Consider the following 57,118-nt stretch of genomic DNA (forward strand, 5'->3'; position numbering starts at 1 on the left):
TTTCGCGCGAGAGATTGAGCGGTATGACATTGGTGCCATAGGCGGGCGGATCGTCGTGGTCGAGGCGGCCTTCCTTGGCGAGGCGCGTATAAAGCGGCGTCTTCGGAATCGCCGCCAGCATGCCGATCATGGCGTTGACGATGCGCGCATCCCTGATGAAGACCCGCTGCGCATCGAAAATGGTCGCATCGTCACTATCGAAGCCCAGGATCATGCCGCACCAGACTTCCATACCGGTCTGCTGGATCGTGTGGATCTTGTCCAGCATCGTCCCGCCCTTGCGCAGGTTCTGCAGCTTCTTGGTTTCGCGCAGCGCCTCCTCGTTCGGAGTTTCGATGCCGATGAAGACGACGCGGATATTGGCATCGACCATCAGCTGCATCAATTCAGCATCGTCAGCCAGATCGATCGATGCCTCCGTCAGGAACGTCATCGGGTAATGATGGCGCTCCTGCCAGGCAACGACATCCCGCAGGACCTCCTTGATTGCCTTCTTGTTGCCGATCAGATTGTCGTCAACGATGAAAGCCGTATCCATCCCGGAGGCGAGCAGGGCCTCCATCTCGGCAATAATCTGTGTACTGGTCTTGATGCGCGGCTTGCGGCCGAAAACGACGATGATATCGCAAAAATCGCAGGTGAAGGGACAGCCGCGCGAAAACTGGATGCTGCCCGCAGCATATTCGTCCATCTTCAGGAGATCAAAACGCGGCACGGGCAGCTTGCTCATATCCGTCTTGTCAGCCTGTTCATAGCGCCGCGCATGATGACCCTCCTGCCATTCAGCCAGGAATTTGGGCCATGTCTCTTCCGCCTCGCCAATGAAGGAGACATCGACGAGATTGCCGAAATAATCCTCCTTGACCGTAACCCAAGGTCCGCCGACGACGGTGAAACAGTTGCGCCGTTTGAGCTCGGTCAGGATTTCCGTCATGCGGAAGCGCTGGACGATCATGCCCGTCAGCGCAACGATATCGGCCTTCTCGCAAAGGCCGTAGTCTATCGGCTCGATATTCTCGTCCACCAGAGTGACGGTATGTTCGGCCGGCGTCAGCGCCGCCAGCAAAGGCAGGCAGGCCACCGGAAGGTTGGCCTTCACGTCGAACAGCGGCAGAGCGTGCTCCATGCCCCAATAAGAGGTTTCGAAACGCGGATTGATGATGACGATATGAGCCATTGAATGGTCCGCTCCATGATATGAATCTGGTTCGGTATTGCTTTGAGCCTGTATGTCATTTGCAGCTGCATGCGCTGGCCTTACAGCCGCGAAGCAGGGTCTTCCAGCATCGAGGCGGCTGTCTTAGCAGCCCTATATGAGCTCAAGATTAAATTCCGGATGCTGGCGGCTGGACGTCCAGGCCATCACCCCGCAGGAGGACGTTTTTCTAACCGGGCGCACTGGGTGCGAAACAACACCTCCCTTCGAGGCCCCTCAAGGGGAGGGTAAGCTTCTACCACTTCGGTTGCCGAGAACGCCTCTCATCCAGGCCGATTCGACGTGTTCCCGCACCGCCGATAAAAATTTTTCCGGCGGCAATGTCGAAATCGTCCCGACGCAATCGTCTTTATTCCAGACATGACGCGAAAGGATATTATCTGATCTTTCGCGCGTGAGCTGAACGGGATGAAGGGAGCTGCAAAAATGAGTTCGTCCTATCGTTGGGTGATTGTCGGTGCCGGCGCGCTGATGACCTGTGTTGCGCTCGGCGCGATGTTTTCCTTGGCGATCTTTCAGGTACCAATTGCCGCCGATACAGGCTGGTCGCATGCCGGCATCGCCGCCGCCATGACGCTGAATTTCCTGACGATGGGCCTCGGCGCCTTTGCCTGGGGTGCCGCAAGCGATCGTTTCGGCATCCGCATCGTGGTGGTGATCGGAGCGTTGCTGCTTGGGCTGGCGCTTGTCCTGGCAAGCCGGGCGGGCTCGCTTCTGCAGTTCCAGCTGACCTACGGTATTCTCGTCGGCCTTGCCGCCAGCGCCTTCTTCGCACCGATGATCGCGGCAACGACCGCCTGGTTCGACGAGGGCAGAGGTCTTGCGGTGTCACTGGTCTCGGCCGGCATGGGCGTTGCACCTATGACGGTATCGCCCTTCGCCCGTTACCTGATTTCCGCTTACGATTGGCGTTTCGCCATGCTCATCATCGGCATCATGGCCTGGGCTCTACTGATACCGGCGGCACTGCTGGTGCGGCGGGCACCTGTTCTTGCCGAAGCCACCGCTTCGGGCGGGCAGAGGGAAGAGCAGAGCCTCCCCCTCGGCCGGATCTTCCGCTCGCCGCAATTCCTCGTACTCGGCGCGACCTTCTTTGCCTGCTGTGCAGCCCACTCCGGGCCGATCTTCCACATGGTCAGTTACGCCACCATCTGTGGTGTGGGACCAATGGCAGCCGTCAGCATCTACAGCGTCGAGGGCCTTGCGGGTCTTGGCGGCCGTCTTCTTTACGGGACGCTGGCGGACAAGCTCGGCGTGAAACCGGTGCTGGTTGCGGGCCTTCTCGTGCAGGCGGCGGCACTTGCTACCTATCTGATGGTCAGTGAACTCGGCGAGTTCTATGCTTTGGCGGTCATCTTCGGCAGCGCCTATGGCGGTGTCATGCCGCTTTATGCCGTGCTCGCGCGCGAATATTTCGGACCGCGCGTCATCGGCACCGTCTTTGGCGCGGCATCGATGCTCTCGAGCATCGGCATGGCCGCCGGGCCTTTGATCGGCGGCTGGATCTTCGATACCTTCGCCAATTATTCCTGGCTCTTCATCGGCTCGTCCCTGGTGGGGCTGGGGGCTGCCGCCATCGCGCTTGCCTTTCCGCCAATGCGCCGCCTGCAACTCCAGGCGGCATAAGACAGGCCGGAAGCGGCCTGGACCCGCTTCCGCGAATCCTGCCGAGTGCATCATATTTTACCGCGCCCGGCAGCGTTTTCCCCGGCGACAAGCTCTTGCCGCCACGCTGGGGAAGGACATATTCGTATTTCTTGATGCTTACACACAGATTTCCATAAGCGTCAGCGGTTGCAGCCATTGCAATTTTCAATTTTTGGCCAACACTCACATTTGCATCAGGTGCGTGATCTTCTGGGGGAGGAAATCAGGAGAGCACCCACTGGCGCGACTTTCCGCGCCCATCGGCAGGAAAGTCCTGCGTAATGTCATTATGGGGGACATGACACGGGTCTTTTGACCATGTCCCTGGTGCAATTGGGAGGATTGATTCATGGCATCCACGTCCGTGGCCGAGACGACGAGTCGAGGCATGACCAGGGAGGAGAAGAAGGTCATCTTCGCCTCCTCCCTTGGAACCGTGTTCGAATGGTACGATTTCTATCTTTACGGTTCTCTGGCCGCCTTCATCGGCACGGCCTTCTTCAGCGACTATCCGGAAGCAACCCGCAATATCTTCGCCCTGCTCGCCTTTGCCGCAGGCTTCCTCGTCAGGCCGTTTGGCGCCCTCGTCTTCGGGCGCATCGGCGATCTTGTCGGGCGTAAATACACCTTCCTCGTCACGATCCTGATCATGGGTCTTTCGACCTTCCTGGTCGGCGTCCTTCCCGGATCGGCGAGCTGGGGCATCGCCGCGCCCGTCGTCCTGATCATCCTTCGCCTGCTGCAAGGTCTGGCGCTCGGCGGAGAATATGGCGGTGCTGCGACTTATGTCGCCGAACACGCACCCGACAACAAACGCGGCTATTATACCTCCTGGATCCAGACGACCGCGACGCTCGGCCTGTTCCTGTCGCTGATCGTTATCCTGATCGTCCAGAACGCCCTCGGGAAAGATGCCTTTGCCGCCTGGGGCTGGCGCATTCCCTTCCTGCTCTCCTGCCTTCTGCTCGCCATCTCCGTCTGGATCCGGCTGTCGCTCAGCGAATCGCCGGCATTTAAGAAGATGAAAGAAGAGGGCAAAGGCTCCAAAGCTCCGCTTTCCGAGGCCTTCGGCCAGTGGAAGAATGCCAAGATCGCCTTGATCGCCCTGCTCGGCCTCACCGCCGGCCAAGCAGTCGTCTGGTATGCCGGCCAATTCTATTCCCTGTTCTTCCTGCAGAACGTGCTGAAGGTCGACGGCCAATCAGTCAACATCATGATTGCGATCGCGCTTCTGATCGGCAGCGGTTTCTTCGTGTTCTTCGGCTGGCTTTCCGACAAGATCGGCCGCAAGCCGATCATCATGGCGGGCCTTGCACTGGCGATCCTCACCTATTCCCCGCTGTTCAAGGCTTTGACCAATGCCGCAAATCCGGCGCTTGCCCAAGCGGAGCAAACCATTCGGGCGACGGTGACGGCTGCTCCTGGCGATTGCACCTTCCAGTTCAATCCCGTAGGCACCGCCAAGTTCAACAATTCGTGCGATATCGCCACGTCCTTCCTGGCGAAGTCGTCCGTGCCCTATACGATTGTCGAAGGCGCAGCCGGGCAGCCGGCGACGGTCAAGGTCGGCGACGCGACCATCACCTCTTACGATGCGACGGCAGCTGGCGCCGGTGCAGCGGCCAAGAGCGCGGCATTCACGCATGACATGAACCTTGCCTTGCAGAAGGCCGGTTTCCCGCTGGCGCGCGATCCCGCCAAGGTACCGGACGCCAAGCTGGATGCCTTCATCGCCGCAAATCCCGAACTGGGGCTCAACGCGGCAACCGTGCGGGCGGGCGACAAGACGGTCACTCCGGTCGCGGATCTCGTCAAGGCGAAGCTTCTGACGGCGGATCAAGCTGGCGGCGCAACCGAGATGCCGGTCTATACCATCGCCAATGGCGGCGCCTTCAAGATGATTGCTAATCCCTCGGCCATCAACTGGCCGCTGACCATCCTCATCCTGACCATCCTCGTCATCTATGTGACGATGGTCTACGGCCCGATCGCCGCAATCCTGGTTGAGATGTTCCCGACCCGCATCCGCTATACAGGTATGTCGCTGCCCTATCATATCGGCAACGGCTGGTTCGGCGGCCTGCTGCCCGCAACGGTCTTCGCCATGAGCGCCGCCAAGGGCGATATCTACTACGGCCTCTGGTACCCGATCGCGATTGCTGCGATGACTCTGATCATCGGCCTTATCTTCGTTCGGGAAACCAAGGGCGTCGATCTGAACAGCATCAAGTAACCGCATAAGGCCCGGCGTTCAGATGCGGCACGCCGGGCCTTTCTTTGCTTCGTCTCGCCAACCCTTAATCGAAGCGCAGATCTCAGCTTCCGCAAAGAGCGTGGAGCAGCACCAGAAGCGAAAAGAGGACCATCAGGCCCGCCAGAAAATGCTGCAGGATCGACCAGACGCGTTTGGTTGCCGCAAGGCTTGGCCGCGTTGCAAGAGAAGCGAGATAGAGCACTGTATCCATGAAAACCCCTGGCGCATGTTTCCGCAGGCGCGACGTGGTCACCTCGTTATCGCGGCCATTGCTGATATTTAACGATTTTATATTGTCTATAAAATTAGTAGATTAAAGGAAGGGTTTTCCGGTTCCCTCGGAATTTCAGACAAATTAAACTCCCTGGCGACAGGCGTCGGCAAGACTTGCTCGGTCTCGCCGCACGTCCACGAGCTCCAGATGGAGGCGAGCCGGAGTTCGGAAAAAATTTATTCTATAGATTAAATAAACAAAGCAAGGCTCGTCCTTTTAATTGATCGCCAGTGGCTTACGAGTACCGCTGACAATCATCGAACCCATGCCCATGACCTTGCTGGACGCCCAAAATCTTTCGCTTGCTTTCGGCTCGACACAGGCTTTGTCGGCAGCGTCTCTAACCGTTGATCGCGGCGAGGTCGTCGCACTGATGGGAGCGAATGGCGCCGGCAAGTCGACGCTGGTCAAAATCCTGTCGGGCATTCACCGCGCCGATTCAGGCACGATCCTATGGAACGGCGCGGATTATCGCCCCGAAAGTCCGGCCGAGGCAACAGCGCGGGGCATCGTTACCGTGCATCAATCGACCGATGTCGTCGGGGTCGCCGGCCTTTCGGTCGCGGATGCGCTGCTGCTCAACCAATATGTTGACGGACGCCAGCCCTTCTTTCTGTCGAAGCGTTCAGTGCGGCGGAAGGCAGAAGCGATCCTGTCTGAAGCCGGCTTCGACTTGCCGCTCGATCGGGATTTCGGCGATCTCGGCACTGCCGACCGGCAGATGGTCGCCATTGCGCGCGCCCTTTCCAATCAGGCGCAATTGCTGATCCTGGATGAGCCGACCGCAAGCCTGTCTGCGCGCGAGGCGAGCCGGCTTTATGATATCGTCCGTCGACTGAAGGCCCGCGGCTTGGGCATTCTCTATATCTCGCATCGTACGGCCGATCTCGATGCGCTCGCCGATCGCGTGGTCGTCCTGCGCGGCGGCCGCAACGTCGGTGCCTTCTCGCGCCCGATTGACTTCGACGCCGCCATCGAAACCATGATCGGCCGTTCCATGAAGGCGGCTCGCCCGCATCGCCGTGAACAATTCGACCGAACCATACTGGAGCTTCAGGGCATACAGTTGTTTGCCGATAGCCCCCCGATCGATCTCAGGCTTCATGCCGGCGAGGTCGTCGCCATTACCGGCGTTCTCGGCGCCGGCAAGAGCCGGCTGCTGGCAAGCCTTTTCGGCATCGGACGCTTTGCCTCCGGCACGGCGCTTCTGGACGGCATTGCATTTCAGCCCGGCTCGCCTGCGGATGCAATCGCGCGTGGCGTCGTCATGGCTGCCGCTGACCGGCATCGCTCTTCTTTGATGCCGTCAGACTGGCCCGGAGAGAGTATTGCGGCAACGATCAGCCTACCGCACCTAAAACGCTGGTATCCGTCGGGTTTCCTGTTTTCCGGGCACGAGAGCCGTGAGGGAGAAAAGGCCATCCGGCGCCTCGGCATAAAGGCCCCCGGCCCCGAGGCGTCCGTCTGGTCTCTTTCCGGCGGCAATCAGCAAAAGGTCGTGCTCGCGCGCTGGGAAGCCGAGCCAAGCCGCCTGCTGCTTCTCGACGAGCCCTTTCAGGGGGTCGATGTCGGCGCCCGCCAGGACATTATCGCGGCCATACGCGCCCATACCGACCGCGCTACGCTGATCGCCACATCCGATCCGGAAGAGGCACTCGAAGTCGCCGACCGGGTGCTGGTGATGGAACATCATGGTCTCAAAGAAGCCGTTGATGCGGCCTCAGGCGGCCGGCAGAACAAGGAATATGCCTGATGAGTGAAGGCACCGTGGAAATCCCCGAACAGATCAGGCGGACGAACCATGCGATATCGCCGCAGGAATTCGTGCGGCGGGGCGCTGTATTTCTCCTCCTCCTTGCCCTTATTATCATTTTCAGCTTCGCCCAGCCGGCCTTCATCAACATCAACAATCTGATGAGCATCTTGCAGGCGGTTTCGGTGGTCGCCATCATCGGTGCCGGCGTGACGGTGACGCTTGCCATCGGCGGTTTCGATCTATCCGTTGGCGCGGTAGCCGCCTCCAGTGTCATGGCCGCCAGCTACGCCATGATCGTATGGAACCTCGATGTCTATGAGACCGTGCCGCTGGTGCTTGCCTTCGGCGCGATCGTCGGGCTCGTCAATTCTCTGCTGATCGTTCGGCTGAAGGTGCCGGATCTCCTCGCGACCCTCTCTACCATGTTCCTGCTCACGGGATTACAGCTGATCCCGACAGCCGGACGCTCGATCTCGGTGGGATTGATCCTTCCCGATGGGACGAAGGCGATCGGCAAAGTCGATCCCACCTTTTTGACGATAGGACGTTCAAGCCTGTTCGGCACCATTCCCTTTCCCGTCATTCTGATGCTCGTCGTGGCGCTCGTGCTTTTCGTGCTGACCGAGCGTACGCGCCTCGGTCGCCTTCTTTACGCAACCGGCGGCAATGAAGCCGCGACGCGGCTCGCCGGCGCCAATATCGCCCGGCTGAAAACCTTTGCCTATGTGCTGTCAGGCGTTCTCGCTTCGCTCGGCGGCATTATCGTTGCCGCCCGCGTCGGTCGTGGCGACGTCTCTTCCGGCGCATCGCTGCTGATGGACTCCGTCGCGGCCTCGCTTATCGGCTTTGCCGTCCTTGGCCTGCGCCGCCCCAACGTTCTTGGCACGACGATCGGAGCGGTCTTCGTCGGTGTGCTTCTGAACGGCCTGACGATGCTGAATGCACCCTATTATACCCAGGATTTCATCAAGGGTGCCGTTCTCGTCGGCGCGCTTGCGCTGACCTACGGGATCGGCCGCAGCAAGGCGTGATCCCGCCATCCATACCAACTCAACACTCAATGGATTTTCAATGATCAAATTATTCAAAATCATAGCTTCGGCCGTCATCGCCGGCTCGCTTTTCATGACCACGGCATCGGCGGCAGGCCTCAGCGGCGCGCCCGATCCCTTCGATAAAAGAACAGTCAATATCGCCGTCATCAGCTTCCTTGGCAGCGGCGACTGGCTGCAAGCCTTCGAGGCCGGCGTCAAGCGGCAGGCGGATGCGCTTGGCGTCAACCTCACTGTTTCGCAGGCCCGCAATGACAACGACACGCAGCGCAATCTTGTGGAGCAGGCGATCAATCTCGGCGTCGACGGCATCATCATCAACAATGGCCGTCCAGAGGTCCTGAAGGATGTCGCGCAGAAGGCACTCGACAAGGGCATCAAGGTGGTCGCCTATGACGTCAACCTCGACAATCCGCAAATTCCGCAGATCGAACAGAGCGACAAGGATATGGCCAAGCTCGTGCTTGACCAGGCCGTGAAGGATAAGGGTGACGGGTTCACCGGCGGTGCGGTCTACGTTGCCGGTTTCGCGCCGCTCGACCGCCGATATGCGGTGTGGAAGGATTTCATTGCCAAGCACAATCTGAAGGAAAAGGCCGTCTGGGGCGTGGTCAATGACACCGTTCCCGCCTCCGTCGCCGATCAGACCAAGGCCGTCCTGCGCGCCAATCCGGATATTTCGGTGATCTTCACGCCATGGGATGAGTTCGCCAAGGGTGCAAAGCTCGCTATCGACGAGCTCGGCCTTTCCGCCAAGGTGAAGATCTACGGCGTAGACACGTCGACCGCCGATATCCAACTGATGGTCGAACCGGACAGCGCCTGGGTAGCGACGGCTGCCACCAACGCTGCCGTCGTCGGTGAAGTTTCCGTCCGCACCGTTTCGCTTGCCATTGCCGGTCAGCCTCCGGGCCACTCCGTTCTTCTGCAGCCGACACTCATCACGCGCGACGATCTCGTCAACAACAAGATCGGCACCATCGAAGAGCTGCAGCAGAAATTCCCGGCCTTCCTGAAGAGCGATGCCGCGACGGCAGCCTGGATTCCGGCGGCTAAGAACTGAGACTTATCAGCTGCTTTCGCAGGCGCCGCCGTCAATGGCGGCCCTTTTCATTCCCCTGTGCGTGAGGCATCCCATGGCATCGACCGACCTGCCGAAACCTGACTTTGCCCGCAACATGACATTGATCGGCCATAACGACATCGGCGGCCGTGGCGATGGGTTGCAATTGATGGTTCATCGAGGCTACGCCTATATCGCCCATCCGTGGTCGCAGGGCTTCTCGATCGTTGACGTGCGCGACCCGAAGAACTCGCAGACGGTCAATTACGTGCCGGCGCCGGCCAATACCTGGAACATTCATCTGCAGACGCATGACGACCTGCTGCTGGTCATCAACGCGCTCGACCTTTTTGCCGACGTGGAAACCTTCACGGACGAGAAGGCCTACTACACGCAGTCCGTCGGCGAGACGGTCGCCTCCAGAAAGCGTGAGCGCGCCTGGACCGCGGGCATGAGCGTGTTTGATATTTCCGTTCCCGACAAGCCGCGCAAGATCGGCCAACTGGATGTCGAAGGCGTCGGCTTTCACAGGCTTTGGTATGTCGGCGGCCGCTATGCCTATGCCTCGGCGCTGCTCGACGGCTTTACCGACTATATCTTCGTGACCATCGACATGGCCGATCCAACCAAGCCCGAACTTGTCGGCCAATGGTGGCTTCCCGGCATGAACCGCGCGGCGGGCGAAACCCCAAATTGGGGCGACGGCAAGCGCTATGCCCTGCACCACGCGCTGGTCCATGGCGACACCGCCTACGCTTGCTGGCGCGATGGCGGATTGACGCTCCTCGATATCAAGGATCATTCCGCCCCCCGGCTCATCAAACACCATAACTGGTGCCCGCCCTATGGCGGCGGCACACATTCGCCGCTGCCACTTCCCGGCCGCGATCTTCTTGTCGTGGCGGATGAGGCTGTGCTGGACAATGAGGAAGACGGCCGGAAACATACCTGGGTCTTCGACATCCGCGTGCCCGAAAATCCGATCAGCATCTCGACTTTCCCGATCCCCGCCGAAATCGACTACGCGAAGAAGGGCGGTCATTTCGGACCGCACAATCTGCACGAAAACCGGCCCGGCTCTTTCGTCTCCGAGACGCTGATCTTTGCGACGTGGCAGAATGCCGGCATCCGCGCCTTCGACATTTCCGACCCCTATCATCCTGTCGAAACCGGCGCTCTCGTGCCGGCGGGGCCGACTGTCATGACCGACCGCCGTCCAGGCCGCCCAAAAATCATCCAGTCCGCCGACGTCTTTGTTGACGCCAATGGTCTGATCTATGCCACGGATTACAATGCCGGGCTCGAAATCATCGAATATGGCGGCTGATGCGCGAGCTTGGCTCCAAATCCATATTTATCGACGAAAGAAGAGAAGTTTTTACCAGCGCGGCATGAGTCGGCATGTGAGTGACGAGGCTGACCTTGTCGTCAGGCGCCCGTGCCAAAACGCGCCCGATAAAAGCCGGGTGTTATGGCAAGATTCTTGAGAAAGGCCCTATGCAGCGTGTCGAGGCTTGAAAAGCCCGAACGCTCGGCGATGCGGGCCAGCGGCCAGTCAGAGCTTTCGAGAAGCGCCTTTGCCCGCTCCAACCGTGCGGCTTCCACGAATTGCGCCGGCGTTGTTCCAGTTTCCTTGCGGAAACTGCGCGAAAAGGTGCGCTCCGTCATGCCGACCCGGCTGGCAAGAGCAGGTCCCGATAGATCCCCTGTGGGATCGTCGATGATCTCGCTCAAGAGCTGCCGCAGGCGCGGTGTCGCATTCGCCTGAAGGGCGAGGCCCGCGCTGAACTGCGACTGACCGCCCGGCCGGCGCATGAACAATACCATCTGTCGCGCAACGGCAAGAGCGGTCTTCGGACCACAATCGGCCTCGACCAGCGCCAGACATAGATCGATACCAGCCGTAATGCCGGCTGAGGTGAAGACGGGCGGCTCCGCCACAAAGATGGCGTCGGGCTCGACCTCGATCTGAGGCCGCAATTCCTTCAAAAGGGAACAGGAATTCCAATGTGTGGTCGCGCGTCTGCCATCGAGGAAACCGCCGGCCGCGAGGATGAAGGCTCCGGTGCAGACGCTGGCCATGCGCCGGGTAGGCCTCGCCCGCGAATGCAGCCAGGCAAGCAGGTCCGTCTGAAATATGACCTGCCGAAGCCCATCCTCGCTGCCGCCGGAGAGGATGATCGTATCGAGATCGGCGGGCAGTTGTTCGAGGCTCATGGTCTCGCCGAAGACAAGGCCGCCGGCGGAGCTGCTTTTCACCGATCCACCGGCCGGGGACGCGAGCATGACTTCGTAAGGCGGCGCAGCCTCGGGCAAATGAAGGTTCGCCATCGCGAAGACCTCCATGGGTCCGACGATATCCAGCGCCTGAACACCATCATAGCCGATAACGACGACGCGCCGAGGGGAATGTCCAGAATTCTGCATTGGCGGAAAATGCGATATCTTTGTCATTTTCGCCAGCCTGCGAACCAAATATTTCCGAGGGTATGACATCAAAAATCTTGACAAGCGCCATGGATCGCCATTCCCCCAAAATCTTGCTTCTTGCCCTGCTCGTATTTTGCATTGCGGTTTTCCCTTTCGTGAGACCTGCGATAGCTGCGGAAAATGCCGTCCGGCTCCCGACGTTCAAAGCCGGCCGGACACGGCCCCTCATCGCGATCGCCGCCGACAACCGCGGCACGGAGACAACCGATCTCGTCATCCCCTACGGCGTCCTGCGCAGTGCCGGTGTCGCCGACGTCGTGATCGTCTCGACCCAGGCTGGCATCGTGAACCTCATGCCGGCGCTGAAAATCAAGCCGGACGCAACAATGCGGGACTTTGACCGTGAGCATCCGGAAGGCGCCGATATCGTCATCGTCCCCGCCATGCATGACAACAGCAGCCGCAACGTCATTGCCTGGATTCGCGAGCAATCATCGAAGGGCGCGATGGTCGTTTCGATCTGTGAGGGCGCCTGGCTTGCGGCAAGGGCCGGCGTATTCGACGGCAAGCACGCCACCACCCATTGGTACGCCTTCGACGCAATCCGCCGTACCTTTCCGCGGACAGAGTGGGTTCATAACCGGCGTTACATCGTCGACGGTAATGTCATGAGCACCACGGGCGTCACGGCATCGATCCCCGCTTCCCTGACTCTGGTGGAGGCCATTGCTGGCGCGCAGAAGGCGCGCTCGGCGGCCACCCGGCTGGGTGTCATCGATTGGAGCAGCGCGCATGATTCCGCACCGTTTCACATGACAACGAGCCGCCTCTGGCGCTTTGCCGGCAACACCCTTGCCTTCTGGAACCACGAGATCATCCGCCTGCCCGCGGAGGAAGGTTTCGATGAAATCGCTTTGGCGCTGACGGCGGATGCATGGTCGAGAACCTATCGTTCGAAGGCTGTCATCGCGGAGCCAGCCCAATCCATCCGTTCGCGCAGCGGCCTCCTGCTTGTGCCGGACCTTTCAGCCCATACCGATGCCTCGGTCGTGACGGTTCCCGCGCGCCCACCCGCGCAGGCGCTGGATCAGACGCTGTTCGAGATTGCCGCGCGGTATGGTGCGCGAACATCTGATATCGTCGCGCTGCAGCTCGAATATCCCATACAGCATTGATCCATCATTATCCGCCACCGATCTCGCAAAGTTCGGCGGTGGTCGACGGCTGCACTCTCGTGATGAACACGGCAACTAAGGCATGACTTACGCCACCTTGACCGTTGCCTTTTCGGCAATCGATAGTGCGCATAATTGTTCTTTATTAGAACGCTGAATTCCCCCATCATCCCTGGCATTGGTGGATAACGAGACGAAAAGTCCGATCGCCCAATCAACAGGGGAACTATCAGCATGTCTCAATTCATGATGAATCGTCGCCGTTTCCTATCCAATGCTGCCTTGGTCGGGGGTCTTGCTGCGACCCAGACCTTCGTCGGCATCCGTGCCGGCAAGGCCGCCGATGTTGCCGAAGTGCGCATGCAGCTCGGCTGGCTTGCCTCCAACGGACTCATCGGCGAAGTCGCGGCACAGAAGAAGGGCTTTTTCACCGAGCAGGGCATCAATCTCACCATCGTCCCCGGCGGCCCGAATGTCGATGGCGTTGCCGGCGTTGCGGCAGGCCAATCCACCATCGGGCAGATTTCCTCCAGCCCGTCCGTCATGCTCGCGCGCTCGGCCGGCATGCCGGTCAAGGCGTTTCTGGCAGGATACCGTAAGCATCCATTTACATATTTCTCGCTGAAAAAGGCGCCGATCCGCGAGCCGAAGGACATGATCGGCAAGACGATCGCCACCCAGCCGACCGCCTTCATCCTGCTGCGCGCGCTCCTCGCCAAAAACGGCATTCCGGAAGACAAGGTGAAGATGGTCAACATGGGTTCCGACATGAACCAGCTGATGACCGGCCAGGCCGATGCCGTCACCGGCTGGGTCACGAACACCAATGCGCTGAAGGTGCTCGGCAACGATCGTGTCGACATGATGCTCTGGGATGCCGGCCTGCAGCTCTACGCCAACGTATATTATACGACCGACGAACAGCTCGACAAACATTCCGACGTGCTGGTGCGCTTCACCAAGGCTGCCGCCAAAGGTTGGGGTTACGTCCGCGACCATCCGGAAGAAGCGGTCGACATGCTGGTCGACGCCTATCCCAATCTCGACAAGGCCAGCGAGCTTGAAGCCGTCCACCCGGTCATCGATTTCTCCTTCGGCGATAGCACCAAGCAGACCGGCTGGGGCGCGATGAACAAGGACAATTGGGCGGCACAGATCAAGGCTTACGCCGATCTCAAGCAGTTTACGGGAGCAATGCCGACCGTCGATGACGTCGCCACCATGGCGATCCTCGACGCGACGGCCGATATCCGCAAGCAGATCGGGTGAATGCCATGATGAGCGCCGCCACCATCAAGCAGCAGCCGCTACCGGTCGTGGAAACGTCAAGGCTTGCCGTTTCCATTCGCGATCTCGATATTCGCTTCGGCGACAAGGGCAACGAGTTCACCGCTCTGTCCAAGGTCTCCGTCGATATTGCGGAAGGATCGTTCGTCACCATGCTCGGGCCGTCCGGATGCGGCAAGTCGACCTTGCTGCGCTGCATCGCCGATCTCGTAGACATCAGCGACGGTTCGGTTTCGGTTTTCGGCCGACCGCCACGAGAGGCGCGCCAGGGTCGCGATTTTGCCTTCGTCTTCCAGGAGGCAACGCTTTTGCCGTGGCGGAGCGTCATCGACAATGTCCGCCTGCCGCTGGAAGTCGGCAGGCACGACAAAAGCTCCTACGACGATCCCATAGAGCTGCTCGCTCTCGTCGGCCTCAAGGGTCGCGAAAATGCCCTGCCGCACGAATTGTCCGGCGGCATGCGCCAGCGCGTCGCCATCGCCCGCGCCCTGATAACAAAGCCACGTATCCTGCTGATGGACGAGCCCTTCGGCGCTCTGGATGAAATCACCCGCGACAAGCTCAATGAGGAACTGCTCCGCATCTGGCGCGAAACGGGCACGACCATCGTTTTCGTCACCCATTCCATTCCGGAGGCGGTCTTCCTCGGTCAGCACGTGCTGATGTTGCAGGCCCATCCCGGCCGGGTGAAAGAATTCATGAAGGTCGATCTTCCCTATCCCCGCGCCCTTGCGATGCGTGACACGGTCGACTTCATCAAAGTGACCGCGCATCTGCGCGCGCTCCTGGAGGAATGCATATGAGCAACGCCGTGCACTCTGACATCGGCCACATCGCCAAGGCGCCGCGCAAGGTCGCCATCCTCGACGCAACCGTCGGCGTTCTCTCCTCGCACATGCCGGCGATTCTTGCGGCACTCGGCTGCATCGTGCTCTGGCAGGCGGTCATCTGGATCTTCAAGATCCCGACTTTCATGGCGCCAAGCCCGCTCGATGTGCTCTCTGCCTTTCGCGACAATGCCGCGACACTGACGCGAAACTTCCTGCCGACCGTGCTCGAGGCCGTTCTCGGTTTCGTCTTCGGCAATCTCGTCGCCATACTGCTGGCGATCTGGTTCGTCCACAGTGCGACGGCCGAGAAGGCCTTTTATCCGATCGCCGTCTTCGTCAAGGCGATCCCGATCATCGCGCTTGCGCCGATCCTGGTCCTGATCTTCGGCAACGGCGTCGCCCCGAAGATCATCATTGCCGGCCTCATCTGCTTCTTCCCGACGCTGGTCAACATGGTGCAGGGACTTCGCTCCGCCAGCCCCGCAATGCTCGACCTGATGCGGGTGCTTTCGGCCAGCAATTCGGAGATTCTCTGGAAGGTCCGTCTGCCAAGCTCGCTGCCATTTCTGTTCGCCGCGCTGAAGATCGCCGCAACGAGCAGTGTCATGGGCGCGATCGTCGCGGAATGGATCGGCTCCAGCTTCGGGCTCGGCGCGCTCATCATCGAGGCGACCTACAATTTCCGCTCGCCGCTGCTCTATGCAACGGTCGTCATTGCAGCGCTGCTGGCCGTGATCCTCTTCTTCATCGTCTCGGTCGCCGAGGCGAAGATGATCCGCTGGAAGCCGGCCGGCCAGCACTAACGCTTAGAAAACATCGAGGGAACACCAATGGAACAGGTTATTCACCAGCCTGCACGAGATATCCGTGTCGTCGATCGCTCTGATGTGGTTGTGGTCGGCGGTGGCCCGGCAGGGATTGCCGCTGCCGTCTCGGCCGCACGCAACGGCGCCAGCGTCACGCTTCTCGAACGTTATCCCTATGTCGGCGGACTTGCCGCCGGCGGCATGGTGCTCGTGCTCGACGACATGATCAACGAGCTCGAAATCACCGTGCGCGGCATTTGCATGGAGATGATCGAGCGTATGAAGCGCTGGGGACTCTGCGTGACCCCGACCGATCGCGATCGCCTGATCGAATTCCGCGATACGCCGGAGGCCTGGCAGCGCTGGGCGCGCTGGGGCCTTTTCGACTTCCACACCCAGTCGATGCCGCATCCGATCTGTTTTTCGGCCGCCTTCGATCCCGACGCCTTCAAGCGCGCGGCCTATGACATGATCGCCGAAGCGAAGATCAAGCTCAGGACCCATAGCTGGTTCTCCTCGGCGATCGTCGAAGGTGGCGCAATCAAGGGCGTCATCTGCCAGACCAAGGAAGGTATGCAGGCGATCCTCGGCGATGTCGTCATCGACACGACGGGCGATCTCGATGTCGCTGCAAGCGCGGGGGCTTCCCATGTCGAATCCAACTTCATCCTGACGACGGTCTCGCGTTGGGGTGGCGTCGATACGGAAGCGGCGGAGCGTTTCGAACGGCAGGAGCCGGAAGCCTTCAAGGCGCGCGATCACGAAGCCAAGCGGCTGATCGGCGGTTGCTGGTCCTTCTGGTGGCTGAAGACGCCGCTGCCAGGCGTCGTCTGGCTGAACTGCCCGCATATGCCGACGCTGAGTGGTCTGAAGGTCGACGACCTGACCAAGGCGGAGATGGAAGGCCGCTCGCGGATCGCAAAGCTGCTCGATTTCGCGCGGGAAAAAATGCCTGGCTTCGAGAACGCCTATGTCGTCGATTTTGCGCCGCAGACCGGCGTGCGCCAGACGCGGCTGTTGCAGGGAGATTATGTCGTGACGAAGGACGACGTCATGACCCGCCGCCATTTTGCGGACACGGTCTGCCGCGGCCGCGATTACTACACGCCGTACCGCGCCATGCTGCCCAGGGAGGTCGATCAGCTGATCGTTGCCGGCCGGCATTATTCGGCAACGCCGCAGGCACAGAAATCCAGCCGCGAGATCCCGCCCTGCATGGCGATGGGCGAAGCGGCGGGTGTCGCAGCAACGGTTGCCCTCAATGCCGGCACGACCGTTCGCAAGGCCGATATCCGGGCAATTCAGAAGCAGATGCGGGCTCAGGGAGCCGATCCAGGCGACATTCCCTCGGAGAACGCGACATATTTGGAGGCTGCAGAATGACGACTTTGCCACTCGACGGAATCCGCGTGATCGATTTCACGCAGGTCATGCTCGGCCCTTCCTGCACGCAGGTTTTGGCCGACTATGGCGCCGAAGTTATCAAGATCGAGAAGGTCAAGATCGGCGATCTCTCGCGTTGGTCGTTGGGCTCCGATCCGGACGGGCTCAACAATCCGGTCTTTTGCTCCTTGAACCGCAACAAGAAGAGCCTGGCGCTCGATCTGAAGGATGCCGGCGCCCGCAAAACCGTCCAGGCGCTGCTTGAGACTGCCGACGTGGTCGTCAACAACTTCCGGCCCGGCGTCATGGAACGCATGGGTTTTGGCTATGAGGATCTCAAGAAGATCAATCCGCGCCTGATCTATGCCGTCGGCACGGGTTTCGGGCTGACCGGCCCCTATCAGCATAAAGGCGGCCAGGATGTGCTGGCGCAGGCCGTCTCCGGCGTCATGCGCCGCAAGTCGGACAATAGCCACCCGACCTCGATCTATGCCACGCCGCTTGCCGATTACTCGGCCGGCATGCATCTCGTCCAGGGCATCCTGCTTGCCCTGCTGCAACGCGACAAGACCGGCGAAGGCCAACAGGTCGCCGTCAGCCTCTACAACTCCATGATCGCCATGCAGATGCAGGAGGGCACTACACATCTGATGCGCCAGAAGGATCTGAACTGGGGCGCCTTTCCGCTGACGGGTGTTTTCGAGACAACGGACAGCGCGATCGTCATGGTCGGTGCCTTCAAGCCGAACCCCTTGCGCGATATCTGCGAGGCGTTGGAGATCGAAGACCTCTCGCAATATCCGCACTACAAGGATTTCGATGCCCAGATGGCGCGGCGGCCAGAACTGCAGGCGATCTTCCGCGACAACTTCGCCAAGAACAGCACCGCGCACTGGATTGAGCGGCTGGAAGGCGTCGACATCCTTTGCGCCCCGGTGCGTTCACTCCCCGAGGCGCTGAAGGACGAGCAGACGATCATCAACAAGATGATCCTCGAGGCAGGCGAGACCGCAGCCGGTCCGATCCGTCTGATCGGCTCGCCGATCGACATGTCAGCCGCGCAGGTGACCGTGCGAATTTCTCCGCCGCAGCTCGGTCAGCACAATGACGAAATTCTGGCTTTGCTTTCCGAGGTGAGGGGAGACGCAGCATGAGCGTCTCCTTCACCGTAGGAGATCGCATCGCCCGCGTCACGCTGGACCGGCCCGACCGGATGAACGCCGTCGATGCCGAGACGGAAGCCGAACTTGAGTCGATCTGGGTGGAGATCGAGAAGCGCGACGATATCAGCTGCGTCGTCCTGACAGGCTCAGGCGAAAAGGCTTTTTGCGCAGGCGCCGACCTCAAGGGCGGCAGCGGCAGCTCCGGCGTCGATTATTGGACCGTCGGCCGGGAAAACGGCTTTGGCGGCCTCGCGTTCCGCCGCTCGCTCGACGTGCCCGTCATCGCCCGCGTCAACGGCTACGCACTAGGCGGCGGCTTCGAGATGGTGCTCGGTTGCGATATCGTCATTGCGGTGGAAACGGCACGCTTCGGCCTGCCGGAAGCGCGCGTCGGTCGCATGCCGCTCGATGGCGGCATGGTGCTGCTCCAGCGCAAAATCCCGTTCAACCGCGCCATGGCCGTGATGCTGACGGGACGTCAGTTCGGCGCCCAGGAAATGGCAAGCTATGGTGTCGTCAACGAAGTCGTATCGGCTGGCGAACTCGATGCGGCTGTCGATCGCTGGGTCGCCGACATCGTCGCCTGCGCGCCGCTGTCGCTGCGGGCGATCAAGCAGACGGTCAATCGCACCGCCCATTTGAGCCCGGCCGAGGCACAGGCTCTGCGGACGCCGGCGCTCATCAAGGCGCTGAAAAGCGAGGATGCCATGGAGGGTGTGGCGGCTTTCCGCGAGAAGCGGGCGCCCGTTTGGCGCGGCAGATAGGCATGCTATAGCTGCGAGATCGCCGAGGACGTTTCATGCATGCCAGCATCCTGAAATATTTCACCGAGGTCGCACGCTCTGGATCCATCCGCAAGGCGTCCGAAGAGCTGCATGTGGCAACCTCCGCCGTCAGCCGCCAGATCAAGAAGCTCGAAGACGAGCTTGGAACACCGCTCTTCGAACGCTTTTCCGACGGGCTGCGGCTGACGTCCGCCGGCGAAATTGTGCTGCGCCACGCCAAGGAGACGCTGCAGGACTTCGAGGTAATGAAGTCCAATCTCGGTGACCTTCAGGGAAAGAATACGGGCCGAGTCCATATCGCCGCCCTCGACAGTCTGCTCGTCACGTTTCTTCCTGATTTCATTAAGAGGTTTCATAAGCTGCATCCTGCGGTCGACTTTCGCGTCCGAGCGGGAGCCTACAACAATATTTTCCATTTCATGGCGGCGGGCGACATTGATATCGGCATCAGCTTTGACCTTGCGACCCCACATGACCTGAAGCTTGTGGGGTCGATCCGCACAGCCTTCATGGCCATGGTCGCTTCATCGCATCCATTGGCTAGGGCGAAATCGGTGACGCTGCCGGAATGCGCGCAATATAAGCTGCTTCTGGCGCTCGACAGCGAAGTCGTCAGCTCGGCGATAGCGGTCGAGCTTGCGGGGCTTAATCGTGTGGGGCGAACGTTGGTCGCATCCAACAATCCAATCCTCCTCAAACCATTAATCATGTCGGGAGACGGCATTGGTTTCTTTACCCCGGTTGGACTCTGGCCGGAAATCCAGACGGGCGAAATCGTTGCCATTCCGATTCGGGACTTCAAGCTCAGCACCGTCGATATCGCTGTTTTCGTCCCCCGCGATCGGCATCTAACTCATGCTAGCCAAGCAGTCATCGAGCTGCTTAATACCGAGTTGCGCAGGTTCGGCGAGGATTTGAGAGCCATCGTCAGCAGATGAGAAAAGTATGAAAACGATCCGCCTGCTAAAATGTCCTGGCTACGACCCGGCCACGCGCTTCGACAGATTGACAGACCTGCCATTGCAGTTCAACGCTGCGACTGCACTGCCCGGCGACCTCATCCTCCCCTCGCCCGTCAACGCCCACGATCATGGCTATGGCATCCGCACACTTGATTTTGGCGCGGCCGACGACGCACTTGAGGTGTGGATACCGGGCTTGAGGCTGCGGCCGCGCACCGATCCCTATCTCGAGGCGCTTGTCGCCTTCGGCCGGCTGGCCAAAACCGGCATCGGCGCGACGATGCACTGCCACAACTCGCTCAATGTCGATCGTCTGGTCGATGAGGCAAGCGCCGTCATATGGGCCGCCGGCGATATCGGCATTCGACTTGCGCTTTCCTGCCCGCTGCTCGACTATGATGCGTGGGCCTATGATGGCGGGCCGCAACGCCTGAAGCCGTTTCTGTCCACAGGTGATTGGCAGGCGTTGGAGCCGACCATTCCGGCCTACGCTCCGATCTCCACCCAACTTGCAGCCGTTGAGGCGGTTGCTGCCGCCAACACCAGCCCGCTGGTCGATGTGCAGTATGGGCCGATCGGGCCGCAATGGTGCTCGAACGCGCTTCTGGAGGCGATTGCCGAGGCTTCTGCGCATCATAATCGACGCATACACATGCACCTGCTCGAAAGTCCCCGCCAGCGCCTATGGCTGGACCGCCGCTTTCCCGAGGGCGTCGTCAACTATCTCGACAAAATAGGCTTCCTGTCGCCGCGGCTCGCCATCGCCCATGGCGTCCAATTGCGCCCCGATGAACTTGAACTGCTTGCCGGGCGCGGCGTGCAGCTTGTCAGCAATCCCTCAGCCAATCTGCGCCTTCGCTCGGGCATCGCTCCGATCGCATCCATGACCGAACTCGGCGGTCCCGCCTTCGCCATTGGCCTCGACGGCACAGGGCTGGATGACGATCAGGATCTATGGCGGGAAATGCGTCTCCTTTATCTGCTGCATGGCGAACGTAACCTGACACGACATTTGACGGCCGAGAATGTCTTCGACGCAGCAATCCGGGTTGGGAGGCAGGTCATCAATGCCAAGAGTGCGGAAGACTTTACGATCATCGATTATAAAGCCCTAATCGCCGATGCGCTGTTCGATGATGTCGACGAGGCGGAGGTCCTGTTGACGCGCATGAGCGCGCAATATGCCAGCGGACTTGTCGTGGCTGGCCGCGAGGTGATGCGCGGAGGCGAACTGACAGGCGTCGACTTCGATGCTGCCCTTGCCGAGCTCCTGGCGCAGGCAAGAGCCGATCTGCCGAGACTTGAGAGGCAACGGCCTCTCGTCAACGCATTGTCGGAAGCGACGCGCGCCTATTATGCGAGCTGGCCCGGCATTTGCTGATATCGCGAGAGGCAACAACCACTGCCCAAAGGGCAGCGGAGACACCTAATCAGGACATCTTTGCATCACAAGCGATTTTCGGGCGCACCATCGTAAGCCGCCACGAAGGGATGATCGAGACTGGTCGTGCGGCTCTTGTCCCAGCCGCCGGGGGCACCCCAGCCGGTCACGCCGTCGGCAAAGAAATCGCGGTTGACGTCGCGCAGGAACAGCCGCTCCGCCGGCATTTCCTCATCCCACAGGATGGCATCGACGGGACAGACCGAGAGACAGAGGCCGCAATTAATGCACTCGTCCGGATGGATGTAAAACATACGTCCGCCCTCATAGATGCAATCGACCGGACAGGCGACAGTGCAGGCGCCATCCTTCGTATCGATGCAGGGCTCGGTGATTACGTAAGCCATAACGCTCGCCTCGCAGCGCTCTCAAGGGCGCTTTCGACGAACTATGACAAATGGGAGCGTTCTGAAGAAGCGCCGATTTTCGGCCTTCTGATTGCCGAAATGGCAACGCTCGCGGGGGAGAAAATCTGTTGGAAGACACCCACCGGAAGTGAGATAGGCTTGAGGCATTTGAGCCGCACGCATTTACACAATGCGGCTCAAGCCGAACTGTCGTTAGAGCAGCTTTTCCAGCGTGATCGGCAGGTCGCGAACACGCTTGCCGGTGGCATGGAACACGGCGTTGGCGATGGCAGGCGCGACTCCAACGATGCCGACTTCCCCGACGCCCTTACCTCCGAGCGCCGAAGCATTATGGTCCGGAACGCCGACGGAGATCACCTGGATATCCGGAATGTCGGAATTCGTCGGCACGAGGTAATCGCCGACATTGTTGTTGACGGTGCGTCCGTTACGCTGATCGACCAGCCCCTCTTCCAGAAGCGCCTGGCCGATGCCCATGATGATGCCGCCCCGCCACTGGCTTTCCACCAGCCTCGGATTATAGAGCCGGCCGCAATCAAAGGCGGAAACCATGCGCGAGACGCGCACCGTGCCGAAGTCCTCGTCGACCCGCACTTCGGCGAAATGGGCGCACCAGCTATGCATGGAATAATCGCCCATGGTCGGTCCCTGAACCCTAGCCATGGTGGTCCACGCCTGAAGCTGCTCCTGTGCGTTCGCACCGTCAGGCAGAGTGTTGCGCCGGACTTCGATCTCCTCGCGCTTCAGCGCGGACATCAGTTCGGCGAGCGTCAGCGATGGCGTCTCGCCACGCGGGGCTGCGATGCGCCCCTCGGCAAAATTCAGCGTATTTGCACCCGTATCGCGGAAGGGCGAATTGGCATCACTAAGCGCAAGGCCGATGAGTTCGTCACGGGCAGCGACCGCCGCCTTATGGACGGCCCCCATGATCGAGCCTGCCAGCATCGAGCCGCCGGCGATCGCCGAACCCGGTAGGCGTGAATCGCCGAGATAGACCTCGACCTGATCGACCGGAATGCCGAAGACCTCCGCAGCGCTTTGGGCAAGGATCGTGTAGGTGCCCTGCCCCATATCGATGGCGCCGCTGACGACCTCGACCCGACCGTTTGCGAGAATGCGGATCATCGCTTCACTCGGTGCGCGGATGACCGGGAAGGTGCCGCAGCCGATGCCCCAGCCGATCAGCGTCTTGCCGTCGCGCATCGAGCGCGGCGCGTGGCTGCGCCGCGACCAGCCGAAAGCCTCCGCGCCTTCCGTCAGCGCCTCGCGCAGCCGGCGCGTCGACCACGGCTTGCCGGACTGGTAATCGTGATCGGCATAGTTCTTCAGCCTTATCTCGAGCGGGTCCATGCCGAGCTTGTAGGCCAGCTCCTCGATCGCACATTCGATGCCGTAGGCACTCGGATTCTTGCCCGGACCACGCAAGGCGCCCGGCGTGACGCTATTGACCGGCACGACACGATGCTGCGAGGAGAAATTCTCGACCTTGTAGAGGATCGACGTTGCCGCCCCCGTCTGCTCCGGCCAGTCGGCATCGACCGAGGTTTCGCTGGCACCGCGATGGACGATCGCCTGCAGGATACCGTCTTCCGTCGCGCCAAGCGCGATCTTCTGCCTGGTCGCGGCGCGCCCGCCATAGCTCGTGAAATTCTGCGGGCGGGTGACCGCTAGTTTCACCGGCCGGCCTAGCTTTCTGGCAGCCGCAACGGCGACCGCGCCATAGGCAAGCGGCACCCCCTTCGATCCGAAACCGCCGCCGATGAAGGGCGAAATGATCCGGACATTCTCATAGGGCATGTCGAACCATTCGGAATACATGCGCGCCATGCCATGGGACCATTGGCTTGGCTCCCAGATCGTCAGCTGGTCGCCATCCCATTTCGCCGTCAGACCATGCGGCTCCATCGCCACGTGATATTCGCGCGGTGTCGAATATTCCGCTTCGATCCTAACCGGGGAAGCAGCAAGTGCTGCCTCGGCATCACCCCAGGCAATCGAGAGGGGCTCCATGAGCTTGCCCTCGCCGGCATTCGGATCGTTGAGATCGGCGACGTGCTGGCTCTCTTCGTAAGTGACGCGCACCAGCCTGGCGGCCTCCGTCGCCAGTTCGCGGCTCTCCGCAACGACAGCGGCAATCGACTGTCCGTTGAAACCCACATCACGCGGCAGCGGATAGTAGGGTCCGTCGGCGGGCTTATTGCCGCCCCAATCAGCCGAAAGCTTGAGACCGAGATCATCTTCCGGCGTCAGCACCAGCAGCACGCCCGGGATCGCAAGTGCTGCCGAAGCATCCACCTCGACAACGCGGCCAGCCGGAATCGTACTCTGGATGAGCACGGCATAAGCGAGGTTTTCGACCGGATATTCCAGCGCATAGGTCGCCGCACCCGTCACCTTCATACTGCCTTCGAAGCGCGACTGACGACCGCCGACGGTGCCGTCGGAGGCATCGCCATGTTTGCGGGGTTCCATCATGGTCATGCGAGACCTCCCATCTTCTGAATGGCGCGGACGATGACGCGCGGCGCAAGTTCGATCTTATAATGGTTGCCGCCATGATCGACGGCACCCTCCATGGCGAGCCGGCTGGCCTTCTCCAAAGTCTCCGGAGTGAGAGCCTTGCCGATGAGTGCCTGCTCGACTGCCCTTGCCCGCCAGGGCTTGGTGGCAACCCCGCCGATTGCCACGCGGACATCACGCACCGTTCTCCCGTCGGCTTCAAGCTCCAGGCCGACCGCGGCACTCGCGGCAGCAAATTCATAGGACTGCCGATCACGGACCTTGAGATAGGTGGAGTTCCGGGCAGCGGGGGAGGCAGGAATGGTGATAGCGGTGATGATCTCGCCGCGCTGCAGGACGGTTTCCTTGTTCGGCGTGTCGCCGGGAACGAGGAAGAAATCGTCGATGCCAACCTTACGGCTATCCGTCTCGACCACGGCGTCAAATGCGACCAGAGCAACCGCCAGATCACCGGGATAGGAGGCGATGCAGGCCTCGCTGGTTCCGAGCACGGCGTGATTGCGCGTGACGCCGCCGATCGCCGAACAGCCGGAACCGGGATTGCGCTTGTTGCAGGCGGGAAAGGCGCCGGGATCGCGGAAATAGGAACAGCGCGTCCGCTGCAGGAGGTTGCCGCCGACTGTCGCCATGTTACGAAGCTGGGCGGAGGCGGCCAGAGACAAGGATTCGGAAACAGCCGGGAAAGCCGCGAGGATATCCTTGTGGTCGGCGACTTCGCTCATCCTGGCAAGCGCGCCGATCGTTGCACCATCGGCGGTTACGGTGATGCCGCTCATACCGGAAAGATGGGTAATGTCTATGACGGTATCGGGCTCGCCGACACCGCATTTGGCAAGATCGAGCAGCGTCGTTCCGCCGGCAAGCAGCATGGCGCCGGCCTGCTGCGCCGCCTGGGCGGCTTCTGCTGTCGATGTGGCCCGCAGATAGGAGAAGTTTCGCATCATGCCACCTCCGCGGCCTGGCGCACCGCCGCAACGATGCTGTTATAGGCCCCGCACCGACAGAGATTGCCGGACATATATTCGCGGATTTCGGCATCCGAGCCGGCATGTCCCTCGCGGATGCAGGCAACCGCCGACATGATCTGGCCCGGCGTGCAATAGCCGCACTGGAAAGCGTCCTGCTCGATAAATGCGGCCTGCACCGGATGCAGATCGCCGCTCTCGCCGCTCAGTCCCTCGATCGTCGTGATCTCACGGCCTTCGGCCTGCGCAGCCAGCGTCAGACAGGATAGCACGCGCTTACCGTCGACATGGCAGGTACAGGCGCCGCACTGTCCCTGATCGCAGCCCTTCTTGGTGCCGGTAAGGGAAAGATGCTCGCGCAGCGCATCGAGAAGCGTCACACGCGGCTCGATATCGAGCTCGTGGCGCTGCCCGTTAATGTCGAGCGCGATATGGATGGTTCGTGTCATGATAAGCTCCTGCCATCGTCACGAAGATAAGACCTGCGGAATCTAGTGGAATCTATCCGTCGGTCTACCGGTTGCTATGGTTTCTGTTGGAAAGATGGGCCGATGGAATTCTGACGTCATGATCGGCTCTCATCTGAATTGGGAAGCGGAGGACGCAACAAATAAACGGAGGCGCCTCCGTTTAAATTAATGCCTGGCTTGTTTTCGTCAAGCCCCGACATTCGGGCGAATCTAGCTTTGAAACGATCGAGATAGAGGATGGGCAGGAGGCGGATCGAAAGAGCCTCTGCTATTTGTCCTCGGTCCCTTCTTGCGAGCCGGCGGGGTGAAGGGATCGATCAACGCCCGCTCCCCATCCATCAAATCACTTGAAAAATGAAGTGTACCTAAGTTATGCTCAAATCGAGCAATAGTAGCCGAGGCCATCGGACCCTCATTTTGATTCAGCACCAAAATGATCACAACCTCCTGTCATCGCTCAACTATTTTTAAATCTGGCCGTCAGTGACAGGCTCGACCTCTTGTGAATTCACTTAAGGAGGATTTTCATGATCCATGAAATGCGCATCTATACCTGCCTACCCGGCAGGCTGCCAGCGCTCCAGGAGCGTTTTGAAACGGCGACACTGGCGATCTGGGATCGGATCGGAATCCGCCCCATCGGTTTCTGGACGACGATGATCGGGCCCTCCAGCGTCGACCTCATCTATTTACTTGAATGGCAATCACTAGAGGAACGCCAGCGGAAATGGGCGGAGTTCGTAACCGATCCGGTCTGGAAGGAAGCTTTGGCAAAGAGCGAGGCTTCAGGCCCGATCATCGCCAATATCGCCAGTTCGGTCCTGCAGCCGACTGCATTCTTTCGCCCCTTTATCTACCGCGAGGCCGATGGCTGAAGACGGACAGGGGATTGATGCGCCAGGCATAAAAGCCGGGACATGCCCGGCTTTCAAAATCTTTTCGGCAGGCGTGCTTGCCGCTTCCTGTCAGCCGTTCTGGTCGCCGCCATTGTCGGCAGCCGGCTCCTGTTCTTTCTCCTTCAGCACGTCCGTCAGCTTGTTGACGCCTTCGAAACCGGCGACGGCGGCGGCCGCCTTCGTCAGGAAACCGGCATTCGGGTCGACAGCCTCGACGGCCTCGTCGGCAGCCACGGCACCTGCAACTTCTTCAATCAGCTTTCCGATACCCATTTCAAGCTCCTGATCGTTTTTTGTCTGCCGCAAAGTTGCGGCGATCAAGCGTTGCGAACGCCTCGCAGCCGATGTTTGGAAGGTCACGGCAAGCGACCTTTTCCTTCCTGGGGCGAGGCATGGTTTTCCCCGGCTCCTGCCATTTAGGCAACCAAACTGAAAGCAGCCTTAGCCCAAGATGAAGCGAAGCTGATGTTGCGCAATCTCTACGGCACGCGCTTGCCCACATTTGTCACGTGCCGCCGTCAAGCCGTCACATCAGCCTAATAGGCCGGTGCTAAGCTTCCAGAATTTCGGACAATGCCAAACCGTTTGAACCTAGGAAATTTCCCGCCATGACATTCTCGTGTCGCGTCACGGCTCTTGCCGCATCCTTCCTTCCCCTGCTTTTCGCGCCGGCCTTCGCCGACTCCGACGTGCTCTGGAAGATCGTTCATGACAAGTGCGTCGTACAAACTGCACCCTGCCTTTCGGTGAATACGGCCGAACACTACGCGATGCTGAAGGATCTGCGGGGCGTTGCGCAAGTTCTGCTGATTCCGACCGACAAGATTACCGGCATGGAGAGCGCGGCGCTCCTCGATCCTGCTACGCATAACTTCTTTGCCGATGCCTGGGCCGAGCGGGCCGATGTCGATGTCCGATTGCCGCATGCGCTCCCGCGTGACGGCCTCAGCCTGGCTATTAACGCACAGCAAGCGCGCTCACAGAACCAGCTGCATATCCACATCGATTGCCTGAGCGCTGATGCACGGACAGTCCTCAAGGCCGATGCCGACAAAATTGGTGCCGACTGGGCACCTCTTCCCGATACCATCGCCGGCCACAGGTTCACGGCGGTCCGCGTCAAGGGCGAGACATTGGGCGACTTCAATCCATTCCTGGCGCTTGCCAAGACATTGAAGGACCCGGCAAAGGAAATGGGCGATCACAATCTCGTGGTGGTCGGCGCCAACTTTGCCGACGGCCCCGGCTTCATCGTCCTGACGGATGTCGCCGCACCGGGCATGGGCGGCGAGGACGTGCAGGACCATAGCTGCGCGATTACGCATTAGAATCAGCATATTATCGCTTGGCGCGAAAGCTGCATCGATCACTTCTTCGATGCAGTCGCCCCTTTGCGCAAACGAAAAAGGCCTGGAAACCAGATTTATGAATCTGGTTTCTAACGTCTATCACGTTTCACATACTAATCTTTTTGATGCGGCCGGTTCAGTGTTATAGTCCGGGTTGTGAGCCTGAGCTATACGTCATCCGTTCGTTGAGCATCCAGATCATCGAACAGCACCGGCATTGAAGGTTCGCGATCGAAAGCCTCAGGAGGCGCCTCATGAATCTTCAAATCAATAGCCAATCCTACCAAGTCGATTCGGAGGGAGATACACCGCTCCTCTGGATCATCCGCGATGAGTTGGGCATGACCGGCACCAAATATGGTTGCGGGCTGGCACAATGCGGCGCCTGTTCGGTCCTTGTCGACGGCGAAGTGGTGCGCTCGTGCGTAACGCCGCTCGACAGCGTCGCCGGTCGACAGATCACGACGATCGAGGCGATCGAGGCCGACCCGGTTGGAAAGCGTGTTGTCGCTGCCTGGGTCAAGCATCAGGTTCCGCAATGCGGTTACTGTCAATCGGGGCAGGTCGTCGCCGCGACCGCGCTCCTCAAACAAACGCCAAACCCCTCCGATGACGAGATCGCCGCGGCGATGATCAATCTCTGTCGATGCGGGACTTACAATGCGATCAAGGCGGCGGTTAAAGACCTCTCCTCCAAGGAAGGAGAGACGCTATGACCGAAACCAGCCGCAATCTCGTTCCGGAGGATGAATTCCCTACCGGATCTCCGGTCAACATCTCACGCCGGCACTTTCTCCTCACTTCCGCCGGTGCGGCCGCCGGGGCATTCGTGCTTGGCTTCGGCATTCCGGTCGGCCGGGCACGGGCACAGCAGGCGGCGAATCCGATGCCTCCCGGCACCCGCGTTCCCGCCTTTCTCGAAATCCGCCCGGACAGCACCATCCGCTTCATGAGCCCTTTCGTCGAAGGCGGGCAAGGCGTCTTCACTGCAATGGCGCAGATCGTCGGCGAGGAACTCGATGCCGACCCGAAAACCTTTGTCGTGGAAAACGCACCCACGGGCAGCGACTATCTGGTCGTGCATGGCAAAATGCGCATCACCGGCGGCAGCATGTCGGTGCGCACTAGCTATGAGACTATGCGCCGGCTCGGCGCGCTCGCCCGCAACATGATCCTGCAAGCAGCCGCCAAGCGCCTGGATGCGCCGATTACAGAGCTGACCACAGAGCCGGGCCGCGTGATCCATGCCGCATCGGGCCGCAGCCTCGCTTATGGCGACGTTGCGAGCGAAGCACTGGATCTGCCGGTTCCTGCCCCTGAGAGCGTCGCGCTTCGGGACCCAAGCAAATTCCGCTGGATCGGCAAACCGGTCGAACGGCTCGATATGCATGACAAGTCAACGGGCAAGGCAATCTACGCGATCGATTGCAAGGTTGACGGCATGTTGCATGCCGCCGTCCAGCACGCTCCCCGCCTCGGCCTGACGGTCGGCAAGATCCGCAACGAAGCCCAGCTGAAGGCGATGCCGGGTGTTCATTCCGTCCATAGTCTGCCCGGCGCTGTTGCTGTCGTCGCTGAACGCTGGTGGAATGCCAAGCGGGCAGCCGAGGCCGCTCAAGTCGATTGGCGCGAACCCGGCTCGGACGCCGATCCTGCGCTCCGCTATATGCCCGCCGATTTTTCGACAACAGCTTTCAACGACAAGCTCGCCAACGAACCGGGCAATGGCAAGGAGGCGGAGAATGTCGGCGATATCGCCAAAGCGTTCGACGGCGCCAAGACCGTCATTTCCGCCACCTACAGGAGCCAGTATCTGCATCATGCGCAGCTGGAGCCGCCATCGACCCTAGCCCGCTTCAACCCAGACGGCAGTCTTGAAATCTGGATGCCCAACCAGGCGCCCGAGCAATTCCAGGCGGATATCGCCAAGCTGACCGGCCTCGACCCATCGAAAGTGACGCTCCACAGCCCCATTCTGGGCGGCTTCTTCGGACGGCACTTCCTGTATCCGTCCGCCAATCCCTATCCGCAGGCCATCCAGCTTGCAAAAGAGGTAGGGCGGCCAGTCAAACTGATCTGGAGCCGCGAGGAGGAATTTCTGCGCGATCCGATGCGCCCGATGGCGGCAGTGCGCTTCCGCGGCGCACTCGATGCCAACGGTATGCCAGTGGCGCTCGAGGCCATCAGCGCTTGCGAGGGACCGACCGAGGGCGTTTACGGTCACAAGGAGGATTCGCTGGATCCGACGGCCCTGGAGGGCCTGGCCGGCAAATCCTATGCAATCCCGAACTATCGCATCGCACAGATCTACGTCAAAAACCCGACGACACTCGCCTATTGGCGCTCTGTCGGCAATTCCATGAACGACTTCTTCTACGAGACCTTCCTGGACGAGCTGGCCGACAAGGGCGGGCAGGACCCCTACGAGCTGCGTCTCAAGCTGCTGCAAAAGAACGAGCGGCTGAGCAATCTCCTGAAAGCGGCCGGCGATCTCTCAGGCGGCTGGAAGCGAGGCCCCTTCACGGCGGAGGATGGCTCGAAGCGGGCGCGTGGCGTTGCCATGGCCTCTCCCTTCGGCAGCCATACGGCGGCAATCGCTGAGGTCTCCATTCACAACGGCCAAGTCGTCGTCCATGATGTCTGGGAAGCGATCGATCCCGGCAGCATCGTCAATCCGGCGATCATCGAAGCACAGATCAATTCGGCGACTGCGCTCGGAATGTCACAGGTTCTGATGGAGGAGGCCGTTTACAAGAACGGCGAGCCGGTGGCGCGCAACTACGACCTCTATCCGATCCTGCCGCCGGATCGCATGGCGCGCGTTCACGTCCGCATCGTCGAAAGCGGGGCAGAGATGGGCGGCATCGGCGAGCCGGGCCTGCCAGCCGTCCCTCCGGCGGTCGCCAATGCAGTTTCTACGCTGACGGGCAAGCGGATACGCAGCATGCCCCTCTCCAACTACACCTTTGAAAGCTGAGACGCAGCACTCGCTGCGCCAGGCAAAGTTCCGGCTCTCGGTCCATTTTCGGTCCGAGAGCCGGCTTGGTTGGCTCCCCCTTAGAGCCGGACGATCTTGTCCGGTTCTAGAATCAAAGAAATGGAGCATGATGTCGTCCGAAAACCGATCCCATTTTTCGGCATCATGCTCTGGCCGCATACGAAATCCCGAAGCAAAGACATGAGGGCACACTCTTGAAGAAACTTCTTCTGGTTCTTCTCCTGATTATCGTGCTTGTGGCCGGCGGTATTGCGTGGTTCGTCACGCGCAGGCCGGCTTCGCCCTTCGATAGTGTCGCCGCGACACAGGCGCCCTCGGAGGACCTGCTGCAGCACGGCGAATATGTTGCGCGCCTCGGCGACTGCGTCGCCTGCCACAGCACGCCGAAGAGCGCTCCCTTCGCCGGCGGGCTGGAAATGGGGACGCCGCTCGGCTCCATCTTCACGACCAACATCACCCCGGATAAGGAAACCGGTATTGGCAACTATACGCTCGCCGATTTCGACCGCGCCGTCCGCCAGGGTGTTGCGCGGGACGGGCATCGCCTCTATCCGGCCATGCCCTACCCTTCCTATGTGAAGATGAGCGACGACGACATTCGTGCGCTCTATGCCTATTTCATGAATAGGGTCGCGCCGGTCCAGCAGGCGGACAGACCCTCCGACATCAAATGGCCGATGAACATGCGCTGGCCTCTGGCACTCTGGAACGCCGTTTTCACCGAAGGCGGCACCTATCAGCCGAAAACGGCCGGCGACGACCAATGGAACCGTGGCGCCTATCTCGTGCAGGGGCCGGGACACTGCGGCAGCTGCCATACACCGCGCGCCATCACCATGGCGGAAAAGGCGCTGGATGAGAGCAGTCCGCTCTATCTTTCCGGTGCTCTTCTCGACGGCTGGTATGCGCCAAGCCTGCGCGGCGATCCCAATACCGGCCTTGGCCGCTGGAGCGAGGAGGATATCTATGCCTTCCTCAAGAGCGGCAGGAACGGTCACGCCGTCGTCTTCGGCTCCATGGCGGATGCCTTCAACAATTCGACACAGTTCATGACGGACGACGACCTGAAGGCGATAAGCCACTACCTGAAATCCCTGCCCGGCGATCCCGCCCGCGACGGCACGCCCTGGCGATACGACGAAGGCACCGCCCAGAACGTGTCGCTTTCCAACCGTGAGCAGATCCCGGGCGCCCAGACTTTCGTTGCAAAATGCAGCTTCTGTCACGGCATCGACGGGCGCGGAAAGCAGCAATGGATTCCGCCGCTCGCCGGCTCTGCCGCTTCGCTTGCGAAGGAAAACGCATCGCAGATCAATGTGACGCTGAACGGTTCCAGCCGCGTCGTGGCGAACGGAATTCCGGATGCCTATCGCATGCCACCGTTCCGCCAGCAGCTTTCGGACCAGCAGATTGCCGATGTCCTGACATTCGTGCGCTCTTCCTGGGGAAATCACGGCGGAGCGGTTGCAGCTAACGATGTGAAGGCCCTACGCGAGCATACGGATCCGGCAAGCAGCAGCCCGATCATATTGCAGATGCGGTAGCTCCTGGTTGCCCGTTGACCGTTGCCATGCCGCTACTCGTGACTTCCGGCATTGTGTCCCCATAAGCCTCAGGGCTATCGCATATGGGGCGGATGAGCACTGGAAATTCCTTCTCCCCAGCGGGGAGAAGGGACGCCGCAACGACTTCAGTCCATGCGATTGCCCTGCCATAAGCCGGGATCAAGCTTCTAATGTTCCTGCCCGGCAAGCTTGAGAGCTTGCGCCCGCTTTCTTCTCCGGCTCACCCGCGACGAGGGCGTCTTGACCTGCCCTTCCTGTGGCAAGGAAATGATCGCCATCAGACCGGGATTGTTGGGCTGAAGCAGGATATCGCCGCCATGCTGCCGGGCCACTGCCCTTGCAATCGACAGGCCGAGTCCGACGCCGCCCGTGCCCCTGTTTCTCGAAGCTTCCAGACGGAAGAAGGGCGCGAATACCTTTTCCTTCATATCCTCAGGTATGCCCGGGCCATTGTCTTCGACGACGATATCGATGGTGCCGGCCGAATGGTGAATATGGACCCTGGCATGGCCGCCGTAGCGCGCCGCATTTTCCGCAAGATTGCGGACGGCGCGGCGCAAGCCATCGGGCCGGCAGCGATAGGTCGTCTTCGGGCCTTCAATGTACTCCACTGGCAGGCCGAGATCGGCAAGGTCGTCACAAATGCTGCCGACCAGCGCCTCCAGTTCGATGGCCCGCGTTTCCTCGGCCGTGGATTCGCCGCGTGCGAAGGAAATGGCGGCTTCCGTCATGCTCTGAAGCTCGTCGATGGTCGATAGCATCTTCTGCTGGATATCGGCGTCCTTGACGAATTCCGCCCGCAACCGAAGCGAAGTCAGCGGCGTCCTGAGATCATGGCCGATTGCGGCCAGCATCCGGGTGCGATCGTCGACAAAGCGATGCAGGCGTTCCTGCATCCTGTTGAATGCCTCGGCCGTGCGCCTGATGTCATCAGGTCCTTCTTCGGGCAGCGGCGGCAGATTTTCGCCGCGCCCCAAGGCTTCCGCCGAAACGGCAAGCCGTCTCAGCGGGCGTGCGATGCGGCTGGCGATGAATACTCCGATGAGCGACAGGATGAGCGCGGTGGTCGCAAGTGAGGTGAGCGATTTCATATCCCACCAGCGGTCGCCGACATTCTTATAGAACGCCGTATTCAGCCACATGCCATCATTGAGCTTGACGGCAAGGCCATATCCATTGCGATCCCCGAAATAAACGAACTTTGCCGGCTGCGGCAGGCTCCAGAGAACGGGCGGTGGGGTAGCCCAGCCCTCGCCGGCGTTCGCCGTCATTACCCCCTTCGACATCAGATGATCGACATCCGGGCTCGAGCGCATGCCCCACTTCGCTCCAAGGTCGATAAAATTCTCGATCGGCCGTGCAAGTTCATTTGCCGCACGCGAGCGCCATGCGCCGGCATCCGTCGGCTCTATCTGCGAAAGCCAGAAACGGGAATAGCTGGTCTCGCTTGCGAGCAGCGCCTGTTCACGCAACGGCTTAGGCATGGATTCCATCAAGCGCGTGACGGAGGCGCACCGGCTGAAGAATTCGCTTTTCATGGCGGCATGCAGCGCCTTGGTGCGCTCGTCCCAGGAAATCGAAAACGTCAGGCACTGCGAGACGACAAGGGCAAGCAGGGTAAAGCCGATGAACTGGGCAGCAAGGCTCCTCCTCCACCAGTAGATCATTCGAACCCCACATCCGCCGAGAGGCTGTAGCCGCCGCCCCAATGCGTCTTGATGACCGAAGGGTTCTTCGGGTCCGGCTCGATCTTCTTGCGCAGGCGGCTCACCTGGTTGTCGATGCTTCTGTCGAAGATGTCGGCCGTCCTGCCAACCGTCAGATCGAGAAGCTGCTCGCGGCTGAGCACCATGCCCGGACGTTCGAGGAAGACCTTCAGAAGCCGGAATTCGGCGGTGCTGAGCGGGATGCCGACACCGTCGTCGCCCGAAAGCTCCTGCCGCCCCATATTGACGCGCCATTGACCGACGCGGATAACCCTGGCCTTTTTCAGCGTTTCCCGCTGCTGCTGCGGCACACCATTGGCCCGACGCAGGACAGCCCGGATGCGTGCCAGCAATTCGCGCGGATTGAATGGCTTCACCAGATAATCGTCAGCCCCCAGTTCAAGGCCGATGATGCGGTCGGTATCCTCACTCATGGCGGTCAGAAAGATGATGGGGGTATCCGTCGTCGCCCTGAGATGACGGCAGACGGAGAGACCATCTTCGCCCGGCATCATGACGTCCAGAACGATCAGATCCACCGCACCGCGCTCGAGGATCCGTCTCAGGGCGAGCCCGCTATCGGCGACGCTGACCTTATAGCCCTGCTGCTCGAGATATTGGCCGACAAGGTCCCTTATATCCGAATGATCATCGACGACGGCGATGTGCGCAGCTTTTTGCATGACGGTTTCCACGATCTCAAGTCATTCTACAGAAGGCCGCTCCGAGCCGCATCGAAAAAAGTGTATCAAAGTTTCACATAGACCGGAGGGTTGCGCCGCAAGCGGCACGCCCCACTTGAAAACCTTGCGACAGCCGGTGCAAGCCGTATCGAGAGGATACGGATTTCATCGAACCTGTCCTCGAAATCCAATCGATATGTTGCGCGAAGAGGTCCCCTGCAGCTGACAAACTATAAGGTTGTTGTCACATGGATGTGCCGCGGACGGGCAAATTTGTAACAAGCTGTCGCAGCTCTCGCACCACCGATATGCGGAATGGGACGACGACATCGCCTGGCTTCGATCAAGGGCAAATCCTGCTATATGCTCTGCAAAATAGGCCGCTTGCGGCAGCCGTCCAACAATCATTGCCGCGCCGACCTGTGCCAGAGCCGATGGCCGGCGCTGCCATCGCCGGCGACAGGCTTTTACATCTCCGGCACAAAGCTGCGACATGAGCGTCTTAACCTCCTGCCCGAAGATCACTTGCCCGGTCGAGACTATCGACGCTGACAGGAGGATATGGAATTGGCCATGGAATTATCACAGATCGCAACGCTTCGCCGCGTTCTCGAAATCTTCTGCGCCCGGCACGAACTGGAGTTCGCCGATCGAACGGCGATCATCGCCGCCCGCGAGCTCATGAAATTCGCCGACGAGGGCGAAACCGATCCCCTGGTTCTCGAGCAGCGCCTCGACGAGGCAATGCAGACTTCCGGCGGACCTATGCTGCCGGCCCAAAGGGCCGCGGCATCGATGGACGCTTCATCGGCGCGGCAGCAATGATTGTCCGCCTTAGAAATTGTCCGGTCATCTTCCGCACCCAAAAGCCTCGTTTAAATCGGAAGGCAAACCCATGCACCTTTCCCGCCGCACCGTGTTGACATCGATGGTGGCCGCGGCCGCCGCACCCAGATGGAGCTTCGCCGCAGGCGAACGACGGGCTCTGGTCGTCTATTATTCCTACACCGGCCATACCAGAGCGGTTGCCGAAAAGCTTCGAGCACTCTTGGGGGCCGAGCTCTTCGAAATCCAGATGCGCAACCCTTATCCTCTCGACATGCAGCGTGCAGCCGAGCAGTCCAAATACGAGCTGGAAACGGGAGAGCTTCCTCCCTTGCTCGATGGCCTTCCCAATCTTTCGAAATACGACCTGATCCTCGTCGGCGGCCCGGTGTGGTGGAATACCATCACGCCGCCTGTCATGAGTCTCCTCGAACGGATGGATTTTGGGGGGCGGAAGGTTGCCGCCTTCTCCACATATGTGCTGGAGCCGGCGCATTATGAAAGGAATTTTGCCGCACAGGCACGCAGCGCTTCGCTTCTACCCAGCCTGATGATCAGCGAATTCGAGGTCACGGAGAGGCTGGCGGACAAGGCCATCGCATCCTGGGCTCTCAAAAGCCTGCCGAAGGATGCGCCGCAAGCTCTCTAAGGTCGCCAACACACGCGGATTGCTCTCGCTCCGCCATCCGCGCATGTTGCAGCCTCTTGTCGCGATGACGCCGCATTCGCCGTGATATTCTGACGCCGCGGCATCGATGGTATTCTATGGTGCCGCAAGTCCTCCATCTGCGGAGATCCCAATGGACGAAGCATTTCCAGCGACATCGATGCCGGACCGCGATTGGTGGACGGCACTTTGGCCCGATCCGCTGGCAACACTCCAAGCACTCGGCATCAAGCCCGGCATGACCGTCCTCGATCTTTGCTGCGGCGATGGCTACTTCACCGCACCGCTGGCAAAACTCGTTGCCGGAAAGGTCTATGCGCTCGATTTGGACGAAACCATGCTCGAAATGGCGAGGACGGAAGCCGATCGACAAGGCGTCTCCGTGCAAAAATGGATCCATGCCGATGCGCGCGACGTCGCAAGACATCTTCCCGAAAATGTCGATTATGTCCTGATGGCGAACACGTTTCACGGTGTTCCCGATCAGCCTGGCCTCGTCCGCGCCATCCATTCGGTGCTCGCTCCCAAGGGGCTTTTCGGCATCGTCAACTGGGAGACGCGATCGCGCGAGGAGACTACGGTGCTCGGGCTGCCGCGCGGTCCCAGGACCGAGATGCGCATGGCGCCGGCCAAGGTCGCGGCGATTGTCGAGACCTTCGGCTTCAAGTCCCAGGCCGTGATCGAGCTGCCGCCCTATCACTACGGCGTGGTTTTCGCTGCCCTATAGCTGTGCCAAGGATGTCGCTGGTCATATTGCCAAGCGCTTCTGGCGGTCCCGGCCGAACGCAGGGACCGCCATATCAATCAGCTGAACGCAACAGTGCGTATCCTGCGGAGCGAGAGTGCGATCAACAGGCCGGCGATCGCCGCGACGGTGCCCGCCAGAAAGACGCTGCCATAGCCGGTCCGGTCGGCCAGAAGGCCGGCAAATGGCCCGGCCAGCCCGTAGGCGAGATCCTGAAAGGCCGAGAAGCCTCCAAGCGCGGTGCCGCGCAGATGCGGTTCCACCCGCCGGACGACCTCGCGGCCCATGGAAGGATAGATCAGTGAGCATCCGAGACCGGTCAGAAAGGCACCCGCCAGGGCGAGCATGGGATCGGCGGCACTCCAGATCAGCAATTGGCCTACCGCTTCGACCGCCAGTGACCCGAACGCGACCGGCAAGCCACCGATACGATCAGGCAGATGGCCGAAGAGCACGCGTACCAGAACGAAGCCGACGCCGAAGGCGGTCAGACCCAGCCCGGCATAGCTCCAGCCCCGATCAAGGAAATACAGCGTGAAGAAGGCACCGATCGCGGCGAAGCCTATGCCCTGAAAACACACGACCGCCCCATGCAGCCAGACCTTGCCGACGACGGTCCAGAATGGCGGGCGCGGCGCACCGGGATGAGGCGCAACGGCGGGAACCCGCCAGATCGCCATCAGCCCTAGGAATGGTAGAACAGCGCTGATCGCCGTTGTCCCGGCAAAGCCAAACCGGCTGAACAAAGCTAGACCGATCGGCCCGCCTACGGCGAACGCTCCATAGATGGCGGCGCCGACCAGCGCCAGAACCCTGCCCGAACGAGCCGGGCCGACGACGCCAATGCCCCAGGCGATGATGCCGACGGCAACCAGACTTTCGCCCAGCCCCAAAGCCAAGCGTCCCAGAAGGAGGAGTAGAAAGGACGGCAACGGCGTGTCGGTGAGAACGCCGGCACCCAAAGCCATCAAAGCCCCCACGACATAGAATGCAAGCCCCCGCGTCACAGCCACCTTGGCGCCGCGATGGTCCGAGAGCCCGCCGGCATAGCCGCGCGTGAGGATGGTTGCCAGAAAGGCGATGCCGACGCCGAGCCCGGCCCAGACATTGCCGAGCCGCAACTGACCGCTCACATAAAGCGGCACGATCGGAAACGAGATGCCGATGCAAAGATAGGAAATGAAGAGAATGACGCTCAGCAGCAGCAGCCGGCCGCGCGCCGGATCGGGTGTCGATTGAAAAGCCATGATAATCTCCAGGCTTTCCTCAATCGGCGAAGGCATAAAAAAACGCACTCCGACCGACGAGGATCGTTGAGTGCGTTGCTTGACGTCAAACGCTTACGGCCGGCACCGCCGGCTGCCATTCCAATAGGCGCTTGCCGCAAGCGTGTCAACATCGCGTTGACCGCGCCGGAGGCATGCTAGCCCGCCCCTCACCGAAGCCTGAGGCTTTTAAGATAGACGCAGAACATATCCGCCATGGCATCGCCATAGGCTTCGATCTCCTGCGCAGTTTGCGTGCTTTCCGAAAGCTGCTTTCCCGTGGCGCTCAGCGTCGTGGCGATCAAGTCCGCCGCCAGGACACGGGCCGCGTCATCGACCTCCGGCAAGGCTTCGCGCATGAAGAGCTGCAGGATGCGGTCCCCGGATGACCGCGCCTCATGCGCCTCCGGCGCATCGCGATAAAGCGGCGCCGCGTCGTTGAGCGCAACACGCATCGCGGCCTCCTCGCATTCGGAGCGGATGAACGCGTGGACCAGGGAGCGTAATCGACCCAGCGGTGGCGTTGCCGTATCCTCGAGGATGCGTCGCAGCATATCCGAAGTCCGCCGCCATTCGTCACTTTGCAGGCGAAAGAGGATCGCCGCCTTGTTGGGGAAGTATTGATAGAGGGAGCCGACGCTGACGCCAGCCTTTTCAGCAACCCGCGCGGTGGTGAAGCGCTGAGCGCCCTCCGTTGCCAAAACCTGAGCCGCAGCACTCAGGATCGCGGAAACGAGCTCGGTCGAGCGAGCCTGCTTCGGCTGCTTTCGCGAGGAAATCCGGGCTCTTGGACGATCCGTCATATCGAGGCCTGACAATGCGAATAGGAAAGATGACGAATTAATCGTATTTTGCGCGCCATGCAAACCGAAGAACAACATGGCGATGAAAGCAGCGGGCCGGCACGCGGAGCAGTCGAAACCGACGCCCTGGCAAAGACTGTCTCGCATGTGTGCCAAAGCCTGGTGAAAGCCGCACTTGCCGGCGCGAGCGACTCCGAGCTCGTCATTCTTCTCGGCCGTGCGCTGTATGCGGTGGGTCTCGACATTTCGACGATCGAGATCGGCTGTGATGCCGTCGATCCGGAGAGGGTGCAGCATTTCATTCGTTGGCGGCGAGACGGCGAAGGCACCGAAGACAATATTCTCGGCGGTAAGATCTTCACTGCCATGCTGGAGGAGGACGCAACGGTTCTCCGCCTTGATGCTCGCAGCGGTCGCCTTGCATCCGTTCCGCAGGATGAAGCAACGGACGCCATCGCCTTTGCGAACCATCTTGCCCCCGACGTCACGCTCGGCTTCTTCGACGACGTCATGAGCCTGTTCATCACCGAGCGTCCCGGTGGGTTTTCAGCGATGGAGATAGAGCTGCTGCATCTCGTGACGCCGGTCTTCACACTTGCCCTCGGAGCCCGATTGAATGCCGCCGCCGCGCGCGTTCTGCTGCAGACTTATCTCGGCCGCAATGCTGCAACCGCCTTGCTCGACGGCCGCGTGGGCCTTGGCGAGGTCGAGCAAATTCGGGCGATCGTGATCTATTGCGACCTCTTCCAGTTCACCTCGCTGACCGAACGGCTGGATCCCCGGCCTCTCATCGACCACCTCAATCTGTTCTTCGAGACGATTACCCGGCCTGTGGCTCGTGCCGGCGGCCAGGTCTCCGGTCATGTCGGCGACGCCGTCGTCATGTTCTTTCCCATTCCGGACGCCGAAAGTGAACGGCCGCTCTGTGCTGCTGCGGTAAAGGCCGCGCTGGAGGGGCTGCAAGCACTGGAGCGCGTCAATGCCATGCTGTCACGAAAGACGGCGCCGCCGCTGCGGGCCCGGATCGGCATCGACATCGGCGACGTCGTTCACGGCAATATCGGTTCCGCAGGCAGATTTTCGTTTACGATCATCGGCACGCCGGTAAACCGCTCGGCCCGATTGCAGGCCCTCGCCAAGGATCTGGACGCAGTCATGCTGATGACTTCGGCCCTCGCGGAGGCGGCCGGCATTCAATGCAAGTCTTTCGGCCGCCATGCTCTGAGGGGCTTCGACCGTCCGGTCGACATCGTCGGTTTCGATATCTCCGGCGACCACTGAAAATGCGAATGACAGCTCTCACGAGATTGCACCGGATGTGATCAGCTCGCGGATTTACTGAATATTTTCAAAATCATAAATGCATTCCACGCCAACATCGGCCGACGCGATTATGAAAAGCGACGAATTATTCGTATTTGTCGCCAACGAAAACTTCAGTCCTGAACGGAGAAAAACATGACGTCCCTGACGAACGCCCCGCTCGCACCCTTGCTCGATCGCCTGTTCGAGGAAGCCGATGCGACGTCGCCCGCGACAACTCCATCGGTCGCCGCCTACTGGAGCGGCCTTTCCAGCGAGGAACGCGCGCGTCTGGTGCGCAGCAAAACCGACTACCTCGATTTCTATGCCCGGCTGAAGGACATACCGCTCGCGGTCTCACGCGAGGCTGGAACCTTGCTCTATATGCTGGCGCGAAGCACCGGAGCCCGCACCATCGTCGAATTCGGAACTTCCTTCGGCATCTCCACCCTGCACCTTGCGGCTGCGCTGCGGGACAATGGCGGCGGGCGCCTGATCACCACCGAATTCGAACCCTCCAAAGTGGCACGGGCGCGGGAACATCTAAAAGCCGCTCGCCTCATCGATCTCGTAGATATCCGGGAAGGCGATGCCCTGCAGACGCTGAGCACCGATCTGCCCGATGCTATCGACCTGTTGCTTCTCGATGGCGCCAAGGCGCTCTATCCGGACATTCTGAGGCTGGTGGAAAGCCGCCTAAGGCCGGGAGCTCTCGTGCTGGCCGACAATGCGGATTTCTGCCCCGATTACCTCGCATGGGTGCGGTCGCCGGCAAGCGGATATATGTCTGTACCGTTCGCCGAAGATATCGAACTGTCGATGCGGATCGGATGACGCCATTCACGGCGCAAGCGCGTCCCTGGAGTGCTTGCAACATCCCCTGCATTCACTGCCGACTGCGGCGACGGCTTTCACATGCTCTATTGCGTTGGCGTCGCGGCCGTCACGCCGCGGTATGAACAAGCTTGAACTGCGAGCGCCTGTAGAAGGCCAGCATTTCCCGCTCGAAACTTTCCACGGCCAGCACGACCCACGGCTCGTAATGGTCTCTGCGGGAGCGCATCCTGCGTCGGCCATCCGGGTCGAGCATTCCGCGCAACGCCCAATCTACCAACCCCATCCCGTCACTCTCACCCCGCCAAGGTCCCTTCACCATCCGCCTTACCGGCCTCAATCGCGTCCGACGGCACGGCCAACGCTAAATAGGTAACCCCTGATCGAAAGAAAGGTGAAGAAACGTTGTATTAAGGTTTGTAACATGGGTTTGCCTGGGACTGTCGCATTGCGGCGACACCCGGCAGCCAATCCCGCTCCGCGGCGATCGCAAACAGGGCTGAACGAGGATGTCGGCGCCTGCTTCCATAACGATGGGATCATCTGAACATCAGGCGCGTGACGTGGCGATCGATCATCCGCGAATTCGCTTCGATCCAGCGCCAGACCATGGCCATGGCAAACATGGTCAGAAGCCATCCGAGCATGACATCCGACAGGAAATGAGCACCAAAGATCACGCGGTTGAACGCCACGAACAGCGAGCATGGTACCAGGATTACCGCAGCAATCCATCTGCGCCCCACAGGCACAAATATCAATAGGGACAGCGCCGCCGCAGCCGCGGCTGCTTCGCCGGAAGGGAAGGAACAATTGCGGGTGCACGCTGCCGAAAACTGCCACACCGGGGTAAAATCAGCTGTGCCCCCGAACTCGATCAGCTGACGAGGGCGCACGCGTCCAATCGCTACTTTTAGCGTCTGCACCACCAATAGCGGCCCGGCGGCAAAGCTCAGGAGCACGAAAAGCGGTTTGTGAGGAGGGCAGAACCGCAATCGCCGCGGCAGGAAAACATGCAGGACGATGATGACAGCCATGGTGCCGAGAATATAAGGCTGGCTTTGACGAGCAATGTCCCTCACCGCTTTCAGCCAGGGATTCTCCGCCAGCCAGAAAGCATGCCCACGGGTAAACAAGCGCGCGACCGCCATATCGAGCTTCGGAAAGACCACAAAGACAAAACTGGTCCAGACAATCATCATGCCGATAACAGCCAAGTCGCTATCCGCGGCTGCTCGCAACTGACGCGGCCGCACTTGACCGGAGCCGGAGCTCCAGGAATTCGATGCAAATTTCCACATGCCATGTCTCCAGAGGCGGAACGGCGCCAAGCTGAAGCCCGATTGTCAAGAAATGGCGAAGATCGCATCAAGGCTGTGTTCAGAATCGACCGTCGAACGATCGGAAAGCTGTTTGGAAATTGCGGAAGCGTGCTTTGTCCGCAATAGTAAGGTTAGGGCGACAAAACCCAACGAAAAACGGAAGAAACACAGGGCGCTAGGGTTTGGATAACAGTCTCGTTCTCATCGTCGAGGATGAACCGGCAATCGCACAGATACTCGAGGGCTATCTGACGCGGGACGGCTTTCGCACGGTTCGCGCCGGCGATGGTGAAACCGCTTTGCAGCACCATGCGCTTTTGAAGCCGGACCTGGTGTTGCTGGATGTTCGCCTGCCGAAACTGGATGGCTTCGGCGTGCTCGGCCGGCTGCGCCAGGCGGGCTCAACACCGGTCATCATGGTCACCGCCGTCGCTGATGACATAGACCGCCTGAGCGGGTTGCGCCTCGGCGCCGACGACTATATCGTCAAACCGTTCAACCCGCAGGAAGTCGTCGCCCGCGTCAGAGCGGTCCTGCGCCGGACGCAGGGCGAGCGCGCAGAAGCCATCAAGCGCTTCGGTGCGCTGGAGGTTGATTTTGGCAGCTATACCGTCTTCGTCAACAAGGACGAGCGTCGTATCGCATTGCCGCTGACACTCAGCGAATTCCGCATACTCGCCTACATGATCCGCCATCCGACCCAGGCTTTCGCGCGAGCAGATATTCTCGATGCCTGCCTGCCGGAAAGCGATGCTCTGGTGCGTACAGTCGATACCCACATCTCTAATCTCAGACGCAAACTGGAAGAAATGGGGCAGATCGGCTTCTTTCCCGCCGTGCGCGGCATCGGCTATCGCTTTTCGGATCCGCGATGAAAAGACAGAGAATTCCCAGCGCGCCGCTTGCAACGCTCACGGCCATAGTCACCACGATCATGCTGCTGCTCAGCGTTGGCCTGACCTATCTGGGGGTCAACTGGTATGCGACCTATCTGGAGCAAGGCATCAGCGAGGCCCTGCCGCCCAAGGCCGCGGCGACCTACAAGATGCTGAGCGAAAACAAGGTTCCCGACGGAGATTCCCTTAAGCTCCTGGTCGAACACCTCATTTCGCTGACGGAACCAACGGATCTCAAGGTGCAGCTCTCCGTCCTCGTTTTCGGCCTCTTGTCGGCTCTACTCTGCGCCGTAATCGGCGTCTTCCTGGCGCGGCGGCTTGCGCGCCCGCTCGAAGATCTCACTTTCGCCGCCGAGGGCCTGAAGTCCGGCGACTTCTCCGTCCGCGTCGCAGCCTCCTATCGCAGCACGCGCGAAGTCGCGAGCCTCGTTGAAACCTTCAACGCCCTTGCGACCAGCCTGGAGACGATGGAGGAAAGATTGCGCTTCAACAACATGGCGGTTGCACATGAGCTGCGCACACCGTTGACCATCCTGCAGGGATCGCTGCAGAGCATGCTCGATGGCGTGTTTCCGATGGATCGGAAAATCATTTCCGACCTCCTCCTGCAGGTCGAAGGCCTGGGACGGGTTGTCGAGGATCTGCGCACCCTGTCGCTCGCCATCGGCCAGAAACTCGTGATGGAACGTCAGCGCATCGACGCATCCCTGCTGGTCGAGACTGTCATCGCCTCGGCAAAACCCATGCTGGAAGCCAGCAAGCTGCAGGTCGAAACTGAGCTGAAACCCGCCTGGATCTCAGCCGACTCCCCCCGCATTCGCCAAGCCGTGCTGGCGCTGCTCGAAAATGCGTGCCGCTACGCTGCCGAAGGTGGATGGCTGCGATGCGAAACCGAGCAGCTGGCGGACGATAGGATCGTCATTCGCGTTCTCGATCACGGTCCCGGATTTCCGCAGGATATGGATGCCGTCGCCGTCAACCCTTTCTGGCGCGGCGACCCCTCGCGTTCGCGGGCGACCGGCGGCACCGGGCTGGGACTATCCGTGGTGCAGGCAATCGCGGCTGCCCACGGCGGACATCTTGAATTCGCAAATCGGCCCGAGGGCGGTGCCATGGTCGCAATTCATTTGACGGACGGTATGCCTGGAGAAACGCGCGGTTTCGGTGAGCAGGATACAGCCTCCGGACAATGCCGGCTTTGTTGAACAGGGCCACCGCGGTCGGGCCGTCAGTGGAAGAGTTCGCCGATATTGAGGAACCACGACTTTTTCTGGCTGCGCCTGTCCTCTCTCTGAATTTTCGAATGGGGGATCTGGAAGCCGTAGACGCACTCCGGTTCGCCGGAACGCTCAAGCCAGAAAGCATCGATGTTCGATAGCAGCATCGATTGCCGGGAACGCCGGCGATATTGAATCGGGTGCCTTGCCTGCGAAACCGCAAGGAAGTGCTGCATGCCTCCCTCCGCCGCCAGGCCCTGCAGCACGATCAGGATCGCCTCTTTGGGCCTGAGGCCGGCGAGATCGCGAGTTACCTCGATGATACGGTGCTTCGCGTTGCGCGGCCCCTGCATGCTCCCGACAACGAATGTATAGCGCCCCTCTACCCCTTGATTGACGAAGATGAATCTGACCGTGCAAAGAACAGCCTGATCGCTCACGCGCAGGAGTTTGATGGCGAAAGCACCCTCATGGCGGCCGCCGCTGCGGTCGGCGAGCGCAATGTGGCATGCATATGCCTCGCATTTGCCTTGCACTGTGCCCATTTCCAGCCATTCGCCGCGCCAGAGCCGTATCATGCTGTCTCTGGAGAGGATGGTTTCAGCAATCGAAAAATGCTCGATGAGAAGGGAGAGCCGACGGGAATTGGGCATTCCGTGGACAAGAAACTTCGAAAGCGGCTTCTGCAGCAGTTCGTCATGCGGCGGCGGCAACCCGCGCGTAGTCACGAACGCCGCGATAAAGCGCCACCAACGAATGGTCAGAAGCGGGTTTGCAGCAAAGCGGCACCAGAAGAGAAAAGCACGCTTCCAGCGCACGCGCAGGCTTAAGGTCAATATTCTCCAGATGACGATGTATCGCGATATAGGCGGTCGGGAAGCCGTTGGCGGCAACGCAGTACAAGGGGAAATCTTGGATAGGAGGCGCTCCGGCGCCGCAGCAACTGATGTCTTTTGATTCATGCGAAAGTCCGACGGATTTGGTTTCGCCGAACCATCTGCGTTGGGATTGTCAAGGTAGCGTCAAGACAAGATCAGCCTTTCATGAGGCATGCCACGAAGGGCTCCGAGCCTAAGCGATCTGATGCGCTCGAGGAAATCACGAAAGGCATCAGCTCTGCGGTCTCCTCCCATTTGCATTGCGAATGATCCCGACCGCGCCGATCGAACGCCGGCACGGCCCGGCTTGATATCAACCCAGGAAAGCGCGGATTTCGACTGCGATCTCGGCAGCGTGGGTTTCTAGAGCAAAATGGCCGGTATCAAAGAATTTGACCACCGCGTCTGGAATGTCCCGGCGATAGGCCTCGGCACCTGGCGGCAAGAAGAAGGGATCGTGCCTGCCCCAGACCGCAAGCAGACGCGGCTTGTAGGTTCTGAAATAATTCTGGAAGGTCGGATAGAGCGCGACGTTGCTCTTGTAATCGCCGAAAAGATCGAGCTGCACCTTCTCCGAACCAGGTCGGGCCATATAGAGACTATCGAGCGAATAGCCGTCGGGAGAGACCTTCGAGGGGTCCGGGACACCATGCGTGTATTGCCACGCCGTCGCGTCCGGCTGAAGGAATGCCTTCAGGGCGTTACGATTTTCCTCGGAGGCTTCGCGCCAATAGGCTTGGATCGGATTCCAACCTTCGCTCAAGCCTTCTTCATAGGCATTGCCGTTCTGGGAGATAATCGCCGTGATCCGTTCCGGATGCTTCAACGCCAGTCGGAAGCCGGTCGGCGCACCATAATCGAAGACATAGACGGCATAACGGTCGAAGCCAACGACTTCCGTGAAACGGTCGATCGTCTCGGCGATGCTGTCGAATGTGTTGCTGCCCTTCGGCGCGTCGGATTGCCCGAAGCCGGGTAGATCTGGGGCGATGATGTGGTAGCGATCCGCCAGAAGCGGGATGAGATCGCGGAACATGTGGCTGGAAGTCGGGAAGCCATGCAGCAGCAGAAGCTTGTCCGCGCCGGCCGAGCCCGCTTCACGGTAGAAAACCTTGACATCTTCGATGTTGACGCTGCGATAGGTGATATCAGTCATGTTAAGCTCCTTTCGTAACCTATGAACATCTATTTTTTTGGTTACCTCTCAGAATTCAAATGGTGCCGCGGACACACCTGCGTTGACACCGATATCGGCGACAGACGCCATCATCAGCGCGGACAACTCGACCCTCTGTAGTAGCATTGGCCTTCTCCCGCCAGTTGGAATAAATAACCTCTTTAATGACGCTGATATGGTTACTCTTCACATACGTAACTTGTCAAGAGGCTTTGGAAGGGTTATATAGCCGCTATGTTTTCGAGCGGCCTTTCAGCCCCCTGTCGGCCGGAATAAGGAGCAGTCGATGGACAGCCGTTCACCCGCCATCTTCGTTGGCGACACGCTCGGACTGGATTTCCTCAATTCGGTCGCAACGCCGGCGGATGTGCCGATCGACTGGATTGACGATGGAGAGGGTCTGCTGCGCTGGCTGGAACAGGCCGGCCTAGTGCCGCGGGAAACGCTTGTCGCCATGCGCAAGCAGGCGCTGCCGGGCGAACTCGACAAAGTCGCCGACCAGGCAAGAAGCCTGCGTGAGTGGTTCAGAACTTTCGTAAACTCCCATAGGGGAAAGCCGCTGGCATCAGAGGCCTTGAACGATCTGGAACCGCTGAACCGTCTGCTGGAACGCGATGAAGGTTTTAGCCGGATTGTCACAAGAAAGCCGGGCGAAGATCGCGAACTCTGCCTTCAGCCGATGCGGAAATGGCGCTCACCGGAATCGCTGCTATTACCGATCGGTGAAGCGCTGGGACGTTTCGTCTGCACGGAAGATTTTTCCGATGTGAAGGCCTGCGAAGGCCATGCATGCACCCTGATGTTCGTTGACCATACGCGCGGGCGCCGCAGACGCTGGTGCAGCATGGCGATGTGCGGCAATCGCTCCAAGCAGGCGGCCCATCGACATCGGCTCAAGCAAAGCTGACGCCAGTCCTGCAAAAAGACAGGCATTTTGCTGGAAGCATGAATTACGGCTGAAGCTAAGCGCAGCTCGCTCCTGCCCGATATCACCAGAGTCGAGCCGAGAACACCATTGGCTCAGGCCGGATCTTCCCTGTGAAGATCGTGAATGGCGACGGCATCATCGCTGAAGGGTGGCAGCAGCCAGTCGGTATGGCGCAGCGTGCGCTTGGTATCTTCAAGGCCCATGTCCCAATGCTCGCGCATCGACGTGCCGGAGAACTCATAGTCCTTGGCGTGACCTTCGTAGTTCTTGTGCTGATAGATCAGGTGCACGATATTGACGACGCCGGCATCGGAATAATCGGCAATTAGCTCTTCCTCTTCCGCGGTCAGCTGATCCTTCGGGACGCGCTTTAGGGCGCTCAGGAGCTTCATCTTCAGCCCGTGGATGCGTTTGAAATTGTCGGTGTTCTGCCGCGTGCGGCTCGAATACATGATGTCCTTGTGGCGCGAGAGCACGTCCGGCATGCTGCGCGGCAGGACGCCGCGGGCGCTGAAAAGATCCACCTGGAAGACGAGCGAGCTGCGGTCCTCTTCCTGATCGAGCAGATATTGCAGCGGCGTATTCGAAACGATGCCGCCGTCCCAGTAATATTCGCCTTCGATCCGGATGGACGGCAAGGCCGGCGGCAGGGCGCCGCTCGCCATGATATGCTCGGGGCCGATGCGCACTTTGTCGGTGTCGAAATAGACGAAATTACCGGTGCGGACATTCACCGCGCCGACGCTGAAGCGCTTCTTGCCATCGTTCAACACGTCGAAGTCGATCAGCATTTCCAGCGTCTTCTTCAACTCCGCGGAATCGTAGAAGCTGGTTGCCCCCTCGGCTCCCGGCAGCTCGAACCATGGGTTGGGAAAGCGCGGCTTGAAGAAGCCGGGCTGGCCCATGGTCATCGTCATCCAGGAACTGGTGCGATTACGGATATCGCGGAAGAAATCGCCTTCCGGCGTATAGGCCCAGATCTTGCGGCCGGAGATGATCTGCCAGAACTGCTCCAGACGCTGCAACCGCCGGCCCGGCTCGTTGCCGGCGATGATCGCGGCATTGACTGCGCCGATGGAGACGCCCGAGAGCCAGGTCGGTTCGCATCCCGCTTCGGCAAGCGCCTGATAGACGCCGGCCTGATAGGCGCCGAGCGCACCGCCACCCTGGAAGACCAGGGCAACGCGATCATATTGCGCGGCTATTTCCGGGATGGTCGGCGCTACCGCCTTGATATTTCGTTCGAGCACGATCCGTCTCCAGTATGGTCTAACAATAAGGCTTTCGGCTACCTGCGCTCGGCGAGATAGTCGTGAACGACTTCGCCTAGCCCGAGCGTCAGATCGGCGGTAAAATGAACCGCCGAAACCACTTCCAGCACGGGCAGTCGCGCGACGTCGGCCATGACATGCGGCCGAAGATCGAGGGCAGCCGGCGAAGTCCAGGCTTCCTTGATGGTGATATCGGTCAGATAGTAGCGCACGAGCTCGCAGATACGCGGCGTGGCATCGACATGCGGCACGATCTTGATCAGGAAATTCGGTTCCGAGAGAGCTGCTAGAAGCGGTCCCTGGTCGATCGGCTTGTGTTTGTAACCCATCGTGCCCGTGGCGCAGAGAACGCTGCCGTAATGCAGCGTGCCGACGATGACTTCGCCTTCGTTGACGATCTTCGGATTGGCAAGCTTCTTCGGAAAGCCCCAGATTTCGCGGCCGCCGGTGATCGGCGCATCGTCATCGAGATACATGGAGTGGACATAGCCACCCTTTTGTCCGCGATAGGTCACGGGGATGACCTGTCCGGTCTCGGTGTAATCACCAAAGCCAGTGGAATCGGGCATGCGGATGAATTCGTATTTCACCAGCGGTTCGTCGATTTCGAGCGGCGCCGGCACGACCGCTTCAAGCGCCTCGCGCGTGGTGCGATAGGTGATGATGATATATTCGCGATCGAAGAACCGATAAGGCCCTGGAGGATAGGAAGGATTGGTCAGCGGCATCGCATAGGCATGCTTCAGAATGTCTTCGACCTTCATCGTATTGTCCGTCGTTGGAGGAAATCGCCGGGCGCCAGAGCGAAAACTTGCACGGTTGCATGACAGTGAAGTGTCAGCCAATGATTGGCAGCGCCGCGAGGCAAAACCGCGCTGTTATCAAAGCGACATATCAGGCTGGCAGTGTGCGCTCATCTTGAGCATTTCCCTCTACCCAACCATGTCATAGAGATTGCAGGAGTTGCATCATGGGTTCGTTGACTTCGAAGAATGCGCTGGTCACCGGTTCGACGAGCGGTATCGGGCTTGCGATCGCCCGCGCCTTTGCCGCCGAGGGCGCGAACATCACGATCAACGGCCTCGGGGACGCCGATGCGATCGAAAAGGAGCGCGCGGCGATCGAAGCCGATTTCGGCGTGAAGTGCCGCTATTCCGGCGCCAACATGATGAATGGCGAGGAAGTGACATCGATGGTGCGTGAAGCCGAAGAAGCCTTCGGCAGCCTCGACGTCCTAGTCAACAATGCCGGCATCCAGTTCGTCGCCCCGATCGAGGAGTTTCCCGACGACAAATGGGAGGCGATTATCCGCATCAATCTGCTTGCTGCCTTCTACGCCATCAAGGCCGCCATTCCCGGCATGAAGGCGCGCAAATGGGGCCGCATCATCAATACGTCCTCGGCACATGCGCTGGTCGCCTCGCCTTTCAAATCGGCCTATGTTTCGGCCAAGCACGGCATTACCGGTCTCACCAAGACCATCGCCCTCGAAGCCGCTCAGAACGGCGTGACCGTCAACTCCATAGCGCCCGGCTATGTCTGGACGCCGCTCGTCGAAAAGCAGATCCCCGAGACCATGAAGGCGCGCAACATGACGGAAGAGCAGGTCAAGCATGACGTGCTGCTGGCCGCCCAGCCGACGAAGGAGTTCGTAACCGTCGACGAAGTAGCCGCTATCGCGGTGTTCCTGTGCAGTGACGCCGCCAAGCAGATTACCGGCACGACGCTTTCCGTCGATGGCGGCTGGACCGCCGAATAACACGGAAGCCATAGCCGGCACATGCTTGAGCACCGTGCCGGCTCTCAGCAGCCCAGGGCTGCAGCATCAACATGAAAACAGAGCAGGAGGCGCACAATGACCGACGAAACCCAGGACCCGCTCAGCCGTATCAAGGATGAGATCGTCGACAGCTTCGACGAAGAGCTGGAGATGCAGCTCGAAGAGGACCGGCTGGACGAACTGGTCGCAGAAGGCCTTATCAGCGAAGGTGAGGCGACGCTCGACCGCCGCGTCTATTTCCGCGAACTTTTCCGGCTTCAGCACGAGCTCGTGCGCCTGCAGGACTGGGTCCAATACAAGAAGCTGAAGGTCGTCGTGCTGTTTGAAGGGCGCGATTCCGCGGGCAAGGGCGGCGCCATCAAGCGCGTCACGCAGCGCCTCAATCCGCGCGTCTGCCGCGTCGTCGCATTGCCGGCACCGACCGAGCGCGAACGGCATCAATGGTACTTCCAGCGCTATACAGCGCACCTGCCGACCGCGGGCGAAATGGTGCTGTTCGACCGCAGCTGGTATAACCGCGCCGGCGTCGAACGCGTCATGGGCTTCTGCTCGCCGGAGGAATTGGAGGAGTTCTTCCGCTCCGTGCCGGATTTCGAGCGCATGCTGGTTCGCTCCGGCATCATCCTCATCAAATACTGGTTCTCGATCACCGATGAAGAGCAGGAATTCCGCTTCAACATGCGCATCCAGGATCCGCTGAAGCAGTGGAAACTGTCGCCGATGGACCTGCAGAGCCGCGTGCATTGGGAGGAATATACCAAGGCCAAGGAAGAGATGCTGGAGCGCACCCATATTCCGGAAGCGCCGTGGTGGGTCGTCCACGCCGTCGACAAGAAGAAGGCGCGCCTCAACTGCATCGCCCACCTTCTGAGCCAGATCCCTTACGAAAGCGTACCGAAACCGGAAATCGTACTGCCGGAACGTATGCGCAATGCCGACTATCACCGTACGCCGGTGCCGCCAGAAATGTATGTGCCGGAAATCTACTGATCAGGATCAATGAGGGGTCCGCCTCCGGCAGGCCCCTCTGAAGGATTACTTGAAAAACGAAATCCCTGTCACTCCGCTACCTGCAGGCGAGGCCGGCCCAAGGTCAGGCTGAACGATAGGCCCATTCGGACATGGCGCCCAAACCCAGCCGCTGCAAGAGTTCATAGGCAACTCTCCGGTTGATGGGATTGTGCAGCCTGAGAACTTTCGAGCCAAGAAAATCCATCTCCGCATGCTCAAACGGCAGGAGATGTCGTGCTTTGCCAAGTGCGGCCCGATAGAGCCCATGAAAATCCCGGCGGCAGACATAGGTCTTGTACTTCGTCACGCAAAAGGCGACAAAGCTATCGCTGTTTCTGCGCAGAAAATCCGAGACACCGACCGTAACCTCCGGCCAGGCCGGATTGAACGTATCGTCGAAGGCGATGATGCCATGATCGGCCAATACGCTCTTCGCCAACCGGCTATCAGCAACGATGTGGCGAAGCAAATGTCCTCCATCGATGCTGAAAAAACGAACCTGCCCAACCTTGTCGATGATGGCCTGCGGATCGAGCTCGGTGCTATCACCCGTTATGACGAGATCCTCATCAACGGGAATGCCCAGTGATCTTCCATTGTCGAGGAAGCGTTGATATTGCGCACCATCCGCTTCTATGTCGAAAAGGTCGATCGCAAGCACGTTGTCATCGGGTGCGCTGATCTTGCGCAGCAAAAAATAGGACCGCCCGTAGTAAACCCCGATTTCGGCGAGGCCGCCATAAAGTTTCTCCTGCCTTTGCTTTTCGATCAAAGACAGGAAGACAAGCGCATCCGGCGGATCGATGTAACCATCGATTTTCTGAAGATCGCTAAACACAAATTTTCGAACGCCCGATTTCAAATGTAAACCTCACTGGTTTTCTTCATGCATTTCGCCTCCGAGCTTGCTCATCGATTGGAACCGGTCGATCAAGAAACGCCCCGTTTCTGCCACGACTGCGGCAGCGAAGCCGGAAGCTCTCGAAAATTGGGACGGCACGGCCTCAAGGCGAGCACCGCTCACGAATATTGCGGCCTTTCTGTCGTATTCCGGATAGCCATGCGCGAGTTGGATAGTCCGGCCCATATTAGGATCAATGCCGAAACCACATCGCAGATGATGACGAATAGCGAGCCGGCATCCTAAGTGATGTATAATGTGAGTCTAAAATTCATATCATCGGCCGAGGAGACCGTCATGACTGCGCCGCATCCGTCCAAAACGCATATCGGCAACCATGCGCTGCATCCCGAAACTCAGATGCTGAATTACGGCTATGACCCGGAATTGTCCGAGGGCGCGGTCAAGCCGCCTGTTTTCCTGACCTCCACCTTCGTCTTCAAATCGGCCGAGGACGGACGCGATTTCTTCAATTATATCTCCGGCCGCACCGAGCCGCCGGCGGGCACTGGCGTCGGGCTCGTCTACTCACGCTTCAACCACCCGAACAGCGAAATCGTCGAGGATCGCCTCGCCGTCTATGAAAAGGCAGAAAGCGGCGCGCTGTTTTCCTCCGGCATGTCGGCCATCGCAACAACCCTTCTCACCTTCGCGCGACCGGGCGATGCGATCCTGCATTCGCAGCCGCTTTATGGCGGTACGGAAACGCTAGTCGCCAAGACATTCCTCAATCTCGGAGTAGCCGCCGTCGGCTTCGCCGATGGCGTCAACGAAGGCTCGGTGACGGCAGCTGCCGAGGAAGCGATGACCAAAGGCCGTGTCTCGGTCATTCTGGTGGAAACACCGGCCAACCCCACGAACAGTCTCGTCGATATCGCCATGATCCGCCGCATTGCCGATGCGATCGGCAAGAGGCAAGGACACCCGCCGATCATCGCCTGCGACAATACGCTGCTCGGCCCGGTCTTTCAGCGGCCGATCGAGCACGGGGCCGATATCTCCCTCTATTCGCTGACCAAATATGTTGGCGGCCATTCCGATCTGATCGCCGGCGCCGCCCTCGGCTCAAAAGCCGTCATCAAACAGGTGAAAGCACTGCGCGGAGCGATCGGCACTCAGCTCGATCCGCATTCCTGCTGGATGCTCGGCAGGTCGCTGGAAACGCTGCAGATCCGCATGGAACGGGCAAACAGCAACGCACGGGCGGTCGCCGATTTCCTGCGGGATCATCCGAAGGTCGAGCAAATCCACTATCTCCCCTACACGGATCCATCCTCGGCAACGGGCCGTACCTTCGCCGCCCAGTGCAGCGGTGCGGGCTCCACCTTCTCCTTCGACATCAAGGGTGGCCAGCCGGCATCGTTCAAATTCCTGAACGCACTGCAGATCTTCAAGCTGGCCGTCAGCCTCGGCGGCACGGAATCGCTAGCCTCCCATCCGGCAACGACGACGCATTCCGGTGTGCCTGTGGATGTACGCCATCGCATCGGCGTGCTGGAATCGACGATCCGCCTGTCGATCGGGATTGAACACCCCGATGACCTGATTGCCGATCTTGCTGCTTCCCTCGACGCCGCCTGATAAAGCCTATGCGGCCGAAAGACTGGGAGTGAGATGGATCAGGGCCGCACGGCCAGAAGGTTGGCATCGCGTGCGAGGCGCCACTCCCCGTCAGCCTCCTTGCGCAGAAGCGTGAGCGTATAACCCGATCGATGAACGGCGTCGCCACCCGGCGGTGTCACCGTCATGTCGATGTGATTGCGGATATAGGCCCAGTCGCCGAGCACCTGCAGTTCGACGATCTCGCTCGCACCCTCCATCTTCATGCCCTCCATGCCTTTGGAAACCGCGGCAAATGCCGCCTTGCCGAAGGGTTCCTGGCCGGGAACCATGAAGATGACATCGTCCGTCATCAGTCCTAGGACGGTTGCCGTATCGCCCGCCTTGCTCGCGGCAATCCAGGTTTCCACGACTTTCCGGATTGCCTTTTCATCGTCGGTCATTCCGAATTCTCCTCGATAGGCGCCGCGCTACCGGGCGGCTGCGATCTGCCCCCTGTCAGCGGCAGCCTGTCGGTTGAACAGGTTTACCATTGCGACCTATCCCGTGTGATCAATCGCCTGCCCAGATCTTGGCTTCCAGATCGACATCATAACGGCAAGTGACCGTAAACTGAACAAACAAGCCGTCCGCATCGTGGGCGTTTCTCACGTCCATCCGGCTTTTCATTCGAACGAGCTCGAGCGAGGGATCACGGTCTCCTCCAGGAGCGCCTGTAGCCAGTCGGCGAAAACATGAACGCGGCGGGAGAGATGCCTGCGATGCGGATAGAGCAACGTCATCTGCAGCGGTTCCGCTCGATAATCTGGCATGACCTCGACAAGTTCGCCCGCCTCCAGATGCTGGCGTAGGTCATAGGCCGGATTCTGGATCAAACCCAGGCCCGCAACGCAGCAGGCGATATAGGCCTCGGCGCTATTGACGGTCACGCGGCCTCGCATCGGCAGGCTGCGCAATACCCCGTCTTCCAACCATTCCCAGGGCTCGGTTCGCCCGGTCGAGGGCGAGGCATAATTCACGGCCCAATGGCGGCCGAGATCTTCGGGCGTTTGCGGCGTACCATGCCTCGACAGATAGGCAGGACTTGCGACATTGATGAGCGGCAATTTTCCGATCGGCCGGGCAATCAGCCCTGAATCAACAAGCGGGCCGACGCGCAACACGCAATCGACGCTGTCCTCCACCAGATTGACGGCACGGTCGGTAACGCCGAGATCCACTTCGATATCGGGAAACTGATCGAGAAACGATGGCAGCGCCGGCGCTATGATCAGGCGACCGATGCGGCCCGGCACATCCGTCCGCAATTTACCGGATGGTTTGGCGTCACTCTGTCGAAACAGGCTTTCCGTCTCCTCCACATCGGCAATTACCCTCAGGCAGCGGTCGTAGAAGGCCGTGCCATCCTGGGTGGGCGACACCTTGCGCGTACTGCGGTGAAGCAGACGCGCGCCGACGCGGCCCTCCAGCTCCATGACGGCAGCGGAGACCGAGGAGCGCGGCAAGCCCAACGTATCCGCTGCGCGGGTGAAGCTGCTGCATTCCACGACACGCGTGAAAATCCTGAAGAGGTCGATGCGATCCAAAGCTATACCGCTATTGTCCGTTAATTCTGACAGATGATGTCAAATTAGACCGCTTTATCGGCAAATTCCAGACGATAGATTTGCTTCAGGAAGGGCGGCACGGTGCCGTCCCACTTCTCAAGGAGGGCTCTTTCATGACCGATCATTCGATCAAAGGGAAAACCGTCATCATTGCCGGCGGCGCCAAGAATCTCGGCGGCCTGATCGCCCGCGACTTCGCAGCGCACGGCGCAAAAGCGATCGCCATCCACTACAACAGCGCCGCTACCAAGGCCGATGCGGATGCGACAGTTGCGGCCATCAAGGCAGCCGGTGCCGAAGCTGCCGCATTCCAGGCCAATCTCACGACAGCAGGCGCGGTGGAGAAACTCTTTGCCGAGGCCATGGCCGCCTTCGGCCGCCCCGATATTGCGATCAATACGGTCGGTAAGGTGCTGAAGAAGCCGATCGTCGATATCTCCGAGGCAGAATATGACGAGATGAGTGCCGTCAATTCGAAATCGGCCTTCTTCTTCCTCAAGGAGGCCGGCAAATCGCTCAACGACAACGGCAAGATCTGCACGCTCGTCACGTCGCTGCTCGGTGCCTTCACGCCGTTCTATTCAAGCTATGCCGGGACCAAGGCGCCAGTCGAGCATTTTACCCGCGCTGCGGCCAAGGAATTCGGCGATCGCGGCATCTCGGTGACCGCGATCGGCCCCGGTCCGATGGACACGCCGTTCTTCTACCCAGCGGAAAGCGCCGATGCCCAGGCCTATCACAAGGGCGCCGCCGCTCTCTCGAAGTTTTCGAAGACCGGCCTTACCGATATCGAGGATATCGTGCCCTATATCCGGTTCCTGGTCTCCGACGGTTGGTGGATGACCGGACAGACCATTCTCGTCAACGGTGGCTATACGACAAAGTAAACGGGTCGTATCTGCTTCCGGCCTGTCCAAAAAGCAGCCTATTCCGATCCGTCCTTCAGCTTAGCGGCACGCAGGGCGTCGCTAAGCTCCATTCTGGCCGTTCCGATGAGCTGCTCCATGGCAAAACGTGCAGCATCGGGCCGGCGCATGCGGATCGCATCCAGCACATCCTGATGGCGCGCGATCGCGTAATCATGC

The 57,118-nt window shown here is 60.0% G+C and carries 55 protein-coding genes (2 of these 55 cut by a window edge); 32 read left to right on the plus strand and 23 right to left on the minus strand.

The window, feature by feature from the left end; genetic code table 11:
• Positions 1-1,177, minus strand: partial view of a B12-binding domain-containing radical SAM protein gene (locus tag AC13RC_RS14305; protein WP_488557510.1) — the 5' portion only. Its footprint begins 383 nt before the window's first position; 1,177 of the gene's 1,560 nt are visible here — the first part of the coding sequence; its start codon is at positions 1,175-1,177; the stop codon falls past the left edge of the window.
• A gap of 465 nt (positions 1,178-1,642) precedes the next feature.
• On the opposite strand from AC13RC_RS14305, the gene AC13RC_RS14310 reads away from it, so the two are divergent.
• Together AC13RC_RS14310 and AC13RC_RS14315 are read left to right on the plus strand one after the other, a co-directional pair.
• A complete protein-coding gene (locus AC13RC_RS14310; protein WP_488557511.1) occupies positions 1,643-2,842 on the plus strand; it encodes an MFS transporter in 1,200 nt (399 codons plus the stop codon).
• A 370-nt stretch (positions 2,843-3,212) separates the two neighbouring features.
• Positions 3,213-5,096: an MFS transporter gene (locus tag AC13RC_RS14315; protein WP_145318994.1), complete on the plus strand. Its 1,884-nt coding sequence runs from the start codon at positions 3,213-3,215 to the stop codon at positions 5,094-5,096.
• 82 nt (positions 5,097-5,178) lie between these two features.
• On the opposite strand, the gene AC13RC_RS14320 is transcribed toward AC13RC_RS14315, so the two are convergent.
• Positions 5,179-5,328: a hypothetical protein gene (locus AC13RC_RS14320; protein WP_156090748.1), complete on the minus strand. Its 150-nt coding sequence runs from the start codon at positions 5,326-5,328 to the stop codon at positions 5,179-5,181.
• 334 nt (positions 5,329-5,662) lie between these two features.
• On the opposite strand from AC13RC_RS14320, the gene AC13RC_RS14325 reads away from it, so the two are divergent.
• The 4 genes from AC13RC_RS14325 to AC13RC_RS14340 all read left to right on the plus strand — a co-directional run bounded on the left by AC13RC_RS14325 (position 5,663) and on the right by AC13RC_RS14340 (position 10,589).
• Positions 5,663-7,144 carry a sugar ABC transporter ATP-binding protein gene (locus tag AC13RC_RS14325; RefSeq protein WP_488557512.1) on the plus strand — a complete coding sequence of 494 codons (1,482 nt, stop codon included), beginning with the start codon at positions 5,663-5,665 and terminating at the stop codon, positions 7,142-7,144.
• Positions 7,144-8,178, plus strand: a complete 1,035-nt coding sequence (locus AC13RC_RS14330) for an ABC transporter permease (RefSeq protein WP_488557513.1) — start codon at positions 7,144-7,146, stop codon at positions 8,176-8,178. The genes AC13RC_RS14325 and AC13RC_RS14330 overlap by 1 nt, the downstream gene beginning before the upstream one ends.
• A gap of 40 nt (positions 8,179-8,218) precedes the next feature.
• On the plus strand, positions 8,219-9,262 hold the full coding sequence (locus tag AC13RC_RS14335; protein ID WP_488557514.1) for a substrate-binding domain-containing protein: 1,044 nt from the start codon (positions 8,219-8,221) through the stop codon (positions 9,260-9,262).
• Positions 9,263-9,335: 73 nt separating this feature from the next.
• Entirely contained in the window at positions 9,336-10,589 is a 1,254-nt protein-coding gene (locus AC13RC_RS14340; RefSeq protein ID WP_488557515.1) for an LVIVD repeat-containing protein, read from the plus strand.
• Between the two features lie 101 nt (positions 10,590-10,690).
• Here AC13RC_RS14340 and AC13RC_RS14345 read toward each other — a convergent pair whose 3' ends face one another.
• Positions 10,691-11,689, minus strand: a complete 999-nt coding sequence (locus AC13RC_RS14345; protein WP_488557516.1) for a GlxA family transcriptional regulator — start codon at positions 11,687-11,689, stop codon at positions 10,691-10,693.
• Positions 11,640-11,831 (minus strand): hypothetical protein, encoded by a 192-nt coding sequence (locus AC13RC_RS14350; protein ID WP_488557517.1) that lies wholly within the window; start codon positions 11,829-11,831, stop codon positions 11,640-11,642. Before AC13RC_RS14350 ends, AC13RC_RS14345 begins: the two co-directional genes overlap by 50 nt.
• Positions 11,832-11,847: 16 nt before the next feature.
• On the opposite strand from AC13RC_RS14350, the gene AC13RC_RS14355 reads away from it, so the two are divergent.
• From AC13RC_RS14355 to AC13RC_RS14395, 9 genes are all read left to right on the plus strand, one after another.
• Positions 11,848-12,867: a DJ-1/PfpI family protein gene (locus AC13RC_RS14355; protein WP_488557518.1), complete on the plus strand. Its 1,020-nt coding sequence runs from the start codon at positions 11,848-11,850 to the stop codon at positions 12,865-12,867.
• A 234-nt stretch (positions 12,868-13,101) separates the two neighbouring features.
• Complete coding sequence (locus AC13RC_RS14360) at positions 13,102-14,136, plus strand: ABC transporter substrate-binding protein (protein ID WP_488557519.1); 1,035 nt, start codon at positions 13,102-13,104, stop codon at positions 14,134-14,136.
• A gap of 5 nt (positions 14,137-14,141) precedes the next feature.
• Positions 14,142-14,957 (plus strand): ABC transporter ATP-binding protein, encoded by an 816-nt coding sequence (locus tag AC13RC_RS14365; RefSeq protein WP_488557520.1) that lies wholly within the window; start codon positions 14,142-14,144, stop codon positions 14,955-14,957.
• A complete protein-coding gene (locus AC13RC_RS14370) occupies positions 14,954-15,787 on the plus strand; it encodes an ABC transporter permease (RefSeq protein ID WP_269244844.1) in 834 nt (277 codons plus the stop codon). Before AC13RC_RS14365 ends, AC13RC_RS14370 begins: the two co-directional genes overlap by 4 nt.
• Positions 15,788-15,814: 27 nt before the next feature.
• On the plus strand, positions 15,815-17,173 hold the full coding sequence (locus tag AC13RC_RS14375; protein WP_269244843.1) for an FAD-dependent oxidoreductase: 1,359 nt from the start codon (positions 15,815-15,817) through the stop codon (positions 17,171-17,173).
• The gene (locus AC13RC_RS14380) at positions 17,170-18,327 is read left to right on the plus strand and encodes a CaiB/BaiF CoA transferase family protein (protein ID WP_488557521.1); all 1,158 of its coding nucleotides are present in this window, start codon (positions 17,170-17,172) and stop codon (positions 18,325-18,327) included. Before AC13RC_RS14375 ends, AC13RC_RS14380 begins: the two co-directional genes overlap by 4 nt.
• A complete protein-coding gene (locus AC13RC_RS14385) occupies positions 18,324-19,100 on the plus strand; it encodes an enoyl-CoA hydratase-related protein (RefSeq protein WP_183808879.1) in 777 nt (258 codons plus the stop codon). Before AC13RC_RS14380 ends, AC13RC_RS14385 begins: the two co-directional genes overlap by 4 nt.
• Before the next feature lie 35 nt (positions 19,101-19,135).
• A complete protein-coding gene (locus AC13RC_RS14390; protein WP_069610244.1) occupies positions 19,136-20,059 on the plus strand; it encodes a LysR family transcriptional regulator in 924 nt (307 codons plus the stop codon).
• A 7-nt stretch (positions 20,060-20,066) separates the two neighbouring features.
• Positions 20,067-21,464, plus strand: coding sequence for an amidohydrolase family protein (locus AC13RC_RS14395; protein WP_488557522.1), 1,398 nt, complete (start codon positions 20,067-20,069; stop codon positions 21,462-21,464).
• Between the two features lie 65 nt (positions 21,465-21,529).
• On the opposite strand, the gene fdxA is transcribed toward AC13RC_RS14395, so the two are convergent.
• From fdxA to AC13RC_RS14415, 4 genes are all read right to left on the minus strand, one after another.
• Positions 21,530-21,871, minus strand: a complete 342-nt coding sequence (gene fdxA, locus AC13RC_RS14400) for a ferredoxin (RefSeq protein ID WP_113329554.1) — start codon at positions 21,869-21,871, stop codon at positions 21,530-21,532.
• 213 nt (positions 21,872-22,084) lie between these two features.
• Positions 22,085-24,373 (minus strand): xanthine dehydrogenase family protein molybdopterin-binding subunit, encoded by a 2,289-nt coding sequence (locus AC13RC_RS14405; RefSeq protein ID WP_488557523.1) that lies wholly within the window; start codon positions 24,371-24,373, stop codon positions 22,085-22,087.
• Positions 24,370-25,353, minus strand: a complete 984-nt coding sequence (locus AC13RC_RS14410) for an FAD binding domain-containing protein (protein WP_183809298.1) — start codon at positions 25,351-25,353, stop codon at positions 24,370-24,372. Before AC13RC_RS14410 ends, AC13RC_RS14405 begins: the two co-directional genes overlap by 4 nt.
• Complete coding sequence (locus AC13RC_RS14415; protein WP_113350672.1) at positions 25,353-25,826, minus strand: (2Fe-2S)-binding protein; 474 nt, start codon at positions 25,824-25,826, stop codon at positions 25,353-25,355. Before AC13RC_RS14415 ends, AC13RC_RS14410 begins: the two co-directional genes overlap by 1 nt.
• Before the next feature lie 548 nt (positions 25,827-26,374).
• On the opposite strand from AC13RC_RS14415, the gene AC13RC_RS14420 reads away from it, so the two are divergent.
• Positions 26,375-26,722 (plus strand): NIPSNAP family protein, encoded by a 348-nt coding sequence (locus AC13RC_RS14420; RefSeq protein ID WP_488557524.1) that lies wholly within the window; start codon positions 26,375-26,377, stop codon positions 26,720-26,722.
• A 90-nt stretch (positions 26,723-26,812) separates the two neighbouring features.
• Here the strand turns inward: AC13RC_RS14420 and AC13RC_RS14425 are convergent, their stop codons facing one another.
• On the minus strand, positions 26,813-27,016 hold the full coding sequence (locus tag AC13RC_RS14425; RefSeq protein ID WP_488557525.1) for a hypothetical protein: 204 nt from the start codon (positions 27,014-27,016) through the stop codon (positions 26,813-26,815).
• Positions 27,017-27,351: 335 nt separating this feature from the next.
• Between AC13RC_RS14425 and AC13RC_RS14430 the strand changes: the two genes are divergently transcribed.
• From AC13RC_RS14430 to AC13RC_RS14445, 4 genes are all read left to right on the plus strand, one after another.
• On the plus strand, positions 27,352-28,071 hold the full coding sequence (locus AC13RC_RS14430; protein WP_488557526.1) for a CDP-diacylglycerol diphosphatase: 720 nt from the start codon (positions 27,352-27,354) through the stop codon (positions 28,069-28,071).
• 275 nt (positions 28,072-28,346) lie between these two features.
• Positions 28,347-28,808 carry a (2Fe-2S)-binding protein gene (locus AC13RC_RS14435; RefSeq protein WP_145319030.1) on the plus strand — a complete coding sequence of 154 codons (462 nt, stop codon included), beginning with the start codon at positions 28,347-28,349 and terminating at the stop codon, positions 28,806-28,808.
• Positions 28,805-31,069, plus strand: coding sequence for a xanthine dehydrogenase family protein molybdopterin-binding subunit (locus AC13RC_RS14440; protein ID WP_488557527.1), 2,265 nt, complete (start codon positions 28,805-28,807; stop codon positions 31,067-31,069). The genes AC13RC_RS14435 and AC13RC_RS14440 overlap by 4 nt, the downstream gene beginning before the upstream one ends.
• 215 nt (positions 31,070-31,284) lie before the next feature.
• Positions 31,285-32,634 carry a c-type cytochrome gene (locus AC13RC_RS14445; RefSeq protein WP_488557528.1) on the plus strand — a complete coding sequence of 450 codons (1,350 nt, stop codon included), beginning with the start codon at positions 31,285-31,287 and terminating at the stop codon, positions 32,632-32,634.
• A 188-nt stretch (positions 32,635-32,822) separates the two neighbouring features.
• Here AC13RC_RS14445 and AC13RC_RS14450 read toward each other — a convergent pair whose 3' ends face one another.
• Positions 32,823-34,322 (minus strand): sensor histidine kinase, encoded by a 1,500-nt coding sequence (locus tag AC13RC_RS14450; RefSeq protein ID WP_488557529.1) that lies wholly within the window; start codon positions 34,320-34,322, stop codon positions 32,823-32,825.
• Positions 34,319-35,044, minus strand: coding sequence for a response regulator (locus AC13RC_RS14455; RefSeq protein ID WP_183808869.1), 726 nt, complete (start codon positions 35,042-35,044; stop codon positions 34,319-34,321). The genes AC13RC_RS14450 and AC13RC_RS14455 overlap by 4 nt, the downstream gene beginning before the upstream one ends.
• Before the next feature lie 573 nt (positions 35,045-35,617).
• On the opposite strand from AC13RC_RS14455, the gene AC13RC_RS14460 reads away from it, so the two are divergent.
• The 3 genes from AC13RC_RS14460 to AC13RC_RS14470 all read left to right on the plus strand — a co-directional run bounded on the left by AC13RC_RS14460 (position 35,618) and on the right by AC13RC_RS14470 (position 37,263).
• Entirely contained in the window at positions 35,618-35,869 is a 252-nt protein-coding gene (locus tag AC13RC_RS14460; RefSeq protein WP_488557530.1) for a hypothetical protein, read from the plus strand.
• Positions 35,870-35,939: 70 nt separating this feature from the next.
• Entirely contained in the window at positions 35,940-36,518 is a 579-nt protein-coding gene (locus AC13RC_RS14465) for a flavodoxin (protein WP_488557531.1), read from the plus strand.
• 151 nt (positions 36,519-36,669) lie between these two features.
• Positions 36,670-37,263, plus strand: a complete 594-nt coding sequence (locus AC13RC_RS14470) for a class I SAM-dependent methyltransferase (protein WP_488557532.1) — start codon at positions 36,670-36,672, stop codon at positions 37,261-37,263.
• Positions 37,264-37,340: 77 nt separating this feature from the next.
• Here the strand turns inward: AC13RC_RS14470 and AC13RC_RS14475 are convergent, their stop codons facing one another.
• Complete coding sequence (locus AC13RC_RS14475; protein ID WP_488557533.1) at positions 37,341-38,528, minus strand: arabinose transporter; 1,188 nt, start codon at positions 38,526-38,528, stop codon at positions 37,341-37,343.
• Positions 38,529-38,716: 188 nt separating this feature from the next.
• Positions 38,717-39,349 carry a TetR/AcrR family transcriptional regulator gene (locus AC13RC_RS14480; RefSeq protein WP_488557534.1) on the minus strand — a complete coding sequence of 211 codons (633 nt, stop codon included), beginning with the start codon at positions 39,347-39,349 and terminating at the stop codon, positions 38,717-38,719.
• A 57-nt stretch (positions 39,350-39,406) separates the two neighbouring features.
• Between AC13RC_RS14480 and AC13RC_RS14485 the strand changes: the two genes are divergently transcribed.
• Positions 39,407-40,630 carry an adenylate/guanylate cyclase domain-containing protein gene (locus tag AC13RC_RS14485; protein WP_488557535.1) on the plus strand — a complete coding sequence of 408 codons (1,224 nt, stop codon included), beginning with the start codon at positions 39,407-39,409 and terminating at the stop codon, positions 40,628-40,630.
• A gap of 177 nt (positions 40,631-40,807) precedes the next feature.
• Complete coding sequence (locus AC13RC_RS14490; RefSeq protein WP_488557536.1) at positions 40,808-41,485, plus strand: O-methyltransferase; 678 nt, start codon at positions 40,808-40,810, stop codon at positions 41,483-41,485.
• 109 nt (positions 41,486-41,594) lie between these two features.
• On the opposite strand, the gene AC13RC_RS14495 is transcribed toward AC13RC_RS14490, so the two are convergent.
• The gene (locus tag AC13RC_RS14495) at positions 41,595-41,771 is read right to left on the minus strand and encodes a hypothetical protein (protein ID WP_162748755.1); all 177 of its coding nucleotides are present in this window, start codon (positions 41,769-41,771) and stop codon (positions 41,595-41,597) included.
• 253 nt (positions 41,772-42,024) lie between these two features.
• On the minus strand, positions 42,025-42,702 hold the full coding sequence (locus AC13RC_RS14500) for a phosphatase PAP2 family protein (protein WP_488557537.1): 678 nt from the start codon (positions 42,700-42,702) through the stop codon (positions 42,025-42,027).
• A 287-nt stretch (positions 42,703-42,989) separates the two neighbouring features.
• Between AC13RC_RS14500 and AC13RC_RS14505 the strand changes: the two genes are divergently transcribed.
• Positions 42,990-43,682, plus strand: coding sequence for a response regulator (locus tag AC13RC_RS14505; RefSeq protein ID WP_145319062.1), 693 nt, complete (start codon positions 42,990-42,992; stop codon positions 43,680-43,682).
• On the plus strand, positions 43,679-44,908 hold the full coding sequence (locus AC13RC_RS14510) for an ATP-binding protein (RefSeq protein ID WP_488557538.1): 1,230 nt from the start codon (positions 43,679-43,681) through the stop codon (positions 44,906-44,908). The genes AC13RC_RS14505 and AC13RC_RS14510 overlap by 4 nt, the downstream gene beginning before the upstream one ends.
• A gap of 23 nt (positions 44,909-44,931) precedes the next feature.
• Here AC13RC_RS14510 and AC13RC_RS14515 read toward each other — a convergent pair whose 3' ends face one another.
• Together AC13RC_RS14515 and AC13RC_RS14520 are read right to left on the minus strand one after the other, a co-directional pair.
• Positions 44,932-45,756, minus strand: coding sequence for a DUF535 family protein (locus tag AC13RC_RS14515; RefSeq protein WP_488557539.1), 825 nt, complete (start codon positions 45,754-45,756; stop codon positions 44,932-44,934).
• 355 nt (positions 45,757-46,111) lie between these two features.
• Positions 46,112-46,954: an alpha/beta fold hydrolase gene (locus AC13RC_RS14520; protein WP_145319071.1), complete on the minus strand. Its 843-nt coding sequence runs from the start codon at positions 46,952-46,954 to the stop codon at positions 46,112-46,114.
• Positions 46,955-47,261: 307 nt separating this feature from the next.
• Between AC13RC_RS14520 and AC13RC_RS14525 the strand changes: the two genes are divergently transcribed.
• Positions 47,262-47,882, plus strand: coding sequence for a CGNR zinc finger domain-containing protein (locus tag AC13RC_RS14525; protein WP_488557540.1), 621 nt, complete (start codon positions 47,262-47,264; stop codon positions 47,880-47,882).
• Between the two features lie 113 nt (positions 47,883-47,995).
• Here the strand turns inward: AC13RC_RS14525 and AC13RC_RS14530 are convergent, their stop codons facing one another.
• Together AC13RC_RS14530 and AC13RC_RS14535 are read right to left on the minus strand one after the other, a co-directional pair.
• Positions 47,996-49,153 (minus strand): patatin-like phospholipase family protein, encoded by a 1,158-nt coding sequence (locus tag AC13RC_RS14530; protein WP_488557541.1) that lies wholly within the window; start codon positions 49,151-49,153, stop codon positions 47,996-47,998.
• A gap of 38 nt (positions 49,154-49,191) precedes the next feature.
• Positions 49,192-49,938, minus strand: a complete 747-nt coding sequence (locus tag AC13RC_RS14535; protein ID WP_113329532.1) for an acetoacetate decarboxylase — start codon at positions 49,936-49,938, stop codon at positions 49,192-49,194.
• 206 nt (positions 49,939-50,144) lie between these two features.
• Between AC13RC_RS14535 and AC13RC_RS14540 the strand changes: the two genes are divergently transcribed.
• Positions 50,145-50,933: a 3-hydroxybutyrate dehydrogenase gene (locus AC13RC_RS14540; RefSeq protein ID WP_113329531.1), complete on the plus strand. Its 789-nt coding sequence runs from the start codon at positions 50,145-50,147 to the stop codon at positions 50,931-50,933.
• A 96-nt stretch (positions 50,934-51,029) separates the two neighbouring features.
• On the plus strand, positions 51,030-51,944 hold the full coding sequence (gene ppk2 / locus AC13RC_RS14545) for a polyphosphate kinase 2 (protein ID WP_113329530.1): 915 nt from the start codon (positions 51,030-51,032) through the stop codon (positions 51,942-51,944).
• Positions 51,945-52,047: 103 nt separating this feature from the next.
• On the opposite strand, the gene AC13RC_RS14550 is transcribed toward ppk2, so the two are convergent.
• Positions 52,048-52,827: a class I SAM-dependent methyltransferase gene (locus AC13RC_RS14550; protein WP_488557542.1), complete on the minus strand. Its 780-nt coding sequence runs from the start codon at positions 52,825-52,827 to the stop codon at positions 52,048-52,050.
• Between the two features lie 336 nt (positions 52,828-53,163).
• On the opposite strand from AC13RC_RS14550, the gene AC13RC_RS14555 reads away from it, so the two are divergent.
• The gene (locus tag AC13RC_RS14555) at positions 53,164-54,447 is read left to right on the plus strand and encodes a cystathionine gamma-synthase family protein (RefSeq protein WP_488557543.1); all 1,284 of its coding nucleotides are present in this window, start codon (positions 53,164-53,166) and stop codon (positions 54,445-54,447) included.
• A gap of 38 nt (positions 54,448-54,485) precedes the next feature.
• On the opposite strand, the gene AC13RC_RS14560 is transcribed toward AC13RC_RS14555, so the two are convergent.
• Positions 54,486-54,869, minus strand: coding sequence for a YybH family protein (locus tag AC13RC_RS14560; RefSeq protein ID WP_113350696.1), 384 nt, complete (start codon positions 54,867-54,869; stop codon positions 54,486-54,488).
• Positions 54,870-55,091: 222 nt separating this feature from the next.
• Positions 55,092-56,012 (minus strand): LysR family transcriptional regulator, encoded by a 921-nt coding sequence (locus tag AC13RC_RS14565; RefSeq protein WP_145319085.1) that lies wholly within the window; start codon positions 56,010-56,012, stop codon positions 55,092-55,094.
• Positions 56,013-56,146: 134 nt separating this feature from the next.
• Between AC13RC_RS14565 and AC13RC_RS14570 the strand changes: the two genes are divergently transcribed.
• Positions 56,147-56,920: an SDR family oxidoreductase gene (locus AC13RC_RS14570; RefSeq protein WP_488557544.1), complete on the plus strand. Its 774-nt coding sequence runs from the start codon at positions 56,147-56,149 to the stop codon at positions 56,918-56,920.
• Positions 56,921-56,958: 38 nt separating this feature from the next.
• Here the strand turns inward: AC13RC_RS14570 and AC13RC_RS14575 are convergent, their stop codons facing one another.
• A protein-coding gene (locus AC13RC_RS14575; protein WP_488557545.1) for a FadR/GntR family transcriptional regulator crosses the window boundary here: on the minus strand, positions 56,959-57,118 show its 3' portion. 614 nt of this gene lie beyond the right edge of the window; only the last 160 of its 774 coding nucleotides appear in the window; its start codon lies beyond the right edge, outside the window; the stop codon is at positions 56,959-56,961.

Source organism: Martinezella sp. CNPSo 3890 (assembly GCF_057784455.1).

Coding starts and splice junctions, on each gene's coding strand:
- AC13RC_RS14310 (WP_488557511.1), top strand. CDS start 1,643: ATGAGTTCGTCCTATCGTTGGGTGATTGTCGGTGCCGGCGCGCTGATG.
- AC13RC_RS14315 (WP_145318994.1), top strand. CDS start 3,213: ATGGCATCCACGTCCGTGGCCGAGACGACGAGTCGAGGCATGACCAGG.
- AC13RC_RS14320 (WP_156090748.1), bottom strand. CDS start 5,328: ATGGATACAGTGCTCTATCTCGCTTCTCTTGCAACGCGGCCAAGCCTT.
- AC13RC_RS14325 (WP_488557512.1), top strand. CDS start 5,663: ATGACCTTGCTGGACGCCCAAAATCTTTCGCTTGCTTTCGGCTCGACA.
- AC13RC_RS14330 (WP_488557513.1), top strand. CDS start 7,144: ATGAGTGAAGGCACCGTGGAAATCCCCGAACAGATCAGGCGGACGAAC.
- AC13RC_RS14335 (WP_488557514.1), top strand. CDS start 8,219: ATGATCAAATTATTCAAAATCATAGCTTCGGCCGTCATCGCCGGCTCG.
- AC13RC_RS14340 (WP_488557515.1), top strand. CDS start 9,336: ATGGCATCGACCGACCTGCCGAAACCTGACTTTGCCCGCAACATGACA.
- AC13RC_RS14345 (WP_488557516.1), bottom strand. CDS start 11,689: ATGCAGAATTCTGGACATTCCCCTCGGCGCGTCGTCGTTATCGGCTAT.
- AC13RC_RS14350 (WP_488557517.1), bottom strand. CDS start 11,831: ATGCAAAATACGAGCAGGGCAAGAAGCAAGATTTTGGGGGAATGGCGA.
- AC13RC_RS14360 (WP_488557519.1), top strand. CDS start 13,102: ATGTCTCAATTCATGATGAATCGTCGCCGTTTCCTATCCAATGCTGCC.
- AC13RC_RS14365 (WP_488557520.1), top strand. CDS start 14,142: ATGATGAGCGCCGCCACCATCAAGCAGCAGCCGCTACCGGTCGTGGAA.
- AC13RC_RS14370 (WP_269244844.1), top strand. CDS start 14,954: ATGAGCAACGCCGTGCACTCTGACATCGGCCACATCGCCAAGGCGCCG.
- AC13RC_RS14375 (WP_269244843.1), top strand. CDS start 15,815: ATGGAACAGGTTATTCACCAGCCTGCACGAGATATCCGTGTCGTCGAT.
- AC13RC_RS14380 (WP_488557521.1), top strand. CDS start 17,170: ATGACGACTTTGCCACTCGACGGAATCCGCGTGATCGATTTCACGCAG.
- AC13RC_RS14385 (WP_183808879.1), top strand. CDS start 18,324: ATGAGCGTCTCCTTCACCGTAGGAGATCGCATCGCCCGCGTCACGCTG.
- AC13RC_RS14390 (WP_069610244.1), top strand. CDS start 19,136: ATGCATGCCAGCATCCTGAAATATTTCACCGAGGTCGCACGCTCTGGA.
- AC13RC_RS14395 (WP_488557522.1), top strand. CDS start 20,067: ATGAAAACGATCCGCCTGCTAAAATGTCCTGGCTACGACCCGGCCACG.
- fdxA (WP_113329554.1), bottom strand. CDS start 21,871: ATGGCTTACGTAATCACCGAGCCCTGCATCGATACGAAGGATGGCGCC.
- AC13RC_RS14405 (WP_488557523.1), bottom strand. CDS start 24,373: ATGACCATGATGGAACCCCGCAAACATGGCGATGCCTCCGACGGCACC.
- AC13RC_RS14410 (WP_183809298.1), bottom strand. CDS start 25,353: ATGCGAAACTTCTCCTATCTGCGGGCCACATCGACAGCAGAAGCCGCC.
- AC13RC_RS14415 (WP_113350672.1), bottom strand. CDS start 25,826: ATGACACGAACCATCCATATCGCGCTCGACATTAACGGGCAGCGCCAC.
- AC13RC_RS14420 (WP_488557524.1), top strand. CDS start 26,375: ATGATCCATGAAATGCGCATCTATACCTGCCTACCCGGCAGGCTGCCA.
- AC13RC_RS14425 (WP_488557525.1), bottom strand. CDS start 27,016: ATGGGTATCGGAAAGCTGATTGAAGAAGTTGCAGGTGCCGTGGCTGCC.
- AC13RC_RS14430 (WP_488557526.1), top strand. CDS start 27,352: ATGACATTCTCGTGTCGCGTCACGGCTCTTGCCGCATCCTTCCTTCCC.
- AC13RC_RS14435 (WP_145319030.1), top strand. CDS start 28,347: ATGAATCTTCAAATCAATAGCCAATCCTACCAAGTCGATTCGGAGGGA.
- AC13RC_RS14440 (WP_488557527.1), top strand. CDS start 28,805: ATGACCGAAACCAGCCGCAATCTCGTTCCGGAGGATGAATTCCCTACC.
- AC13RC_RS14450 (WP_488557529.1), bottom strand. CDS start 34,322: ATGATCTACTGGTGGAGGAGGAGCCTTGCTGCCCAGTTCATCGGCTTT.
- AC13RC_RS14455 (WP_183808869.1), bottom strand. CDS start 35,044: ATGCAAAAAGCTGCGCACATCGCCGTCGTCGATGATCATTCGGATATA.
- AC13RC_RS14460 (WP_488557530.1), top strand. CDS start 35,618: ATGGAATTATCACAGATCGCAACGCTTCGCCGCGTTCTCGAAATCTTC.
- AC13RC_RS14465 (WP_488557531.1), top strand. CDS start 35,940: ATGCACCTTTCCCGCCGCACCGTGTTGACATCGATGGTGGCCGCGGCC.
- AC13RC_RS14470 (WP_488557532.1), top strand. CDS start 36,670: ATGGACGAAGCATTTCCAGCGACATCGATGCCGGACCGCGATTGGTGG.
- AC13RC_RS14475 (WP_488557533.1), bottom strand. CDS start 38,528: ATGGCTTTTCAATCGACACCCGATCCGGCGCGCGGCCGGCTGCTGCTG.
- AC13RC_RS14480 (WP_488557534.1), bottom strand. CDS start 39,349: ATGACGGATCGTCCAAGAGCCCGGATTTCCTCGCGAAAGCAGCCGAAG.
- AC13RC_RS14485 (WP_488557535.1), top strand. CDS start 39,407: ATGCAAACCGAAGAACAACATGGCGATGAAAGCAGCGGGCCGGCACGC.
- AC13RC_RS14490 (WP_488557536.1), top strand. CDS start 40,808: ATGACGTCCCTGACGAACGCCCCGCTCGCACCCTTGCTCGATCGCCTG.
- AC13RC_RS14495 (WP_162748755.1), bottom strand. CDS start 41,771: ATGGGGTTGGTAGATTGGGCGTTGCGCGGAATGCTCGACCCGGATGGC.
- AC13RC_RS14510 (WP_488557538.1), top strand. CDS start 43,679: ATGAAAAGACAGAGAATTCCCAGCGCGCCGCTTGCAACGCTCACGGCC.
- AC13RC_RS14520 (WP_145319071.1), bottom strand. CDS start 46,954: ATGACTGATATCACCTATCGCAGCGTCAACATCGAAGATGTCAAGGTT.
- AC13RC_RS14525 (WP_488557540.1), top strand. CDS start 47,262: ATGGACAGCCGTTCACCCGCCATCTTCGTTGGCGACACGCTCGGACTG.
- AC13RC_RS14535 (WP_113329532.1), bottom strand. CDS start 49,938: ATGAAGGTCGAAGACATTCTGAAGCATGCCTATGCGATGCCGCTGACC.
- AC13RC_RS14540 (WP_113329531.1), top strand. CDS start 50,145: ATGGGTTCGTTGACTTCGAAGAATGCGCTGGTCACCGGTTCGACGAGC.
- ppk2 (WP_113329530.1), top strand. CDS start 51,030: ATGACCGACGAAACCCAGGACCCGCTCAGCCGTATCAAGGATGAGATC.
- AC13RC_RS14555 (WP_488557543.1), top strand. CDS start 53,164: ATGACTGCGCCGCATCCGTCCAAAACGCATATCGGCAACCATGCGCTG.
- AC13RC_RS14560 (WP_113350696.1), bottom strand. CDS start 54,869: ATGACCGACGATGAAAAGGCAATCCGGAAAGTCGTGGAAACCTGGATT.
- AC13RC_RS14570 (WP_488557544.1), top strand. CDS start 56,147: ATGACCGATCATTCGATCAAAGGGAAAACCGTCATCATTGCCGGCGGC.